Raw genomic sequence first — 57,671 nt, forward strand, 5'->3', positions numbered from 1 at the left:
GCCCAATCGGCGCTGCCCGCGTGGGTTACGCCAACGGCCAGTACATCCTGAACCCAACCGTCGAACAACTGAAAACCTCGCAGATGGATCTGGTGGTTGCCGGTACCGAAACCGCCGTGCTGATGGTGGAATCCGAAGCGCAGCAGCTGTCGGAAGAAATCATGCTGGGCGCCGTGGTCTTCGGCCACACCGAAATGAAGGCCGTGATCGACGCGATCCACGACCTGGTACGCGACGGCGGCAAGCCGGAGCAAGTCTGGACCGCCCCGGCCAAAAACGAAGCGCTGATCGGCCGCGTGGCCCATTTCGCCGAGTCGAAAATCCGCGAAGCCTACCAGACCCGCGACAAGCAAGCCCGTACCGACAAGCTGCGCGCGATGTCGTCGCAAGTGGTGGCGGACCTGGCGGCTGAAGCGGCCGCTGCCGGCGCTGCGGCTCCGGACAATGTCGAAGTTGGCAATATCCTGTTCGACATGGAATCGAAGATCGTGCGTTCGCAGATCCTCGAAGGCGAACCCCGCATCGACGGCCGCGACACCCGCACCGTGCGTCCAATCGCGATCCGCACCTCGGTGCTGCCGCGCACCCACGGCTCGGCCCTGTTCACCCGCGGCGAAACCCAGGCCCTGGTTGTAGCGACGCTAGGCACCGCCCGCGATTCGCAGAAGATCGACGCGCTGATGGGCGAGTACACCGATGACTTCATGCTGCACTACAACATGCCACCGTTCGCCACCGGCGAAACCGGCCGCGTCGGTACGCCGAAGCGCCGCGAGATCGGCCACGGCCGTCTGGCCAAGCGCGCGCTGATCGCCGCACTGCCGTCGGCTGACGAGTTCAGCTACTCGGTGCGTCTGGTGTCGGAAATTACCGAATCGAACGGTTCGTCGTCGATGGCGTCGGTCTGCGGCGGCTGCCTGGCGCTGATGGATGCCGGCGTGCCGATGAAAGAGCACGTGGCCGGTATCGCCATGGGCCTGATCAAGGAAGGCGGCCGTTTCGCCGTGCTGTCCGACATTCTGGGTGACGAAGATCACCTGGGCGACATGGACTTCAAGGTCGCTGGTACCCGCAACGGTATCACCGCGCTGCAGATGGACATCAAGATCCAGGGCATCACCAAGGAAATCATGCAAGTGGCACTGGCGCAGGCCAAAGAAGGCCGCGAGCACATCCTGGGCGAAATGCAAAAGGCCGTGCCGAGCGTGAAGACCGAGCTGTCGGACTTCGCACCGCGCCTGATCACCATCAAGATCAACCCGGAGAAGATCCGTGACGTGATCGGCAAGGGCGGCGCCGTGATTCGCGCGCTGACCGAAGAAACCGGCACCCAGATCGACATCAGCGACGAAGGCGTGGTCACCATCGCTTCCGTCGACGCTGCAGCCGGCCAGGAAGCCAAGCGCCGCATCGAAGAACTGACCGCCTCGGTCGAAGTGGGCAAAACCTACGACGGCGTGGTCCTGAAACTGCTGGACTTCGGCGCGATCGTGCAAGTGATGCCAGGTAAAGATGGTCTGCTGCACATCTCGCAGATCGCCAACGAGCGTGTGAACGCCGTGGCCGACTACCTGAAAGAAGGCCAGGCAGTGCGCGTCAAGGTTCTGGAAACCGACGACCGCGGCCGCCTGAAACTGTCGATGAAAGCTGCCGCTGAAGAAGCTGCCGCTGCTGCGCAGTAATCTGAGCTAAGCTCAGCCAAGACCGCCGGGTGCGCAAGCCCCGGCGGTTTTTTTATGGCGTTTAGTACTAGGGGTATGCTAAATTGACATGCTTTATTAATAATATCGCTTTTCTGAGAAGATACGCTGATCGCTATATTGAGTCTTTCAATTGCACTTCCCAAGGGCTGTGATGTCAGAGCAGTACTTCGAAAATTTTCACCTGGTGCTACCGTTACTCAAGAAGCAGCGTTCCAAGGTGCTGGGGACGAGTGTGGTGTGATAATGTCGACGTCCAATCTTTTCACCTACGGATGGTTCAGTTCCTCTTGCCCCGATATTTTGAATGTTAGGCATCAAGTGCACAAATTCTTCATCGCCATTCTTATCGCTATCGTCGTGAGCGCATCGGCCGCCACCGCTGCCCCGTGCCAGGAGCCAAAACTAGAGTCGGTGCCAAGCACCCATACCGAATGCTACTTCTACAAAGGAACCAGGCATTTCCGTGCGGAGGAGTATTCCGCTGCGCTCAAGGAATGGCTCATTATCGTGGACAAAACCGAAGTGCCGTTAGAGCTCGAACATTTCCGGGCAAGCGCTCAAAATAACATCGGTTTTCTCTACTATATGGGCTGGGGTGTGGGGCAGAGCTCGAAGACTGCTATTGAGTATTGGCTGCCCGCCGCGAAGGCTGGCCATGACGAAGCGGCCTATCATCTCTGCCATGCTTATGCTGACGAGGGGAATCAGCTTGCTCTGGGCTACTGTCGCGAGGCTCTCCGCCGCTATAACAAAGCCGGGAGCACCGACAGCGAGGACAGTGAAGTCGTCGCTCAAATTCGTGAATATATATCGCGTCTGGAGGCACAGTGATGCCGGACCAGTCGCTGGGGCTACTACTCTCAGAATTACAGGCGCTTGAAGTCGAGCTTCATCATCCCGGTGTTCGCTGCGATAGCGACCGACTGGGGCAGCTGCTGCACGCGGAGTTTCACGAAGTCGGCCGCTCGGGCAGGACCTACGATCGCGCCATCATTTTGAGGTACCTATCCGAGCAGGAAAATTCGCCATCGGTTGTCTTGGACGATTTTGCAGTTAGCCAGCTGGCGCCGTATATTGCGCTGCTGACTTACCGCTCAGCCCATCGAAAAGAGGATGGCAGCTTGGTAGACCACACGTTACGTTCTTCCGTATGGCTTCGGGTTGAAAACCGATGGCAGTTGCGCTACCACCAAGGCACGCCGGCGCATGAGCTTTGGCATGCGCCGTGTATTGGCAGCTGAAGCACAGCGCGTTGTCGGCCTCGGCGTCATTGCCGAGTTATTTTTTCAGGCTGTTCAACGCATTCAAGGCATCGAATCTGGTGCTGTTTGGTGGCGTGGCGCTTGGCTTCGTTGTCCAGATACTGGATGTGGGGTGGAGCGCACAATTGGCATGGCCGCTCGGGATTTTCCTGTTCGCCGTGCTGGAGCACATTAACTATTACCATTACCAGCTTATGTATGACACCTCGGCGTCGGTACGGTATGTGCTACGCAATCGGCGTCTGCGCAAGGGTGCACTCGGCGTCGATTTGAATCGTCGTGCTGGCCGGGCCGCTGTGTGTTAAGTTCGACGTATGGAACTTCACATCATTTACACTGAGGCTGAAATGCTTCTATCGAAGGAATGCCTTGATAAGCATGCCGGCTTCAAAACTTCGCTTGGCCCTTGGGAGCAAGATGCTGTGATCGAATACCTTACAGACGAGTACGACCTGAAGCCCTCTGCCGCGATTCAGGTCAACGCCTTTGTTGCCTCCGAGGCGCCAACCTGCTTGCTGACTTTCTCATGACCCCTGTACAAGCCTCCTGTAAATGCCAGCATCCGCCATTCTATTTTGGCGACTATGACACCGTTGAGTGTGGCGACGACCCGCGTGGCGCAGAAGTCTCCTTGTCCACCTGCCGGCGCTGCGGCGTTGTATGGCTGACGTATCTTATTGAGGAACCACACCAAAGCCGTTCCGGACGCTGGTGGCGCGTCGAGGTTCCTTCCGAGAGCAGAACCCAGGTTTCTGCCGCCAGCGCCAGGGAATTCATTGAACGCCAGCCCAGCGGATACGCGGGCGGCAGCTTCTTCAATTCACCTGGACATGCAATCATCGCTCCCATCCACATCGCCTAGACCTCACCGTCGCGCAAGCATGGCGGCGATTTATGTCGTACTCAGCTATACTGCGATCCATTGTTAATTCCTTAACTTGGTCGCGTCGATGCCACCTTTCAATGTGTTCCAGCGCGTCTCCAAGGCGCCCACCAATCCCAATGCGCCGGCCAAGCCGCGCCAGTTCGACGTTGCCGACTTGTACCAGGGACCATTGAACGTCGCGCAAGGCGAGGGCGCAACAGCGCAGCCGCTGGATGAAAAGCTGCGGCAGGCGTACTTCTGGATCGTCAACAACGCCATCATCAGCCCCCATTACGATATCGAATACAACCGTGGACCGGCGCAATCGTATGCGGTGGGCGACAGCAAGCGCACCTTGAACCTGCCGTCGGCGCAAAGCTATTCCAGCTTTGTGCTGCTGCCGCTGCTGACGTTTGCCACCCGCCGCAAATGCCTGTTCGTCGGCGGTCCGGGACGCGGCAAGACCGCCAGCGCGATCTTGATGGGGGTGCTGTCCGGCGCCAGCGTCAAGCAGGTCAAGCGCGCCATGCAGCACGGCCATCCGCAGATGACGATCGCCGACCTGCTGGGCAATCCGCTGCCGGCGGACCTGGTCAATGCGCAGAACATGGACGATATCCGCATTGCCTGGCGTGCGTGGCTGGGCATGCGGGTCAAGATTATCGACGAATATAATCGTATCCCGCCGCGCACGCAGAGCGCGCTGCTGACGCTCATGGGCGATAACTACGCCGAAGTGCTGAACCACATTTACGAATGCCCGGATTCGGCCTGGTACCTGACTGCCAACGACGATCAGGGCGGCGGCACGTATGAAGTGATCGAAGCGCTGCGCGACCGTATCGACGTGATCGTGCAGGCGCTGGCGTTCAACCCGCGCTTCCTTGGCGAGCTGTTGGTGCGCATCGAGGAAAACCTCAAGCCGGAGGAATTGGTGCCGGCGGAGATCATCTTCACGCCGGAAGAAGTGGACCGCATGGTGGAGGAAATCCGCGCCGTGGTGGTGCCGCCGCCGCTGCGTCGCCGGCTGGAATTCTTCACCAGCCAGTTCGAGCTGCTGGAAACCGCCGGCGGCCAGTTTGAATACATGACCAAGGACACCGCGCGCCTGTCCGGCTTCGATTGGGATCAGGTGATCGCCGCCGACAGCGGGCGTGACCGCCTGAAGGATCTGGGCTGCCAGACCCGCAACGGCATCTCGGTGCGCAACCTGATGACTTTATTGATCTATGCGAAGGCGCTGGCTTACTTCCGCGGTAACGGCGAAATCGAACTGGATGACGTGCGCCAGGTGCTGCCGTTCGTCCTGCACGACAAGCTGCAGCCGGACCTCGACGCGCCGTTTTTCGGCCTGCCGGAAAATGCCGCTTATCGCACCGACCGTATCAGCTGGTTGCGTCGTCTGTTCGATCTGTCCAACGCCGATTACGACCGCCTCGATCTCGATCAGCATGATCCGGTGGGCGAGCTGGCGGCGCAATTCGAAGCAGGCCTCGATGGCCTGAACGAACGCGATGTGCTGGCGCGCCTCAACAAGATCGAGCGCCATGTCAGTGAGCAGATCAAGGGCCGCAAGCTGTATGGGCATCTGTACGACGACCTGCTCAAGATGAAATATCTGCACCAGCGCTACACCAACTACCTGGTGTGGGTGCGCTCGCAATCATGATCTCCGCGCCATTCGCCAGCCTGCTGGCCGCCGGCCGCCCGGGATTCAACCGGCGCGTGGCCGAGGCGCGGCGCCGCTATCCCGGCTTTGATGCCGAGGCTTTTGGCAGCTTTCTGGCGACAGCGGCGGACGCGGTGGTCGGCGCGGTTGCGGCGTCCGCCCCGGCCCGCGCCGGCCCGGTAGCGCTGGCGGCCTTCGACCTGGCCCTGGAACTGACGGCGCACAATCACGGTGGTGCGCTGGCGCGTCAGGTATGGGTTGAGGTGGCGCCGCAATACGCCGCGCTGCTGGCGCAGCAGCCCGCCGCCACACTGGGCATGCTGACCAACGCCGCACTGCACATGCAAAAGGTGCGTGGCGCGCGGGTGGCGGAATGGCTGGCCTGGATGGCGCAACTGGCGCTGCAGGTCGATACACTGCCGCAGTTGGGCGTGGTCGGCCAGATCTGCGCGTGGCGCGCCGGCCTGGCGCATTTCCGCCAGGGCGCTATCGCTGCGGCGGAGCAGTTGCCGGCGGCGCTGGCGCTGGCCGCCTTTGGCGCCACGGAAGGCGAGTGGCCGGCCGTGCGTGACGCCTTGTTGCGTGATCCATGGTGGACACCGGAGGCGGCGGTGCGACAGCGCGCTGCGGCCGGCATCGAGATCGGCAGCTTCACCGGCTTTGGCGGCGAATTCGGTGAGCCGCCGGAAGTACGGCCGGCGCAGCAGGGCTTCTGGGTGCGCAGCGGTGAACGTCACGCCTTGCTGATGGCTGACGCTTGCGGCGCCGTGCTGCATCCGGCGACGGCTGAGGAATATGCCCAGCCGCAAGCCGCCACCAGTGCCAGCATCAGCATCGCCGGCCAGCAGGTCATCCTGAACGGCCGCAGCACAGTGCTCGACTTGCCGGGCGAGGGGCTCAAGGTGGTGTGCAATGCCTATGCCGCCGCGATCACGTCACCTTATAGTCACGCCATTCGCGTGCTGCCGCTGCGATGAATACGCCGCTGCTGGAACAATGGCGCGCTGCGTGGGAGCCGGCGCTCGCTGCGTGGAGCCGCTTCACGCGCCTGCGTGATGCGCGCCTGTGTCACACCACGATGGAGGCGGCCAAGCAAGGCTTGCAAGGCAGTTTCGCCATGATTCGCCTGCTTGATCAGAGCGTGGTGGTCGACCTGCAATCGGTACAGGAGCTGGGATTGCAGGACTATGCGGTGGAAATCCTCGCGCACGAAATTGGGCATCACATTCTGGCGCCGGCCACCGCTGCCGACCAGTTCCGGCTGGTGGCGCGACTTCGCCGCGCCTTGCCGACGCTGGAAGCGTATGCTCCCATGGTGGGCAATCTGTACACGGACTTGTACATCAATGACCGTTTGCAGCGACAGGCCGGCCTGCGCATGGCCGATATCTACCGGCGGCTGGAAGCGCATCACCAGCAGGCCAATCACAGCAAGGTCTGGCTGCTCTATATGCGCATCTACGAGGAGCTGTGGAAGCTGCCCAAGGGGGACCTGGGCGGCGGCGCTGCCGATGATGCGATCGACACCGATGCCTGGCTCGGTGCGCGCCTGATCCGCGTCTATGCCAGGGACTGGATGGACGGCGCCGGCCGTTTCGCCACGCTGCTGCTGCCGTATCTGGTGGAAGGGCAGGACCAGGCGCAGGAATTCAGCCGCATGTTCGACACCCGCGATGCGGCGGAAGGTTGCGAGCCGGCCGGCGGCCAGCAGATCGAGCCGGGAGAACTGGAACCGGCCATCCATCCGGTGCACGACCCGCGCATCTCCGGGCTGGAAAATGGGACGCCGCCGGAAGCCGGCGCCGACCAGCAGGGCGGCCAGACCCGCGAGCCATTCGAGTACGGTGAAATCCTCAAGGCCAGCGGCGTCAAACTGAACGAAGAGCAAATCGCCATCCGCTATTATCGCGAGCGCGCCTTGCCGCACCTGATCTCCTTTCCCAAGATGCCGGCGCCTTCAACCGACCTGCTGCAACTGGAAGGCGTGGAAGCGTGGCAGATCGGCGACCCGCTGGAGCAGATCGACTGGCTGCAAAGCGTGATCCAGAGTCCGCGCCCGATCCCCGGCGTCACCACCGTGCAGCGCCGCTATGGCCCGGATGGCGTGCGGCCGCCCAAGCCGACGCCGGTGGACCTGGACATGTACGTCGACAGCTCCGGCTCGATGCCCGATCCGCGCCGGCGCACGTCCTACCTGGCGCTGGCTGGCGCCATCATTGCCCTGTCCGCGCTGCGCGCCGGCTCCCGCGTGCAGGTCACGCTGTGGAGCGGCAAAAACCAGTTCATGTCGACCGAGGGCTTTACCCGCAACGAGGACGAGGTGCTGGGCATCCTGACCGGCTTTTACGGCGGCGCCACCTGCTTCCCAATCCATAAATTACGCGACACCTTCAGTAGCAAGCGCGCATGCCGCACGCACATCCTGATGATTTCGGACGATGGCATCACCACCATGTTCGACCGCGATGAACGCGGTAACGACGGCTGGAGCATCGCCGCCACCGCGCTGAAGAACGGCGACGCCGGCGGCACGATGGCGCTCAACATCCCTACCAATTGGGAGCAAGACGAACCATCGTGGTATCAGCGTGCCTACAAGGATCTGAAGCGCGCGCGTAGCGAACAGGATTGGCAGATCCATGCGATTGCGCAGTTTGAAGACTTGGTAGAATTCGCGCGCGCCTTCAGCCGGCGCCACTACGCGCCAACCAGCGCGCCGCAGAAAGAGCACCCATGATGGAAAAATCCGGCCCCGCCCTCGAAATCCTGCTGCACCGGCTGGCCGAGACGCCGGCCGAATTCCTGGCCGAGCCGCGCATCGGCAAGACTGGCGCGGTGCATGTCGCAGCACTGGTCAATGACGTACTCGCGCTGTACGGACAGCGCGCCTCGCTGGCGGCGCTGGAGCATTTCAGCGCCGCGGGTGCAGACGTCCGCCGTGACCGCAATCGCCTGGCGCTGGCAATGATCACCCTGTGGCTACTGGCCGATGACTGGTTTGTCGCGGCCGCGCCGCCACAAAGCCAGGTGCTGCATTTGCTGGGAAGCGTGGTGACCGAGCTGGCGCTGGCTGGCGCCGCCCATCAATTCGTTGAAGACCCGGACCGCCGCGAGGAACTGGCGCGGGTGACGCTGGCGCGGCTGGATTACCGGCCAGATGGCGAGAGCGTGACGCAGGCTGCCGACCGCCTGTCCCGCATCAGCGGCGTCGAGCGCAAGCGGCTGCTGGAGGCCAGCCGCGCGGCCGAGCAGCGCGCCGCCGATATTCGTGCCGCGCTGGCGCGCAAGGCGGCAGAGGAATCCGCCGACAAGTGGTCGCGCGAATGAGTGTGGCGCAGACAGACGCAGAGCGCGAGCGCTTTCCGACGCTGAGCGCCGCCGGCAGCGCGATGCTGGCTTTCCTGCGCGAGCATCCAGCGGCGCCGGCCTACCGCAATGAAAGCGGCAACAAGCTGCTGGCGCATGAGGTGGAGGAAGTGCGCCGCTTCGAGCGCGGGGTGGCCGCCGCCCGTGTCGGCTGGCCGGCAGGCGGCAAGCCCGCCTGGCTGACGGACTTCGTGCGCGACACCTTCGCCAGCGTGCCGCATTACCGCCAACTGGGCTCTGTCCCGCGCGATTTCGAGACGCTGCCCACCATCAGCCGCGCCGACCTTGCGCACGACATCGCGGCCTTTGTGCCGGACAGCGCGGACCTGGCGCGCATGATCAACTTCCGCACCACCGGCACCACCGGCCATCCGCTGGTGATCGCGTCCCATCCGGTGGTGGCGGCGCGCTATCTGGCGTTCCACAAGCGCGCCATGCGCCGCTTTGGCGTGGAGCTGACGCATGGCGCAGGGCAGGTGGGCGTGGTGCTGCTGGGTTACCAGAAGCGCTGCTTCACCTACGTGTCGGTCACGCCGACCATGGGCGAATCCGGGCTGGCCAAGATCAACCTGTATCCCGACGAGTGGCGCAGCCCGGACGATCGCGCCACCTACCTGGATGCGCTGGCGCCGGAAGTGGTGGCGGGCGATCCGATCTCGTTTGCCGAGTTGCTCAAGCTGCCGCTGACCAAGCGGCCACGCGCCCTGCTATCGGTGTCGATGCTGTTGCTGCCGGCCTTGCGCGCGCAGCTGGAGCAGCGCTTTGGCTGCCCGGTGCTGGATATTTATTCGCTCAACGAAGTCGGTCCCGTTGCCGTGTTTGACGCTGCCGCCGGTGGCCATGTGCTGCTGCAACCGCAGCTCTACGTCGAGCTGCTCGACCCTGCGGGCCGCCCCGTCGCGCCGGGCGGGCGCGGCGAAATCACAGTCACCGGCGGCTTCAATTTCTGCCTGCCGCTGCTGCGCTACCGGACCGGCGACCATGCCTCGCTGGCGTTCGGCGCCGGCGACGACGCGCCGGTGCTGCTTGGCTTGTCCGGACGTTCGCCGGTGCGCTACCGCGCGCGTAGCGGCTGGATCAACAACATCGATGTCACGCACGCTTTGCAGCATCTGCCGATTCCGCACTTCGGCGTACACCAGTGCGCGGACGGTCGCGTGGTACTGCGGCTTGTCCAGGCCCGCACGCAGTTGGGCGATGATGCGCGCCGGGCGTTGGAGACGCTGTTCGGTGCGGGTACAGTATCGCTGGAGGTACTGACGGCGCAGGACAAGACGGTGCAATACAGCTCAGACCTTGACGGAGCACACGCATGAAGCAATTTGGAACGGGACTGGTGGTCGGCAAATTCAGCCCACTCCATCTCGGGCATGAGTTATTGATCCGGCGCGCCATGGCGGCGTGTGAGGAAACGCTGGTCATCAGCTACTCCGAGCCGGAGTTGCCGGGCTGTGAATCGCGCCTGCGCGAGCAGTGGCTACGCGCGCGTTTCCCGCAGGCGGTGGTGCTGGTGCTGCACAACGATCAACACGCGCTGCCGCACAACGATGCCGACGCGCTGGTCCACCGCCAGTTGATGGGATGGGCGTGCGCACACTTGCTGAAGCGCGAGATCGATGCGGTGTTCACCAGCGAGGACTATGGCGACGGTTTTGCCGCAGAACTCAGCCGCTACTTCGGCGGCCGGCCGGTAGAGCATGTGATGGTGGATCAGGCGCGCGCACTGGTGCCGGTGTCGGGCACCAGGATTCGCAGCGACCCGCATGCCCATCGCGCCTTCCTGTCGCCCGAGGTGTACGCCAGCTTTGTGCAGACCGTGTGCTTTCTCGGTGGAGAGTCCAGCGGCAAGAGCACCATGGCGGAGGCCATGGCTGGGCAGCTGGAGACCGTACGGGCCGCGGAATATGGCCGCGAGCTGTGGGTGGCGAAGGACGGCCAGCTGGCCTACGAAGACATGCGCCACATCGGCGAGGTGCAGCAACAACGTGAACGCCAGCTGCGCGGGCAGGCCAACCGCTTCCTGATCTGCGACACGTCAGCCCTGACCACCTTGTTCTACTCGCGCGAGATGTTTGACCGCGCCGACCCGGCGCTGGAAGACATGGCTCAGCAACGCTACGACCATGTCTTCCTGTGCGCGCCGGATTTCGACTTCGTGCAGGACGGCACCCGGCGCGAAGCCGGCTTCCGCCAACGCCAGCACGACTGGTACGTCGCCGAGCTGGCGCGCCGGCACATTCCCTACATCCTGCTGACCGGCGCGCTACCGCAACGCATCGCCACCGTGCTGAAGCATCTGGACGGTTATTTCACGCCGTCGTACACCAGCTTGGTGAAGAACTCGCCGTTGATGACATAGGCGCCATACTTGGCGTCGTACGCTGCGGTCGGCTTGGCGGCGACTACCTGTTCCAGCGTCTTGCCTTGTTTTTTCAGCGCGCTCACCTGGTCGCGCACGCTGACCAGCATGTCGCGCCAGGCGATCAGGTCGGCGCGGGTGCCGGTGTTGCCGTGGCCTGGAACGATCTGGGTATGGTCGGTGGTGGCGTCGATCGCCTTGTTGGCCCAGGCGATGGTGTTGCCGACGCTGCCGCCATGTTCGTTGTCGATGAACGGGTAGTAGCTGTTCCAGAAGGTATCGCCCAGTGCCAGCACATCGGCTTTTTTCAGGTAGACCCACAGGTCGCCGTCCGTGTGGCCGTTGCCGTAGTTGCGGATCACCACTTGCTCGCCGCCGAATTCCATAGTTTTGCTGTCCTTGACCAGGATGGTGGGACGCGCCTCTTTTGGCCAGACGTCGAAGGTATAGCTCCAGTCATCCACGCGGGTCGCTTCCGACAAGTGCTTGACGGTCTGCGGCGCGCCGATGATGGTGGCGCCGGCGGCGTGCATCCAGGCGTTACCATCACTGTGGTCCCAGTGATAGTGGGTGTTGACCAGGTACTTCAGCGGCGTAGGGCCGAGCTTGTTCAAGGCGGCGGTCAGCTTGTCTTTCGAAACGGCGATGCCGGAGTCGATGACGAATTTGCCTTGCGGGCTGTTGTACACGATGATGTTGCCGCCCGAGCCGTACAGCACGCTGACATTGCCGCGCAGCGTCTCGATCGTGATGTCGGCCTTGGCAGTGGCTTCATTGATCTTGACGACCGGGCTGTTCGGATCGGCGGCATGGGCCAGCGGCAGTCCGGCAGCGAAGACCAGCGCGACAGCGGCGATAGGGTTTTTCATTTTTAATCTCCTGAAGAAGTGTGTGAAAGGAGTTTAGGAGATCGAAATGATTTACAGAATGCCTAGAAAAGGTGAAAATTTGCTTTATCGTCTCATGCTTAAGAGGGGGCACTGTGGCCAAATATCTGATTTCTTTCCCGAGCGCGGCAATGTTGGTGCCGGCTGACGAACTGGAAGCGGTGGGGCATGCGGCGCGTGCCGTGATTGAAGAGAGCAAGGCGGCCGGCGTCTACGTCTTCGCCGGCGGCATCAACGAAAGCGTCCCGCCGGTGCTGGTGTCGGCGGACGGCACGACGCAAGAGAGCGGCTATCCGTGGGCGCCGCCGCTGAATGGCGGCTTCACCGTGCTCGAACTGCCTTCGAGGGATGAGGCCATTGCCTGGGCGGCGCGCATCGCCAAAGCCTGCCGCTGCAGCCAGGAGCTGCGCGTGTTTCAGTTTGATCCGCAATCCTGAACGCGCCGTGTTTAAAGCACCGACTGAACTTATTTAACACGCTCTAGTCTAACTCACTGAGGAGGACGCCATGAGCAATCTCTACGACGAAGACGTTATTGCCTGGGCTGAACAGCAGTCCCGGTTGTTGCGCTCCCGCCAGTGGTCACAGCTCGACATCGACAACATCGCCGAGGAGATCGAGGATGTGGGCAAAAGCGAAAAGCGTGAGCTGCAAAGCCGCATGTGCGTGCTGATGGCCCATTTGTTGAAATGGGCTTACCAACCGGGCCGGCGAGGGCATAGCTGGGACAGTACGATAAGAGAGCAGCGCGCAGCGATCAGCCGCGATATCGCCAAACACCCCAGTCATACGGCGTTGCTGAGCGATGCCGAGTGGCTTGCTACCGCATTCTTCCGGGCCAGAATGATCACTTTTACCGAAACAGGTCACCCCGCTCTGCCTGACCAACTCCCTTGGACGCTGGCGCAACTGCTGTCCCCAGACTTCTGGCCGGACGCACCATGAGTGCACTGTTTTATGATCCGCTGCCATGGCGGAAGGACCTGGATTTCTGGCCGCCCGAAGTGGCGATGGTAGGTCATCATCCCCGGCTGCTGCTGACGCAGCGTTGCGCCGAGTTACTGGCGCATCTGGCCCGGTGGCAGCGGCAGCAAGGCAATCAATGTCCTTTGTGGCGCCGGCTGATTGTTCTGCAGCGCCGCCGCATCGCGCGGATGCTGGCCGCCACGCCGGAGTTGCGGGCATTGCTGGCGGATCCCGATTGTCTGCAGGACGCATGGCTGGATGCCCTGCTGAAGAGCATAGGCGAGGCCAATTGCTTTGACCTGCCGGATATCTGCCCGTGGACGCTGGAGCAGGCTGTGAGCGATGATTTCTTTCCAGAGGCGAAGTGATGAATACGACCTACGAAGATGACGTGGCGGCTTGTATCAGCCCGACCGCCGTGGCGACAGCTGGAAGCGCACCATACGGGATCAGCGTCAACGGATCGCCACAATGCCGAAGAAGATGCCCAGTCTGCGCCATTTGCTGGATGACCCTGAATGGAATGAAGAGGTGTGGACAGATGCTCTCGACATGGCCGTGCTGCAAACAGAGCTGACCTACCGGCCCAAGGTCCGCGAATGGAGCCTTGAGCAGGTGTTGGCTGAGGATTATTTGCCGTCGTAAGTCACGCGGAAGATACGGCCGCCGTAATCGTCGGACACCAGCAACGAACCATCTGCCTGTGTCACCACATCGACCGGCCGGCCAACCACCTCATCGCCGCGCAGGAAGCCGTCAATAAAAGCGGTATCGCTGACCAGCTTGTTGCCGTACAGCGTAATCAGATGCACCGTGTAGCCGCTCTTGGTGCTGCGGTTCCACGAACCGTGTTCCGCCACGAAGATGTTGTTGCGATAGATCTCCGGGAACTGCTTGCCGGTATAGAAGCTCATGCCCAGCGGCGCCACGTGCGGCCCCAGCTTGGCGACCGGCGGCTCGAACTCGTCGCAGGTGCGGTTCTTGCCAAACTCCGGGTCCGGCACCACGCCGCCGTGGCAGTAGGGGAAGCCGAAATGCTGGTTCGGCTTGGTCACCACATTCAGCTCGCAGGATGGCGTATTGTCGCCCAGCTCATCGCGGCCATTGTCGGTGAACCACAACTGCCTGGTCGACGGATGGAAATCGAAACCAACGGTGTTGCGCACGCCGCGCGCCACTTCTTCCAACTGGCTGCCATCCGGATTCATGCGGTAGATCTTGGCGCTCTTGGTCTCATCGGTATCGCAGATATTGCACGGCGCGCCGACTGGAATGTACAGCTTGCCATCCGGCCCGGCCCGCATCACTTTCTCGCCATGCCACTTGTCGCTCGGCAGGCTGGTTTTGACTACCGCATACGACGGCTTCTGCGCATAGCGCTTGTCGATGTTGTCGAAGCGGATCACGCGGCTGATTTCGCCCACGTACAGCGCGCCGTTCAGCAACGTTACGCCGATCGGATTCTCCAGTCCGTCAGCCACAGTGACCACCTCGGCCGACTGCTTGTCGGCGCGCGGCACCAGCGCGTAGACCTTGCCCGCCTTGCGCGAGCCGACGTAGACGATGCCGCTGTCCGACACCACCATGCTGCGCGCCGTCGCCGCGCCATCCGCATACAGGCTGATATGGAAGCCCTTCGGCAGCTTGAAGCCGCTCAGCAGGTCGGTGGCGGCCGGCTTGGCCGCTGCGGCGGCAGGGACCACCGCAGGCGCAGCCAGCTTCTTGTTGGCGCTGGCGGCGATGTAATCGGCCAGCGACGCAATCTGCGCCGCGCTCAGCGTTGGCGACCAGGCCGGCATATTTTTCTCCGGCACACCCTTGCTGATGATCTTGATGAGATTGGCCTTGGTCGGCGCGCCGTGGATCCAGGCGTGCTCGCCCAGTGTCGGGCCGATGGCGCCTTCCATTTTGGCGCCGTGGCAGACGGCGCAGTTGGCCTGGTAGAGTTTGTCGGCGGTTTGCGCCGACGCGGCGAAGGCAGTGAACGCCATGCCGATGGCGGCGGCTTGCAGAGCGAACGTGTGCATTGTTATTTTCCCCTGTTGGTTGACGGCGTATTGTACAGCCGTCAACCCGGGGTCAGTTCTGCCAAATGCACACGAGCGCAGCCTTAGCGTGCGGCGGCGGTACGCAGCGGCAATGCCGGCACCCGGCGTGGCGCCGGCTGGGAGCGTGCGGCGGTCATCAGCGATACACTGGCCGCGCGCGGGCCGCCATCAACCTGAAACACGCTGACCAGCTCCGCCAGATGAGCCGACTGGCCTTGCAGCGCCTCGGCAGCCGCAGCGGCTTCCTCGACCAGCGCGGCGTTCTGTTGCGTCACGCCGTCCATCTCCATGATGGCCTGGTTGATCTGCTCGATGCCGGCTTCCTGCTCGCTGCTAGCGGCGGTGATCTGTTCCATGATCTCGCTGACGTTGCGGATGCTGCCGACGATCTCCGCCATGGTCTTGCCGGCCTCGTCCACCAGCATGCCGCCGTTGGCGATCTTCTCGACCGACTCGTTGATCAGCAGCTTGATGTCCTTGGCGGCGCTGGCCGAACGCTGCGCCAGCGTGCGCACTTCCTGCGCCACCACGGCGAAGCCGCGGCCCTGTTCGCCGGCGCGGGCGGCTTCCACCGCTGCGTTCAACGCCAGGATATTGGTCTGGAAGGCGATGCCGTCAATGACGCCGATGATGTCGACGATCTGGCGCGACGAGGCGCTGATTTCTTCCATCGTGGTCACCACGCCGCCTACTACTTCGCCGCCGCGCACGGCCACGCCGGACGCACTGGCCGCCAGCTGGTTGGCCTGGCGCGCAAACTCGGTGTTCTGCTTGACGGTGGCGGTCAGTTCTTCCATCGAGGATGCTGTCTCTTCCAGCGAACCGGCCTGCTGCTCCGTGCGCGACGACAGATCCTGGTTGCCGCTGGCGATTTCATCGGCGGCGGTGGCGACCGAATCGGTGCTGCCGCGCACTTCGCTGACGATGGCGGCCAGCCGCTCGCGCATGACGGCGATGCTGTACAGCAGGCTGCTGCTGTCGCCGTCAGCCAGTTGCACGCGCACCGTCAGGTCGCCGCCGGCGATGCGGTCGGTGATGCCGGCTGCGTAGCCCGGTTCGCCGCCCAGTTGTTTCAGCAACGAGCGGCTGATCAGCCAGCCCAGCAGCAGAGCCACACCGATCGAGATCGTGCTCAGTACGACGATCATCCACGCCGAGCCGGCACTGCGGTCGTGGATGGTCTTGCCGATTTCGTCGATCACCGCTTTCTGGCGGTCTACCAGCGCACCCATGTTGGCGACGTAGGCGTCGCCGATCGGAATGAACTGCTGCTCGACGATCTGGTTGGCCTGCTCGATATTGCCGGCGGCTTTTTCGGCGAACGCTTGCTTGCGGATCGCCTGATACTGCGTGCGTTTCTCCTGCGCGGCGGCGAACAATGCCTTGGCCTGCGGATCGCTCAGCAGTTCGATGATCTGGCGTTGCTTCTCCTCTGCCACCTTGGAGGTACTGGCGATGCCCGCCTCAAACATCTTCTGCGTTGCCGCGTCGGTGGTCTTGGACGCTGCCAGCGCGCGCTGGACATTGGCGGTGACGATCGACTTCCAGTCACTGACCAGTCGTTCGGTCTTCAGGTGTTGATCCAGCAGCGCATCGGTATCGCGCGCCGTTTGGTGGATACTCATCCAGCTGGCGATGGCGACCGCCAGTAACAGAATCAGCGTGGCGCCGAAGCCAATGGCCAAGCGGTTGCTGACTTTCATTTCAGATAATTTCATAGGGCCTCCGAATGGTGGTGAAGTGGTGTATGTCTTGGAGGAGTTATTATTATTTAATTGGAAACCAATATTTCTCTGTGGTATTGTATCAGTGATTCAAAAATGCCGTACGGCAACGAATCGTTTCTTACTTTTATTTACAAAGTTGAAGAGCTTGGGTACGCTGCGGCCATGACCACCATCCTCGATTTCGACGTGCCGTTCAACGGTCACGTGCTGAAGGCGGACCACTACCTTGGCCGCGACAGCAACCGTATCCTCTACCTGCACGGCGCCGGCAACAGCCAGCGCCACAGCCACCGCTTGCTGCGCGGCGCCTTGCAGCAGCGCGGCCTGGGCAGCGTGTGTTTCGACGCCATCGGCCATGGCGAGACGGGCGGGGCGCTGGCGCAGTCGTCGGTAGCCAGCCGTACGCGGCAGGCGCAGGCGGTGCTGGCCGCGCAGGCCATGCCGGAGCCGCTGGTGGTGTTTGGCAGCAGCATGGGCGCCTACAACGCGATCCGGCTGACCGAGCAGCACAAGATCGATGCGCTGGTGCTGATTGTGCCGGGCGTCTACACGCCGGCGGCGTATGAAGTGCCGTTTGGTCCGGAATTCTCGGCCGTTATCCGGCGTGAACGCAGCTGGGCCGACAGCGATGCGTGGGAGATCCTGTCGCGCTTCGAGGGCCGGCTGCTGGTCATCCACGCCGAGCACGACGCCACCATCCCGCTGGAAATTTCCGAACGCCTGGTGGCCGCCGCCACCCGCGCGCAATCGCGCCAACTGTTCATCGTTCCCGGCGCCGAACACAACCGCCTATGGGCGCTGCTGGCTGAAACGCCGGCCGACTTCAATGCGGCACTGGAGATGGTGCTGGAGGCGGTAGATGGCGGAAGGCAGTAGGAGTCGAACTTACGAGGGAGCGTCTGACGCCCCCCACCGGGTTTGAAGCCCGGCCCCATCACCGGATGAGTGTGCCTTCCGTATTGACTTGATTGCTGTAACTCAGCTGCTGTACGACCACACGGCGTTCGGTCGGACCAGATGGACATTGCCAATCCGGCGAGTATAGCCGACGCGGTCGAAGAACTCCAAGATCTGAATCGCCCGCTTGCGGCCAATGCCGGTCGCATCGCGGAACGATGACGCCTGCACGTCGGGCAGCGTGGCCACCATCCGCGCCAGCTCGTCCAGCCGCTGCGGATGGTAGAACAAATCCGGCACCACCTGACTCAACTCACCCGTTTTGGATAGCTTGAGCAGCAGGCGCCGCACCTCGGCCTCAGGCATCTGGTGCTCGCGCATCAGCTCGCGTACCCACGGCGGATCGAAGCCGCCTGCCAGCAGCGACGCCATCAGCGGCGCTACCAGAACCTGTTCCTCCGCACTCAGCTCGACGCTATGGGCCGGCAAGTGCAGGCTGCGGCCGCGCTGCTTAATCGCGCCGCTGGCCAGCAGCGTGTCGACCAGGCGGCTCCACAAACGGTCTTCCATCTCCGGCGAGACGATGCGTTTCAGGCGCCATAGCTCCGGCCCCGCGTCATCCGGCGCGCGCGCGTGGAATTCGCTCAGCGCCGCCAGGATACGCGCTTGCAGCGCCTGCACCTCGGCCGCCGCAATCAGTAGCTGGTCGCCGCCTTGCAGGCTGACGGTTTCGGTGCCCGGCGGCGCGCTGATTTCGTCGGCCGGCAGTTGCGACAGCCGCACCAGCGTCGACATGCGCAGTCCCAGCGGCCCGCGCGCCAGCAGCGCGGCGATGTCGCCGGTGGCGATGTAATCGGCCAGCGCATCCAGCCACGCCAGCCGCGTCGGACTGCGCCGCTTGCGCGCCGGTCCGAACGGATCGAGCACCACGCCGCCGCCGATGGTGGTGGTGGCTTGCGCGTTGCGGATCACAAAACGGTCGCCCGGCACTGCGTGCACCGGCGCGTCCAGCACCAGCTGCACGCGACCGGTATGGCCAGGCGCCAGCACCTCGTCGTCCAGCAGCACCACGTTGGCGGTGTGATGTGCCGCGCCCAGATGCACGTGCACCGGCGACCATGGCTTGAGCGTCTGGCCGCAGTCGGCCGTCAGCGTCAGCTGCACGTCCACCCGCTCGGAGCAGGCGGCCAGCGCCGGCGCCACTACCCAGGTGCCGCGCGCGATCTCGTCCTTGCCGACGCCGCCAAGGTTCAGCGCCAGGCGCTGTCCGGCGCGGCCGATATCGGACGAGCGGTTCTGCGCATGGATGCTGCGCACGCGGGCTTCCTGGCCGCCGGGCGCCAGTTGCAGCGTGTCGCCCACGCGCACGCTGCCTGCCAGCGCGGTGCCGGTAACAATGGTGCCCTGGCCCGCCAGTGTAAACACCCGGTCGACGCCCAGGCGGAACAAGCGCCGCTCGTCATTGGCTGGCAGCGTCGCCGCCATCTGCGCCAGATGGCGCAGCAGCGCCTTGACGCCGATATCGCCTTCCAGCGTGGCGTTGGTGCGGAAGATCTGCGCGCCGGCAAAATCGGTCGGCGCCAGCAGCGCATGGATTTCTGCTTCCAGCTGCTCCAGGCGCTGGCGGTCGGCGCGGTCGATCTTGGTCAGCGCCACCGCGCCGCGCTTCACGCCCAGAAGCCGCAGGATGGCCAGGTGCTCCAGCGTCTGCGGCATGATGCCGTCGTCGGCAGCAATCACCAGCAGCGCGGCGTCGATGCCGGTCACGCCGGCCGCCATGGTGCGGATGAATTTCTCGTGGCCCGGCACGTCGATCACGCCGAGGATGTCGCCGCCTTCCAATGGCGCGTAGGCGTAGCCGAGTTCAATCGAAATGCCGCGCGCCTTCTCTTCCTTCAGGCGATCGGTATCGACGCCGGTGAGGGCGCGCGTCAGCGTGGTCTTGCCGTGGTCGATGTGTCCTGCAGTGCCGACGATCATGTTGCGAGCAGCGCCAGTTGTTCGATGAAGCGCTGCTGCTGATAGTCCTGCAGACAGCGCAGGTCGAGCCACAGCGCGTCTTGCGCCACGCGGCCGATGACTGGCAGTGGCAAGGCGCGCAGGCGCTGTTCCAGCACGCCCAGCGCGTTGCTGACGCGGCCCGCAGCGGCAGGCCGCACTACCAGGCCGTGACTCGGCAACTGGTCGACCGGCAGCGCGCCGCTGCCGATCTGGCTCTGCATCGCTGCGTCGGTCACTTCATAGCCGGCGCCCAGCGCGGCCTGCAACTGCGGCAGGATCGCTTGCGCCTGCGCGCGCATGTCGGCGGCGGGGCGGGTCAGCAGCTTGAGGGTGGTCAGGCGCTCCGGCAGCAGGTCCGGCGCGCGGTACAAGGCCAGCACCGGTTCCAGCGCGGCCAGCGTCAGTTTGCCGACGCGCAGCGCGCGCTTCAGCGGATTCTTTTTGATCTGCGCGATCAGGTCCTTGCGGCCGACGATGATGCCGCACTGCGGGCCGCCCAGCAGCTTGTCGCCGCTGAAGGTGACCAAATCGGCGCCGCCTTCGATGGTCTCGCGCACCGTGGTTTCGTGCGGCAGGCCATACTGCTCGAGGTCGACCAGCGTGCCGCTGCCCAGGTCCACCGCCAGCGGAATATTGTGCTTCTTCGACAGCGGCGCCAGTTCGTCCAGCTCAATGCTCTTGGTGAAGCCGGTGATGGCGTAATTGCTGGTGTGGACCTTCATCATCAGCGCGGTCTGCGGACCGGCTGCTTCGTCGTAGTCCTTCAGGTGCGTGCGGTTGGTGGCGCCGACTTCGCGCAGCACCGCGCCGGCGCGCGTCATCACGTCCGGAATGCGGAAGGCGCCGCCGATTTCCACCAGCTCGCCGCGCGAGACGATCACCTCTTTGCCGAGCGCCACGGTGTTCAACATCAGCAGCACGGCGGCGGCGTTGTTGTTGACGATGGTGGCCGCTGCGGCGCCGGTCAGTTCCAGCAGCAGTTCTTCGATCAGGTTATCGCGGTCGCCGCGCTTGCCGGTGTCGAGGTCCCATTCCAGGTTCATTGGCCAGCGCATCGAATCGACCACCGCCTGAACGGCGGCGTCGGGCAGCAGCGCGCGGCCCAGATTGGTGTGCAGCACGGTGCCGGTCAGGTTGAACACGGGCCGCAGCGGCGAAGCGTTTTGTTCTTGCAGCCGCGCCGCCAGCATCGCCAGCAGCGACGGGATGCTGGTGTCTGGCGCGCCGGCCACCGCCACCGCCGTGTCACCGCCTTCACGTGCGGCCAGCAGCATGGCGCGCAACTCGGCCAGCAGGGCGCGCGCCGCGTCCAGCGTCTGCACGCGGCCATAGGCGGCCAGCAGCGGTTCGCAGCCGGCGTCCGACAGGATCAGGTGCACCGCCGGCAGGCGGATGGCGGCTGCCGGCACGCCGGCGGCCGACGCGGCGCCGTGCAGCGTGTGGTCTGAGCGGGCGGACTGCTCGCTCATTCGGCGTTAAACCACAGCAGGGGATTGCCGCTGGAACGCGAGTAGCCCGCTTCGCCCACCAGCACGTCCAGCGCCAGGCTGGCCAGATCGTCGGCCAGCGGCTCGACGTTGTAGTCGTGCTCCTGGTTGAAGATCTTGCGGTAGGTGTGGCAGGCGTCGCAGATCTCCGCGCGCGCGACCCGGCTTGGATCGTTGGCCTTGTTGACCGGCTCATTCGGGTCCACCGCCGGCATGCCGCCTTCCGGCTCTATGCTCTGGTAGGCCACGCCGGCCGTGCTTTCGCAGGTGGTGCACTTGACGCGCACCATGTGCCATTCGCTGGCGCAGCAGCTGCATTGCAGGTAGCGGTAGCCTTGCGACTGGCCGCCGATGCGGATCACGCTGGCCACCGGATGGGCGCCGCACACCGGGCACAGGGTGTTGGTCACCAGCGGCTGCACGCGTTTGGCGTCCAGCTGGCTGGCGCGCATGGTCCACATCACTTGCAAGGCCGCAGCCACGAACGGCGCGTGCAGCGGATGCACGCCTTCGGTCAATTCGGCCAGCACGGCGTCGGCGCAGCCTTCCAGCTGGGCGCTGTCGAGCGCGCGCAACTCGGTCAGCACGGCGGCGAGCTGCGGCTGGCTGGCTGCCAGCGGGTCCAGCTGGTCGAGAATGGCGTCGAACACGCGGCGCCAGGTGGCGGGACGCTGGCCGCTGACCGGCAGCGGCGGCATGTGGTGGTCGATGGCCAGCTCGATGCCGGCGGCGTCTGGCAAGGCGAAAGTCTCCGCCGGCAGCACGCGGATCACGGCGGCCTGGGCGTCCACCAGCGCCGCCATCATCAGCAGATACCCTTTCATGGTATCGCCGACCGGGATACCCTTGATTTGATTATCTGCCAACTGGCGCAGGCGCGTGGCGCGCCCGGTGAACAGGCTGCGTGCTTCAGGAAGCAGCAGGCGCGGAATGGACGTGTGATCGAGCGACTCGATCTCGCCAGGTTCTAACAAACGTTGTACCAAAATATCTCCTTTGCCGGTGGCGGAGAGCTGCCGGCTCAGGCGATATTTTAATCCCAAATCGGCAGCACCGTAGCTTCGTGGCGGGTTTTGTGCCCTACAGGGCTACCGAATGAATATCCGGTAATCAGTGAAAAACGGCGCGCCATTGCGGCGCGCCGTGAGACTAGTTTCAGTCGCGTGATTTTTTGATCACTGCTTCAAACCAGCGCGGATGGTGCTTGCGCGCCCAGCCGTAGGTGACGGTGCCGCGCACCATGGCGCCGATCGACCCCTTGACCCACAACGCTGCGTAGATGTGGACGATGATCGAGCAGATGATGCCGAACGCGCACACCGCATGCAGCAGCGCCGCCGCCCGGATCAGCGGGATCGGGAAGTAGAACGCGAAGTACGCGCGCCAGATCACGATACCCGACAACAGCAGCCCGCACATGCACGCGATCAGCACGAAGAACAGAATCTTCTGGCCGGCGTTGTACATGCCGATTTTCGGCAGCTTGTCTTCGCGGTTGTTCAGCACATCGCCGATTTGCCGCATCCACTGCTTGTCGGCGGCGTCAATGTGGTTATGGTGCCAGAAGCGCAGCACCAGGATGGCGAAGGAGACAAACATCACCAGCCCGATGAAGGGATGGAGGATGCGGGTCCACTGGCCGCCACCGAGGAACATATACATCCACGACATCGCCGGATGGAACATGGCGAGGCCGGACACCGCCAGCAAAATGAAGCAGATGGCCGTGATCCAGTGGTTGCTACGCTCGTTAGGCGTGTAACGCTCGATCAGCGGATTGCCGTCTTTATCGCGGTTGGCGTGGCTCATGGTGCTTCCTCCCTGATGCGTTGGGCCTCGGCCAGCGCTTCGGCCTCTTCATCCTTCGACACTTCGTTCGGACCGACGCGCGAGTAGTGGAACCAGCCGGCCAGCGCCGTCATGGCGATACCCGCCAGTGCCAGCGGCTTGGTCAGACCCTTCCACAAGCCGACCGTGACGCCGATGCTCGGATCCTTTTTCAGGCCGTGATACAGCGTCGGCTGGTCCGCGTGGTGCAGCACGTACATGACGTGCGTGCCGCCCACACCGGCCGGGTCATACAGGCCGGCGTGCTCGAAGCCGCGCGATTTCAGATCCTCGATGCGCTCGGCGGCGTGCTCCTTCATGTCCTCCTTGGTGCCAAAGGTAATGGCGCCGGTAGGGCAGGTCTTGACGCACGCCGGTTCCTGGCCGACGGCCACGCGGTCCGAACACAGCGTGCACTTGTAGGCGCGGCTGTCTTCCTTGGAAATGCGTGGCACGTCGAACGGGCAGCCGGCGACACAGTAGCCGCAGCCAATGCAGTTCTCCTGATGGAAATCCACAATGCCGTTGGTGTACTGGACGATGGCGCCCGGCGCAGGACAGGCCTTCAGGCAGCCCGGATCTTCGCAGTGCATGCAGCCGTCCTTGCGGATCAGCCATTCGAGGTCGCCCTTCGGGTTCTCGTATTCCGAGAAGCGCATGACGGTCCAGGATTGCGCCGTCATGTCCGTCGGGTTGTCGTACACGCCGGTGGTTTCACCCACCTCGTCGCGCAGATCGTTCCACTCCATGCAGGCCGTTTGGCAAGCCTTGCAGCCGATGCATTTGGAAACGTCGATCAGCTTGGCGACCGTACCCGTGACCGGGGTACGCGCCTGGGGCGGCGTCACCGTGGTCGCGGACATGCGCAGGATATCAAGTGATTGTAATGACATAGTGTGCTCTCCTTCGGCTTAAGCTTTTTCCACTTTCACCAGGAACGATTTCGATTCCGGTGTCTGTGAATTGCCGTCGCCCACGGTAGGCGTCAGCGTGTTGACAAGGTAGCCCGGTTTGGTCAGGCCCTTGAAGCCGAAGTTGATCGGCAGGCCGACGTGGTGCATCGGTTTGCCGTCAATCGTCAGTTGCTTGATACGCTTGGTCACCACCGCTTTGGCAATGATGTAGCCGCGCTTGGACGACACCTTGACCCGGTCGCCATGCACCACGCCGACTTCCTTGGCCAGCGCTTCGCCGATTTCGACGAACTGCTCCGGCTGCACGATGGCGTTGAGGCGCGCGTGCTTGGTCCAGAAGTGGAAGTGCTCGGTCAAGCGGTAGCTGGTGGCCGCATGCGGGTACTCGTCCTTCTTGCCCAGTTTCTTGCGGTCGTTCGGGAACATCCGGCCGGCCGGGTTGTTGAAGGCCTTGGGATTGTTCGGGTGCATCGGGTTGTGCCCGATCGGCGATTCAAACGGCTCGTAGTGTTCCGGGAACGGCCCTTCGGCCATCGCGTCACGCGAGAAGAAGCGCGCCACGCCTTCGGCCAGCATGATGAACGGACCCATGCCGTTTTCCGGCGGCTCGTCGGCCTTGTAGTCGGGCACGTCGGCGCCGGACCACGAGGTGCCATTCCAGGCGATCAGCTTGCGGGTTGGATCCCACGGCTTGCCCTTCATGTCGGTCGAGGCGCGGTTGTACAGCACGCGGCGGTTGGCCGGCCAGGCCCAGGCCCAGTTCAGCGTATTGCCGATACCGGTCGGGTCGCTGTTGTCGCGGCGGCCCATCTGGTTGCCGGCGGCGGTCCACGAACCGGCAAAGATCCAGCAACCGCAGGCGGTGCTGCCATCGTCCTTGAGTTGGGCGAAGCCTGCCAGCTGCTCGTTCTTTTTCAGGATGACTTTGGTCGGATCTTTCGGATCGGTGATTTCCTTCAGCGCTTTGCCGTTGAATTCCATCGCGATCTCTTCCGGCGTCGGCGAGTTCGGGTTGCTGTAGTTCCAGGTCAGGTTCAGGATCGGGTCCGGGAACTTGCCGCCTTCGGTCTGGTACGCCTTTTTCAGACGCAAGAACAGCGCCGACATGATGTCGAGGTCGGACTTGGCCTGGCCTGGCGGCTCGGCGCCTTGCCAGTGCCATTGCAGCACGCGCGACGACGACACCAGCGAACCGCGTTCTTCCGCGAAGCAGGAGGTCGGCAGGCTGAACACCTCGGTCTGGATCTGCGTCGGATCGACCTTGTGGAAGTCGCCGTGCGGTTTCCAGAACTCGGCGGTTTCGGTCTGCAGCGGGTCCATGATGGCCAGCCACTTCAGCTTGGACAGCGAGTCGGTGATCTTCTGCTTGTCCGGGCCGGACGCCAGGATGTTGAAGCCCTGGCAGATGTAGCCGGTCATCTTACCCTGATTCATCAGCTCGAAAGCCTGCATCATGTCGTAAGGTTTATCCAGCTTCGGCAGGTAGTCGAAGGCGTAGTTATTTTCTTCCGTCGCCGCGTCGCCCCACCAGGCCTTCATGAAGGAGACCAGGAATTTCTTGGAGTTGCTGTAGTAGCTCAGCTGGTTCGGACGCAGCGGTTTCAGCGCGCGCTTGGCAACATAGGCGTCCCAATCCTGCTCGGCCTCGCCTGGCAGGGTCAGGTAACCCGGCAGCATATTGGTCAGCAGGCCCAGGTCGGTCAGACCCTGGATATTGGAGTGGCCGCGCAGTGCGTTCATGCCGCCGCCGGCGATACCCATATTCCCCAGCAGCAGCTGGACCATGGCGCCGGTGCGCAGGGTTTCCGCGCCGGTCGAGTGCTGGGTCCAGCCCAGTGCGTACAGGATGGTCGCGGCACGGCCCGGCACAGCGGTCGAGGCCAGCGCTTCGGCCACCAGATGGAATTTCTCCGGCGGCACGCCGCAGGCCCGCTCCACCATTTCCGGCGTGTAGCGCGCGTAGTGCTTCTTCATCAACTGGTACACGCAGCGCGGATGCTCCAGCGTCGGGTCGACCTTGGCATAGCCGTCGTCGCCCATCTCGTAGTTCCAGCTGCTCTTGTCCGTGTACTTGTTGGCCGCGTCGTCCCAGCCCGAATACAGGCCGTCGTTGAAGGCGAAATCTTCGCGGACGATAAACGGCATGTCCGTGTAGTTACGAACGTACTCGTGTTGAATCTTGTCGTTGGTGAGCAGGTAATTGATGATCCCGCCCAGGAACACGATATCCGCGCCGGTACGCGTAGCGACGTAATGGTCCGCTACCGAAGCCGTTCGGGTAAAGCGTGGATCGACCACGATCAGCTTGGCGCCGCGATGCGCCTTGGCTTCCGTGACCCATTTAAACCCGCAAGGGTGTGCTTCTGCTGCGTTGCCGCCCATGACCAGGATGACATCAGCATTCTTGATGTCAACCCAGTGATTCGTCATCGCACCACGTCCAAATGTCGAGGCAAGACCTGCCACCGTTGGACCGTGTCAAACACGTGCTTGGTTGTCGAATGGGAGCATGCCGGTGGCACGCATCGTTTTATGGGTTAAATAGCCGACTTCGTTGCTGGCCGCCGAAGCGCACAGCATGCCGGTAGTGGTCCAGCGGTTGACGGTTTTGCCGTCTTCGGTTTTTTCGATGAAGTTGGCGTCACGGTCAGCCTTCATCAGTTTGGCGATGCGGTTCAGCGCGTCATCCCACGACATCGGGCTCCATTCGCTGGCGCCAGGCGCGCGGTATTGCGGCGCGAGCAGGCGGTTCGGCGAGTGGATGAAGTCGATCAGCGAAGCGCCTTTCGGGCACAGCGTGCCGCGGTTGACCGGGTGGTCGGCGTCGCCTTCAATGTGGATGATGCTGGCGGTGGCGTTTTTGGCGCCGTCGCCCAGGCCGTACATCAAAATGCCGCAACCGACGGAGCAGTAGGGGCAAGTGTTGCGGGTTTCGGTACTGCGCGCCAGCTTGTACTGCCGGACTTCGGCCAAGGCCGTTGCCGGCGCAAAGCCGAGGAGCGCAATGCTCGAACCCGCGATGGTCGCGCCGGTTACCCGAAGGAACTGGCGTCTCGACATCTGGTTCATGGGAATACCTCTCTTGTTTGTCTGATGACCTTCCCAGTTTACCATTTTGACTCAGCCGCCCGCGAGTGCAGAATTGTATTAATTGTTGCTTTCTAGCCAGAATCGCCTTTTGGTATGGGCGAATTGATAATTTTTATGCTACTTGTAACAACGTTTTAGGCGCTGGTAGTCGTAAAAGTGGCTGGCCGGCGCAATGCGGGCCGCGTCGCAGGCCGGCTTGAAGTCGGTTTCGCGCTCGTTGTACAGCATGCGGACGAGGGTGCGGCCCGCTGCATTTTTGTGCAGATCCCACTGAATATTGGCCGCCATCGGCGCGACTTGCGCGCCGCGCCATGGGCTATTGTCGTAACTATAAGTTTCTGCGCGAGGCAATTGTTCGGACATGCTTTTGAGTCCCAGCGCGCTGGCGAACGGAATGACGATTTCGGCATGGGCGAAGCGCAGCTTGGCTGCGTTGACGCGTTTGCCGGCGGCGATGGCGTCGGCCTCGCGGAAGAAATCAGCGACCAGCGCGCCGGCCATGTGCCAGGTGACGTCGCCGTTCTCCTTGATGCCCGGGCCTTTTTCGTAGAAGGCGACGGCGTCTTCCGCTTCGGCATACACGCGGGCTTGCTGCGGCTGGACGTATTTGGTGAAGTCGGCTTTGAGCTCGGCTTCCATATCGGCTGCGGCGGCGTACAGCTCATACAGCGCCAGCGCGGCGTCGGTGACGGTAGCGATTTTGGTATCACCATCGCCGGTGAGATTGGTGGTGAACTTGCCATCGGCGCTGGTGTAGCTGCGCGTGCCGGCATTGGCGGCGCTGACATGGCCTTGTTCCAGCGCCGCGATAAACGCCGGCGAGAACAAGGCGCCCAGCGTCGACAGCGCGGCCGCCTTCAGACGCGGATCGGCGTGAATGGCGGCCTTGCGGGCTTGCAGTTCATCGCTCTGGTCCCAGCGCTGGTAAGCCAGCGTGGCTTCCGGCGTTACGCCATCCTGCCTGGCGTTCAGTTTGTGGAAGTAGAGGGTAGTGCGGTCGGTGCCGGCGTCGATCAGCGGCGCCAGGCCAGGCTGCTGCGCGGTCATCGCGCGGCTGAAGAAGGCGGCGCTGTCCACCGCCCGGTCCTTGCCGGAACTGAGCACCACGATGCGGCGCTGGTCCTTCTCCGCATCGCGAAACAGCGCCGGCAAGCGCGCATGCAGGCGTTGAGCGAGACCGGTGTGTTCGTCCACGCCCTGCATGGTCTCGTTGCCGTAGCCTGGCTTACTGATGCCATCCACCCCATAGCCCAGCAGCGCGTTGGCCTTGATCATCGCTTCAATATCGGGCCCCAGCTGGCGGCCCAGCGGCGACAGCGCATCCTGCCGCGCTGCCAGTTGCCACAGGTTGTACAGCGCCAGATCCGTCTTGAAGCTGCTCAGGCCACGCGAGCCGTGGCGGGCCAGCAGCTGCGTGTAGACCGCCGTGTAGCCGGCGGGCGCCTTCTCGTAGCTGGCGCTGGCTTGTTGCGGTGCGTACGGCGTTTTGGTTTGATAAAACTGCTCGCCATACGCGTGCGACAACAGCAGGGACAACGCGGCGCCGGCCGCAAGACGGAGTGGTTTCATGGTTTAGAAGTCTACGCGAACATTGACGCTGGCAGTGCGCGGCGCACCGATGTTCAGGTAGTTCTCCTGGTAGTAGGTCCAGTATTTGCGGTTGGCGATGTTGGAGATATTCATGCGCACGCTAACCATCTTGCCGAAATAGCGGTGACGATAGTTAAAGCCCGCATCGAACAGCGTGTAGGCCGGCAGCGTGTTGACGTTGGCCGCATCCATCGGCAGTTCGCCCAGATACTGCGAACCGACGTGCAGCGCCAGGCCTGGCAGCACATCGCGCAAGGTGGCCTGAATCGATGCCTGACGGCGTGGCGCACCAACGGCGCGCTTGCCGCTGTAGCCCGGCGCCGCATCTTCCAGCGACGCGTCCAGCAGCATGATGCCGCCTTCGACGGACAGGTTCTTCGCCGCCTGCACCACGCTGTTTACTTCCAGGCCATTGTATTTGGACTGGCCATCCGACACATAGACGTTGCTGGCGTTGGTGTACTGCGCGCCGCGCTCGATGTGGAACAGCGAAGCGGTGGCGTTCCACCAGCTGCGCTCCATCTTGACGCCGGCTTCCGATTGCTTGCTCTTGATCGGCGCGAAGGTCTGGTTGGCGTTGACGGTGGTGGTCGGCGCGGAGGCGGCCTGCTCCAGCGCTTCCACGTAGCTGGCGTACAGCGTGGTGTCGGCGGCTGGCTTGAACATCAGCGCGACGGTTGGCGTGGTTTTGTTTGCCGGATAGCTGGCGGTCAGCACGCCCTTGGTCGAGTAGGCGTTGTCGGTGAAGCGCGTGTAGCGCGCGCCGGCTACCAGCGACCAGGCGTCGCTGAACTTCAGCGTGTCGCTGGCGAACAGCGCTTCCTGGCGGGTGGTCTCGTCGCGGTAGGTGCCGCCGCTGTAATTGACGGTGGCGGCGCTGTAGATGGTCGGTGCAAACAGCTTGCCAGTGCCGATCTTGACCTTTGGCGTGACCACCGAGGACGTCGAAACCAAGTTCTGCGACATCAGGCCCAGCACCAGGTCATTGCCCATGCCGGCGATATTGAACTTGCCGTTGATGGTGGCCTGCACCTGGTCGAAATGGTAGCCGTGCAGCTCCGAGGTAATACGGTCGTAGTAGTCCCCCACGTTGCTGGTGAGGTAGTACTGGTCCTTCTTGTACACGCGGGTGGAGTCCGAGGTGCGGTACGAGGCGTTGGCAGTCCAGTCCGGCGCAAGGCGGTATTCGATGCCGGTGGTGGCCAGCGTGTATTCCACATCGCTGCCTGCGCCGATGCTATTGAGTTTGGTGTCGCCGTCCAGCGGGGCAGGGATCTTGAATGGGGTGGTGGCGGTGAGGATGATGTCGGTGCCGCCCACGCTGCGGCGGCGCTGATAGATCGCGTCGTAGGTCAGCGCCAGGTCCCTGGTCACGCGCCATTCCAGATTGAGGCCCGCAGCGTTGCGCTTGATCGAGCCGCTTTCCTGTTTGACGTCGCCGTCTTCGTGCACCAGATTCAGACGGTAGCCGAAGTCGCCGTCTTCGCCGAGACGGCCGCCGGTATCGATATGCTCCTTGATTGCGCCGCCTTCCTGGTAGCCCATCGCCGCGCTGAAGGTCTTCTCGGTGGTTGGACGCTTGGTCACATAGTTAATGATACCGCCCGGCGAACCGAAGCCGTACATATAGCCGGTCAGGCCTTTCAGGGCTTCCACGCTCTCAAACATCTCCAGCGGCATTTCGGTGCCGCGGTTGATGTTGGCCAGGCCGTTAACCTTGTAGCCGTTCAGGTCATCCAGGCGCAAGCCGCGCATCTGGATGGTGGCCGGGTGGGTGGAGATTGGCGGCGAGATGGCGGTGACCGATGCATCGTACTTCAGCACTTCAGAAATGCTGGTGGCCAGGCGGTCTTCGATTTCGTCGCTGGAGACGGACTTGGTGGAGAAGGGCGTATCCAGTTCCGACTTGCGTCCCAGTGCGCCGCTGCTGACGCTGTCGCCGAGCTTTTTCTTTTCGACGGTGGCTTTGACTTCCACCGTGGACAGCGCGCCGCCGACATCCTCCGCAGCGATGGCCGAGAAGTGGAGGGCGCACAGGCCGGCGGTAGCCAGGGCGAGTTGCAGACGGGATGGAGCGAAAGGATTTTTCGAGGACATGAAGGACCTGAGGAAGTTGGACAGATAAAGCCCAACATCGTATCGGCGGCATATGACGCCAGTATGACGAGCTGCCGATTCTTCCTCAGGTAATAACGATTTACACCGATTTACAACAACGCCTCAATGGCGGCCAGCGACGGCGGCGACGCGCCTTGCGCCAGACAGGCAGCCGCGCCGGCCGCAACGCAGAAGCGCAGGTGCTGTAAGGGTTCCTCGTATTCGCGGTGCATCATGCTCCACGCCAGCGCGGCGATGCTGGCGTCGCCGGCGCCGACCGTGTCGACCACTTCGATCCGCGGCGCCGGCAGCGACCAGGCGGCGTCGCCGATGTGCAGCGAGGCGCCGGCGCCACCCTTGGTATATAAATAGGTGGCGGCGGGGTTCCAGCTGCGCAGCGTATCGAAGGCGGTGGCGATGTCCCTGGTGCGGAACAGCCCTTCAAGGTCTTCTTCCGACACCTTGACCACATCGGCCAGTTCCGTCATGCGACGCAGTGTGGCGTCGTACCGTTCGTCCATCAGCACGCGGTAGTTAGGGTCGTAGCTGATGCGCACGCCGTCCTGCTTGAGCTGCTCGGCCAGCGCCACCAGTTTGTCCGCCAGCGGTTGACGCGCCAGGCTGATGCCGCCGAAGTGCACCCACTTGCACTGCGCGCGCCAGCCTTGCGGCAGTTGCGTGGCATCGAAATGCAAATCGGCGCTGTCGTCACCGACGAAGAAGTAGGCCGGCGGATCGGTGCGATGCACGATGGCCAGCAGCGGTGAACGCGCATGGCGTTGCAGGAAGCGCAGATCCAGGCGCGCCGCTTCGCTGGCCTGCCATAGCGCATCGCCGAACACGTCCTGGCTGATGGCGCCGGCGAACGCCGTCGGTACCTCCAGCTTGGCCATCGCCCGCGCCACATTCCAGGTCGAGCCGCCAACCTGGCCAAGCCAGTGCTGCTGCGCCGCATCCTGCACGATCATATCGGTCAGCGCCTCGCCCGCCGCCACAAATAAAGGGAAGCCCATCTCAGTCCTTCTTCAACACGTTCAACACCTCATAGCACGCGCCCATGGTGTGGTAATCCACCTTGCCGGCCGGGCTTTTCTCGTCCGTCAGCTTGCTGTTGTCGGCGCCGAGGATGCGATACCACGCACCGTATTGATGGTCGACGAAATGCTCCCAGCTGTAGGTCCAGATCTTGTCGTACCAGGTCCAGTAACGCGCCTCGCCGGTGCGGTCCGCCAGCAGGGCGGCGGTAGCCAGGCTCTCGGCCTGCACCCAGAAGTATTTGAGATCGTCGCAGATGCTGCCGTCCGGCGCGAAGCCGTAGTAGATGCCACCATGCTCATGGTCCCAGGCTTTGGCCAGCGCCGCGTCGAACAACTCCACCGCGCGCGGCAGCAGCCAGCGCGGATTGAGCGACAGCTGTGCGCCATGGCGCTCCAGCAGCAGCAACAGCTTGGCCCATTCGGTCAGGTGGCCGGGTTGATAGCCCCAAGGGCGGAAGATATTGGTCTTGTCGTTGCGGTTGTACTCCGCATCCACCGACCAGTCGTCGTGATAATGTTCCCACACCATGTTGTCGGCCAGCGCGGCCTGGCGGATGGTGATGTTGTGCGCCAGCGTTTCGGCGCGCAGCAGGTAGTCGCGGTTGCCGGTGGCTTCAAAGGCGGCGATCAGCGCTTCGCAGGCGTGCATATTGGCGTTCTGGCCGCGATAGCTGTCCACGCGCGACCAGTCGGCGCTGGCTTCGTCCGCATACAGGCCGTGCTCCGGTTCCCAGAAGCGGCGCTCCATCAGCGCGAAGGTTTCACCGATCCATTCAGCCGCCTGCGTTTCGCCGGCCATCAGCGCATGGCTGTAGGCCAGCAGCACGAAGGCCAGGCCGTAGCAATGGTTGGTGCCGTCGATGACGGTGAGGACGTTGTCCTTCCACTTCAGTTCCCATGCGTAGCCGCCTGTGTGCGGATCGCGGTGGACTTCGCGCAGGAAGTCCAGCGCATGGCGCAGGCGCTGCCGGTCCGCCTCGTCCCCAAACTGCCGCCACGCCATCGCATAGTTAAAGACGAAGCGCGTACTGCTGACCAGGTGGCGCGTGTGCGCATCGTAGACCGTGCCATCGTCTTTATAGAAGTGATACAGACCGCCGCTCGGGTCGACACAGCGGCTGTCGTAGAAATTCTTGGTGTGGCGGATGTGGTTGAGCAGGGTGGTGCGGGATCGGAAATCTGGGGCCATTATCAGGTCCGTTTGAAGTTGAGGAGGTTCTTGGGGCGCCAGCCTTCCGTGACGGTGCTGGCGCGGATGATCAATTCCACCGGCGAGATTTTCTCCACCGGCTCGTCGTGCGGGCCGTTGAGCAGCATTTCCACGCCCAGCGCGCCCAGCGCTTTTTTATCGATGCGCAGCGTGGTCAGGGGGCGATGTCCCAGCACGGCGGTCGAGATGTCGTCGAAGCCGACGATCGCGATGTCGTGCGGGACTTTCAATCCCCTGGCGATGCAGCAGCGCATGGCCACCAGCGCAGCGCTGTCGTTGTAGCAGAACACCGCGTCCGGCGGATGCGGCAGGTCGAGCAGCTGCTCCATCGCTTCCCATGCACCGGTTTCCAGGTCCACGCCATCCGGCAGGCCGGCGTCCAGCCGGGGATCGGCCAGGATGCCTTCTTCAAACAGCGCCTGGCGGTAGCCGCGCGCTCGTTCGCGGATGGAGTAATGCGCCAGCGGACCGGAGATGAAGCCGATGCGCGTGCGGCCGGTGTCGATCAGATGCTTGGTGGCCAGGTAGCCGCCCATCATGTTGTCTGGATTGACGGAGCTGTAACCGCGCAGCTTCATATCGATCAGCACCAGCTGCTTGCCGGTCGAGCGCAGGGCGCTCAGCGTCTCCGGTTCAAAGAAGCCGGCGCAGACGATACCGTCCGGCGCATGCATGCGTATCTGGTCGATCAGGCCATCGGCCGGCCCCACCGCCATGAACGACAGCACGATGCCCTGCTTGCGACAGGCTTCCTCCGCGCCGTGCAGCACCGGCGAGTAGAACGGGCTGCTGGACGCCGTGTTGTGCTGGCGGTGCAGCAGAAAGGTGAGGCGGCGCAGGCGCTTGGGACGCAGCTTGCAAAAGTCGTAGCCCAGATCGCGCGCTGTTTCCAGCACCATCTGGCGGGTTGCTTCGGTCAGGCCGGGCTCATTTTTCAGTGCGCGTGAAATCGTCCCCGCCGATACGCCAGCGACCCGGGCGATATCCCTGATCGTGATGTTCGTGCCCATTGTTATATGTCTCCTCCGGTGTGGATGCAGTCTTGCATAAGCGTCTATTGACGGTCAAACGACACATCGAGTTCACCTTTGAGTTTAGCGCAATTTACTAAACAAGCAGGCTTTAGCCGCCCAGACTCCCGCCAGGCCCGCGTCTCTCCGGGTTAGGCGTGTTTAGTGAAGGTGACTAAACTGCGGCCAAAATACGCATGGCGTTTGACCGTGGGCCGGCCGGCATGCAGAATCTTTTCAATAATATAAAAACCTGGAGACATTGATGGAACACGTTGCATCCGCAGCTGTGCGCCCGCACGGCCATACGGAAGGCGGGAACACCGTCCCGCTGATCATCATCACGCTGTTGTTCTTCATGTGGGGGCTGCTGACCTCACTCAACGACGTGCTGATTCCCCACCTTAAATCGATCTACACGCTCAATTATGTGCAGGCCATGCTGGTGCAGTTCTGCTTCTTCGGCGCCTACTTCATTGTGTCGCTGCCAGCCGGGATGCTGATCAAAAAGATCGGCTACCAGCGCGGCGCGGTAACTGGACTGGTGATCGCAGCCGCCGGCTGCGCGCTGTTCTTCCCGGCCTCGATGAACGGCTACGCCCTGTTCCTGCTGGCGTTCTTCGTGCTCGCCAGTGGCATTACCATTCTGCAGGTAGCGGCCAATCCGTATGTGACGGTGCTGGGCGAACCAGCCACCGCGTCCAGCCGCCTGACGCTGACGCAGGCCTTCAACTCTCTGGGTACGACGATCGCACCGGCGCTGGGTGGCTTCCTGATCCTGTCGGAAGGCGCGCCAGCCATCCCGGGCCTGGTCCGCTCCAAGGCGGAGGAAGCGGCTGCCGTGCAAGGCCCGTATCTGGTGCTGGCCGCAGCGCTGCTGGCGCTGGCCGTCTTGTTTGCGCTGGTGCGGCTGCCGAAGATCAGCCACGCCGGCGACGGCGGCGCAGTATCGTCGGTGCAGACCGGCGTGCTGGCGCATCGCCATCTGCTGCTGGGCGCCATCGGCATCTTCCTGTACGTGGGCGGGGAAGTCAGCATCGGCAGCTTCCTGATTAACTTCCTGGGCGAGGCCAATATCGCCGGCCTGTCCAACGGCGCCGCCGCGCACTACGTCAGCTACTACTGGGGCGGCGCCATGGTCGGCCGCTTCATCGGCTTTGCCGTCATGCGCTACATCAGCCCGGGCAAGGCGCTGGCCTTCAACTCGGCCGCTTCCATCGCCCTGATCCTGCTGGCGATCTTCGGACATGGTCAGGTGGCCATGTGGTCCATCATCGCCGTCGGCCTGTTCAACTCCATCATGTTCCCGACCATCTTCAGCATGGCGCTGCACAAGCTGGGAAAGCAGACCGGTCAGGGCTCGGGCATCCTGTGCATGGCGATCGTAGGCGGCGCGCTGGTGCCGTTCGCGCAAGGACTGCTGGCGGACACCATCGGCCTGCAACAGTCGTTCTTCGTGCCGGCGGCCTGCTATGTGTTCATCCTGTATTTTGGCCTGAAGTACGCGGGCATGTATAACAAGGAGACCGTATGAAGCTGAAACTGGCGATTGCACTGGCGCTGGCGGCGATGTCGGCGCAGGCGGCCGAACCATGGATGGACAAGTCACTGAACGCCGACAAGCGCGCCGAACTCGCGCTGCAGGCAATGACGCAGCAGGAAAAACTGAAGTGGGTGCTGGGCCACTTTGGCTCCGACTTCGGCAACAAGACCAAGAAACATCCGGCCGCGCTGCCTTCATCGGCCGGCTATATTGAAGGCGTGCCGCGTCTTGGCCTGCCGGCGCTGTTTGAGACTGACGCCGGCCTTGGCGTTGCCACGCAGGCGTCTAAGACGCCGCGCGAACGCACTTCGCTGCCATCCGGCCTGGCCACCGCCGCCACGTGGGACCGCGACCTGGCCTACAAGGGCGGCGCGATGATCGGCGCCGAAGCGCGCGCTTCCGGCTTCAACGTCATGCTGGCCGGCGGCGTCAATCTGCTGCGCGAACCGCGCAATGGCCGCAACTTTGAATATGCCGGTGAAGATCCTCTGCTGGCCGGCACCATGGTGGCGCAACAGGTGCGCGGCATCCAGTCCAACAACATCATCGCCACCATGAAGCATTACGCCGTCAACGACCAGGAGACGGGACGCTTCATTCTCGATGCGCGTATCGATGACGCCAGCAACCGCATGTCCGACCTGCTGGCCTTCCAGCTGCTGATGGAGCAGGCCGACCCCGGTTCGGTGATGTGTTCCTACAATCGCCTGAACGGCGTGTACGCCTGCGAAAACGACTACCTGCTCAACCAGGTGCTGAAGAAGGACTGGGGCTACAAAGGCTATGTGATGACCGACTGGGGCGCGACCCACAGCACGGTGGAATCGGCCAACGCCGGGCTGGATCAGCAATCCGGCTGGGAGTTCGACAAGTCGCAATACTTCGGCGGCGCGCTGGAAGAGGCGGTGGTCAACGGCCATGTGCCGCAAGCACGTCTCGACAACATGGTGTTCCGCATCCTGAGCGCCATGTTCGACAAGGGTGTAGTGGATAATCCGGTGGCTGAAGGCGGCAATATCGATTTCGACGCCCACGCCCTGGTAAGCCGCGCCGACGCGGAAGATAGCTTGGTGCTGCTGAAGAACGCGGGCGACGTGCTGCCGCTGAAGGCCGGCGCGAAAAAGATCGTCATCATCGGCGCGCATGCGGACGTGGGCGTGCTGGCCGGCGGCGGTTCGTCGCTGGTGTATCCGATCGGCGGCAATGCGGTGCCTGGCATCGCGCCGACTTCGTGGCCGGGGCCTGTGGTGTATCACCCATCGTCGCCGCTGAAGGCGATTCAGGCGCGGGCGCCGGGCGCGCAGGTCATCTACAACGATGGCAGCGATCCGGCCGCCGCCGCGCAAGCCGCTGCAGGCGCCGACGTGGTGCTGGTATTCGCGCAGCAGTGGATCGGCGAGGCGCTGGACGCCGTGTCGCTGGCGCTACCGGACAATCAGGATGCGCTGATCGGCGCGGTGGCCAAGGCCAATCCGAAAACCGTGGTGGTGCTGGAGACTTCCGGCCCGGTGCTGATGCCGTGGGTCGACCAGGCTGCCGGGATTGTGCAGGCGTGGTATCCGGGAACGCGCGGCGGCGAGGCGATTGCGCGCGTGTTGTTCGGCGAGGTCAATCCGTCCGGCCACTTGCCGGCCACTTTCCCTGCATCGGAAAGCCAGCTGCCGCGTCCCAAGCTGGATGGTGATCCGAAGAACGAGACCGTGCGCTTCACAGTCAATTATCATGAAGGCGCAGCGGTTGGTTACAAGTGGTTTGACCTCAAGGGCCTGAAGCCACTTTTCCCGTTCGGTCACGGCCTGTCGTACACGCAGTTCGCCTACACGGGCCTGGCCGCCAGCCAGAAGGAAGGCAAGTTGCAACTGAAGTTCAAGATCACCAATACCGGTGCGGTGAAGGGCAAGGATGTGCCGCAGTTGTACGTGGCGCCTGTGAGCGCCAAGTGGGAAGCGCCGAAACGTCTGGTCGGCTGGGACAAGGTTGAATTGGCGCCTGGCGAAAGCAAGGAAGTCAGCGTCACCGTCGATCCGCGCCTGCTCGGCGTCTTCGATAGCAAGAGCAAGACCTGGCGTATCGCCAAGGGTGGTTACAAGGTGCTGCTGGCGCATGATGCGGCAGATAGCAAGGCCGCCAGTATTACTGTCCAACTGCCGCAGCGCACGCTGAACGTGGCAGGAAAATAAAACCAAGGAGCGAGACTTGAAACAACTGTACAAATTCTGCGCAGCGGCATTGATGATCGGCGCCTGCGGCATCGTGGAAGCGGCGCCTGCCGCCAAGGGCGACTTCGTCACCGTCAACAAGACCCACTTCGCCCGCAATGGGCAGGCGTATTACATCGTTGGCGCCAACTTCTGGTACGGCGGCTATCTGGGTGCGGCCGGCGGCGTGGGCGAACGCGCGCGCTTGCTCAAAGAGCTGGATAACATGAAGGCCATCGGCATCAACAACCTGCGCGTGCTGGCGGTGTCCGAAAAGACCGACATGAAGAGCGCTGTGCGTCCCGCCACCACCAATGCGCCGGGCCAGTATGACGAAGAGCTGCTGACAGGCCTGGACTTTCTGATGGCGGAAGTGGCCAAGCGCGATATGACGGTGGTGCTTTACCTGAACAACTTCTGGCAGTGGTCGGGCGGCATGACGCAGTACCTGAACTGGTTTGAAGGCACGCCGGCGCTGGACCCGAACGTGACCAAGGACTACGACACCTATATGCAGAAGACGGCGGGCTTCTACCGCAACGCCGCTGCGCAGGCCGAGTACCGCAATGTGATCGCGAAAATCGTCAAGCGCGTCAACACCATCACCGGCAAGCCGTACGCCGAAGATACGCACATCATGTCGTGGCAGCTGGCGAATGAGCCTCGTCCCGGCAATGGCAACGCGACGCCGGAAGAGAAGGCGGTGTACGTCAAGTGGATCGACGACGTGGCCGGCTACATCCATAGCCTGGACCGCAATCACCTGGTCAGCAGCGGCAGCGAAGGGCTGGCTGGGTCGGCGCAGGATGCGCAGCTCTACCTCGACGCCCACCGCAGCAGGAATATCGACTACCTGACCTATCACCTGTGGCCGAAAAACTGGAGCTGGTTCGATTCCAACAACCCGACCGGTAGCTGGGACAACGCCATTACCAAGAGCCGCGACTATCTGAACTCGCATATCGAGCTGGCCAAGAAACTGGGCAAACCAATCGTGCTGGAAGAGTTTGGCCTGGACCGCGATGGTCCATCGTTCAGCATCAAGTCCACCACGCATATCCGCGACCGCTTCTACCGCGAAGTATTCGAGATTGTCGCCACGCGCGCGCAGAAGGGCGATCCGATTGCCGGTTTCAATTTCTGGGCATGGGGTGGCGCCGGCCGCGCAGCCAATGCGGATTACTGGTGGAAGCCGGGTAACGACTTTGTCGGCGATCCGCCGCAGGAAGAGCAGGGCTTGTATTCGGTCTTTGATTCGGACGTGACCTCGCTGGTGCTGATCAAGGAATACGCCGACAAACTGCACGCGATCAAGCGATGAAACGCCTGCTGATATTATTGGCGCTGCTGGTCGGTGCCAACGTCCACGCCCAGAAATTCGATGGGCTGGCCAACACGCCGCAAATGGGCTGGAACAGCTGGAACTCGTTCGCCTGCGACATCAACGAACAGTTGATCCGCGATACGGCGGACGCCATGGTCAAGCTGGGCCTCAAGGATGCCGGCTACCAGTACGTCAACATCGACGATTGCTGGCACGGGCAGCGCGACAAGGATGGCTTCATTCATCCCGACCCGCAGCGCTTCCCGTCCGGGATGCAGGCGCTGGCCGACTATGTGCACAGCAAGGGCCTCAAGCTGGGCATCTATTCGGACGCCGGCGCCACTACCTGCGGCGGCAAGCCTGGCAGCCGTGGCCACGAGTACCAGGACGCCAAGACCTATGCCGACTGGGGCATCGATTACGTCAAGTATGACTGGTGCGACACCAAGGGCCTGAGCGCCCCCGGCGCCTACACCACCATGCGCGACGCCATCCGCGCCGCCGGCCGGCCGATGTTGCTCAGCATGTGCGAATGGGGCGACAACAAGGCCTGGGAGTGGGGCAAGGACATCGGCCATTCCTGGCGCACCACCGCCGACATCTACCCGTGCTGGAACTGCGAACTGAATCATGATGCGTTCTCGCGCCTCGGCGTGCTGCGCATCCTCGACCGCCAGGCCGGCCTGCGCAAATATGCCGGTCCGGGGCACTGGAACGATATGGACATGCTGGAGGTGGGCATGGGCATGACCGGCGATGAAGACCGCGCGCATTTCTCGATCTGGGCCATGATGGCGTCCCCGCTCATCCTCGGCAATGATCTGCGCAAGATGCCGGAATCCACCCGCAGCATCCTGGCCAATAGGGACGTCATCGCCATCAGCCAGGACCAGGCGGGCATCCAGGCGTGGAAGTTCTTTGACGACGGACGCCTGGAGTACTGGGCCAGGCCATTGGCCAACAACGAGTGGGCGCTGATGGTGCTCAATCGCGGCGAGCAGGCGGTGAACCTCAGTTACGACTGGAAGGCAAACTTCGTCAGCGATGAGCTGAGCAAGCGCGAAGTGGACTTCAAGAAGGCGGTCTACGGCTGGCGCGATATCTGGGGCGGAAAATACGGCGACACCAGCAAAAAGCTGGAAGCCAGCGTGGCGCCGCATAGCGTCCTGCTGCTGCGGCTGAAAACAAAATGACGGGAAAGACGATGCGCAAGTTTTTGACTTCGCTATTGCTGGCGGCAGCTTGTATTCCTGCGCTGGCGGCCGATGCGCCGGCAGTAGTCAAGCCTGATGGCGGCGCCTGCGGTCTGACGCCGGCGCCGCGCCAGAAAGACTATCCGTGGATGTCGGTCGCCGGCTGGCGGCAGTTCTTCGACGACGACGTGGCGGTGGCTGACAAGGGTGGCGTCGATCTGCTGTTCGTCGGCGATTCGATTACCGCGATGTGGAACCAGGCGGTCTTCGAGCGCGCTTTCGGCGCCTGGCGCACGGCCAACTTTGGCGTCGGCGGCGACCACACCGGCAACCTGTTGTGGCGCCTGCAAAATGGCCATGCCGAAAAGCTGCATCCCAAGGCCGTGGTGCTGACCATCGGCGTCAACAACTTCGGTTTTTGTGACGCCACGCCGGAGCAGGTCTACCAGGGCGTGAAGGCAGTGGTCGAGCTGCTGCGCAAGATCTATCCCGATGCGCGCATCCTGCTGAACGCCGTACTGCCATACGGCCAGTACACGCATAGCCCGCAGCGCATCAAGGTGGTGGAGCTGAACCGCATGGTGGCGGGCCTGAACGACGGCCAGCATGTGTTCTACCAGGACTATGGCCTGTTCTTCCTGCAGCCCAGTGGCGACATAGCGGCCGAGGTGATGGGGGACTTCCTGCATCCCACTCCCAAGGGCTATCAGATCTGGGCCGACGCCATGCTGCCCGCCGTCCGCAAGCTGATGGAGTAAGCCATGCGACTGCGTGCAATGGCTTTGCTGCTGGCCGCAGTAGCGGCTGGCGTCTCCGCTGACCCCATCGCCGCCAGCGATGCGCATGTCGCCCGTATGGGCCGCGCGCAGGTGGCGGGCGATGGCGGCGTGCGGTTCAGTTATCCGGGCGTGAGTTTCTACCTGAATTTTGACGGCACGCGCCTGAGCGCAGTCACGCAGGCCAGCGGCACGGACAGCTATGTGGATGTGCTGATTGACGGCGTGCCGCGCAAGCTGCGGCTGGAAGCCGGTCGCCAGACCACCGTGCTGGCCGACGGATTGAAACCCGGCGCGCACGCGGCGGAAATCGTCAACCGCTCGGAAACCTGGCAAGGCACGGCTGCGCTGCTGTCCTTCGATACGGATGGCGGCTGGCGCGCCGCGCCGGCGCTGCCCGGCCGCAAGCTGATGGTGCTGGGCGATTCGGTCACGTGTGGCGCATCGATGGACCGTGTGGCCGGCGAAAAGGCGGATGCTTCCTGGGCCAATCCCCGCGCGTCCTACGGCATGCTGCTGGCGCGGCGTCTTGATGCGCAGGTGCAGCTGGTGTGCTACGGCGGCCGTGGGCTGATCCGCACGTGGGAGGGCAAAACCAATGAGCTGAATCTGGCCGACTACTACGGCATGGCGCTGCCCACGCAACCGGACAGTGTGCCGTGGGATCAGCGCGACTACCGGCCGGACGCGATTATTGTGGCCATCGGCACGAATGACATGACCACCGGCATACCGGACCGTGACGAGTATGTCGGTGCCTACCTGTCGCTGGTGCGCCGCCTGCTGCGAGACCATCCGCAGGCGCAGATCATGCTTACCGAGGGGGCTATCCTGCACAGTGAAAAGCAGGCGGCGCTACATAGCTACATCGCCGACACGGTCCGTATCGTGGCGGACCCGCGGGTGCGCGCCATCGCCTCCACCCACTATCCGGGCGATGCCATCGACGCGCACCCCACCCGCGAGCAGCACGCCAGCATGGCCGACGACCTGCTGCCGCAGGTGCGCGCGGTTATGCGCTGGTGAGGATGTGACCCAACAAGGGCGCCAGCAAGACCATCAGCACGCCGCTGAAGATCATGGTCAAGCTGGCGACCGCGCCTTCCTGCGGGCCGATGGCGCGTGCCTTGCTCAAGCCGAAGCCGTGGGCCGCCGCGCCATACGGCGCACCGCGCGCGATGCGCATCCGCAGCGGCAGGCGCGCCAGCAGCACTTGTCCCAGCAGGATGCCGAACAAGCCGGTGATGATGACAAACACGCCGGTCAGCTGCGCCGAGCCGCCCAGGTGACGCGTGGCCTCCAGCGCAAAAGGCGTCGACACCGAACGCGCCAGCAGGCTTTGCGCCATGCTGCCGTGCAGGCCAAGCAAGCGGTCAAGCAGCAGTGTGCTACCCAGCGAGGCGGCGATGCCGGCCAAGCTGCCCAGCGACAGCGCCAGCCAGTGTTCCTTGACCAGTTCGCGATACTGATAAATCGGCAGCGCAAACGCCACGGTCGCCGGGCCGAGTAGCCACGACAGCCAGTGCGTGTCGCCAAAATATACCGGGAAGGGCGTGGACGACAGCTGCACCACCGCGATCAGCACCGCCGAGGTGGCGATGGCGGGCGTCAGCCAGATGCGCGGATAGCGTTTGTGCAGCGCCTGATTCGCGTAGAACAGGCCTAGCGTCAGCAGCAGGAAGAAGAGGGGTTTCATGCCGCCGCCGTTTTGCCACGATCGGCGCGCAAGCGGCGCAGCTTGCGGCCGCGCTCAAAGCGGCACACCCATTCCACGGTAAAGGCGGTGGCCAGCATCACGCAGGTGAAGCCGATGCCGATGGCGGCGAACAGCCGCAGGCCGTCTTCCTTCAGCAGGCCGGTGAACTGCACCACCGATACCACCAGCGGAATAAAGAACAACAGCATATTCGACAGCAGCCAGTCGGCACCATGCTCGATGGCGGCCGGACGCAGCACGCCGCTTTGCAGCAGGATGACCATGATGATCAGGCCGACCACGCCGCCGGAGAAGGGCAATCCGACCCAGGCCGAGAGGCGGTCGGCGGCATACCATGCCGCGATCAGCCCCAGAACCTGCGCCAGTGTGTAGATAATACGTTTCATGCTGCCATTCTAGGCTGCGGCAGTTAAAAGATAAAATGAATTAAAATTATCAAAATCATTCTCATTTGGAATAGATCATGGATATCCGCGCGCTACGCTATTTTGTCGCCGTCGTCGATCAGCAGGGCTTCAGCCGTGCCGCCGAAGCGCTGCACGTCACCCAGCCCACCGTCAGCAAGATGATCCAGCAGCTGGAGCAGTCGCTCGACCTCACACTGCTGGAACGGGTCGGCAAGCGCTTCACGCTGACGGACGCCGGCAACGTGGTGCTGCAACGCGGCCGCGCGCTGCTGGCCATGCACGAAGAGATGGGCGTCGAGCTGCAAGACCTGCAGCAGCTGCGGCGCGGCGACCTCCGGCTCGGCGTCACCCAGCAATCACACGCGCCACTGGCGCCGCTGCTGGCCGCGTATCACAAGCGTCATCCGCAGATAGAACTGAAGCTGTTCGAGGGCGGCTCGCAAGGCATCGAAGCGGACCTGCGCAGCGGCGTGCTGGAAATGGGCACCATGCTGGATCACCCGTCCAATCAGGCCGCGTGGCAGGAGTTCGACTCCTTCCCGCTATTGACGTCGCCAATGTGCCTTCTGGCGCCGAAGGATTCCGCCTGGCGCGGCCAGCGCGGCGTGCGGCTGCGCGAGCTGGCCGATTGCGCATTTATCTTCTACGGCGAGGGCTTCGCGCTGAACGACATCATTGCCGACGCCTGCCTGCGCGCCGGCTTCACGCCGCGCATCAGCGGGCGCAGTGGTCAATGGGATTTTGTCGCCTCGCTGGTGCGGCTGGGCGTGGGCATCACGCTTCTGCCCAAGGTGTTTTGCGACACGCTGGAAAAGGGCCAGTTCACCGTGGTCAAACTGGAGGAACCAGCCCTGGACTGGAAGCTGATGCTGGCCTGGCGGCGCGGCGGCCACTTGTCGTTCGCCGCGCGCGCCTGGCTCGATCTGGTGCGCAGTAAAGTTTAGAAGTTGGCTCCCACGCGGAAGCCGAACATGCGCGGCTCGATGTAGTTGGCCTTCATGAAGCCGCCGAATGCCGAATCGGTGCTGGTCTTGGCATGCTTGTCGGTGAAGTTGCGGACATACAGCTCCGCGTGCCATGTGTCTTCCGGCGTTTCAAACCGCACCGACGCATCGCCCGTCGCATAAGCATCCTGGAAGCGGCCGATGTGGGCGAAGCCGGAATTAAGCAGATCGAAGTACGCCTTGTCGCGCCAGTTCAGCTTCACGTACGGGATCACCCTGTAGCCGTTATCCAGCCCGAACTCCTGCGAGAAGTTCAGGTTGAGCTGATACTTGGGCGTATTCGGCAAGTGGTTGCCCTCGATGTTGGCCAGGCGGCGGCCCAGCAGCGTCTTGTCGCTGCCGCTGTACACCGCAGGGCATGCCGGCAGGCCAAGCTCGGTGCGTACATCGCACTGGTAATCGTCGCTGTACGAATTGAAGTCGTGGATGCTGGTGTTGATGTAGGCGAAGCCGCCGCCGAAACGGCCGCCACGCCATGGGCGGTAATCCCACTCCAGTTCCAGGCCGGGAATATTGACCTTGCCGACGTTGATGGTGCGCCAGGTTTCGTACACATCGCACTTAGGCTGGTCCGCCGGGCAGGGCAGGCCGTTGTCCGGGATGATCTGGTTGACGAAGTAGGTGCCGGTCAGCTGCATGCCCTTGTACTTCATGAAGAAGGCCGTGGCGGACAGGCTCAGTTTATTGTCCAGGAACTTGCCTTTGAAGCCCAGCTCATAGTTGGTGACCGTCTCCGGATCGTAAGGCAGGAAGGTGACCACGCCCGGTTTGCCGTCGGCGCACAGGTGGCTGTTGCAGCTGTCCGTCTTGTCGGCAAAGCCGCCGGCCTTGTAGCCGGTGGAGATGGAGCCGTACACCATCTTGTTGTTGTCGATCTGCTTTTGCAGGCCGAGGCGCCAGGTGACCTTGTTCCACGTCTGTTTGTGATCGTTCGAGGTCGGCGCGCCATACAGGCTGTAAGCCGCCACGCTGCCGCCCATGCCCGGCGCCAGGTCGGTGCCGTCGTGGACGTGGAAGCCCGGCGTGCCAGGCGTGCCTTGCGAATACCAGCCGTTGTAGTAGGCCGCATTGCCGATCCAGTTGGCGCCGTAGACCTGGCCGCCTTTATCTTCCTTGCTGTCGATGCTGTAGCGCGCGCCGGCGGTGGCGGTCCATGTCGGCACAAACTGCCAGTCGGCCTGCGCGAAGGCGGCCTTGGCGTCCACCTGGCGGTTGGGCTGGTGATACAGCACGCTGCCGACATCGCCGTACGGTTTCTGGATGGTGTTGGTCTGCTCGTAGTCGATGGCGTTCCGCTCGTGCATCCAGAACAGGCCCGCCACGTATTTCAGGCTGCCCAGCTGCTGCTTGAGCTGCGCTTCGTGCACGGTGGACAGGTAGCGCGAGTCCAGCGTGCGGTGGAAGGAATCGGTCAGCGGCCAGGTGCCCCAGTTGCCGTCGACCGAATTCGGATAGGCGCCGTTGATCTGGAACGGCGCGGCGTTCTGCAAGCCCTTGTCGTCGTCGGTGATTTCCGAGCGGCGCTGGTCAGCCACCTGGAAAGTGTAGTCCAGGCTGGTGTGATCGTTGAGGTTCCAGTTGACGCCCGTGCGCAGCGTGCGGATCTTCATGTCGGTGTGGCCCGGCACGTTGACGTTGATGTCCCACTCGCCCTGGCCGGGCGTGCAGGCGTAGCGCGTGCCGGCGCCGGCGTCGCAGTCGCGGAAGTTGGAACCGCCGGCGCTGGAGTCCTGGAACTCTTCATACGCCGCCTTGGCGGTGATGTCGCGGTTCACCTTCAACAGCGCGGTCAGGCGGCCGGCCCATTCGTTTTGATTGGTATAGAACTCGCTCGGGCCGATCACGCGGTTGAAGCGCTGGTCGACGTCCGGCTTGCCGTTGGGGATCCAGCCCAGCGCCGGCGCGTTGGCTTCGCTCAGGTCGCGGGTCTGGTTGGCGTAGCCGTCGCGCTTCACCTTCATGAAGGTGGCGCGCAGTGCCAGCGCGTCGTTGACCACCACGTTCTGAATCAGGTTGATCTGCTTCTTGTTGTAGTTGCCGAGGTCCAGATCGGCCTTGCCGTAGTTGCCGGTCCAATCGGGTTTGGCGGGAATCACGTTGATGCTGCCGCCCGTGGAGTTACGGCCGAACAGCGTGCCTTGCGGGCCGCGCAGCACTTCCACCTGTTCCAGGTCGAACATCAGCGCCTGCGCGCCTTGTGGACGCGGCGAGTACATGCCGTCCACGTGGAAGCCGACCGCCGGGTCGCCGGTCTCGGTGAAGTTGGTCGAGGTGATGCCGCGGATGGTGATCTGCACCGCTGAATCGAGGCCGGTGTTTTCGATCACCACGTTGGGGATTTCGCCGCTCAGGTCACTCAGGCTGGTGACGCCTTTGCGCGTCAGCTGTTCCTGCGTGACGGCGGTGACGGCCAGCGGGGTTTTCAGCAGAGAGGTGGAATAGCGGGTGGCGGTGACTTTGACTTCCGGAATCTGATCCGCGCTGATGCTGGTGGATGGGGCAGATGTGTCGCCGCTTGCGCTGTCGCCTGTTTGCGCGTGAGTTGCCACGCTGGTCAAACCGCAGGCGCTGGCAACGGCCAGACTCATGAGAGTCTTACTCGTGGGATGCAGCATGTTGTCTCCTTGTTTTGGAATTATGGTCAGATGTAGCAATCTGACAACCCAGTATTTGCCGCAAAAGAACAAGGGTCAAACGAAAGCCTGAAATCCCAGGGAGTTTCTTTGTTTTTACTAAACTCACTAGGCGTAGCGTATTAACGGGCAAGTGCAGCTGTGCAGGTGGCGTGCCCCAACAACACCGGGCGAAGATTTTTGTTAAGTTTTGTAAGCTTTTATTGAGTAGCGTTGCGGCCGGCGCGCATGCTTGCGGCGGCTTTCCCGCAGCAGGGTAAGGAATTGTAATGCGCCGTGCCGTTGGGCTATATAAATCAAGCACTTGGCGCATCCGTGGGCGGCCGGACGCCGGTGCTAGAATCGCTCGCAGGATCACATTTCTCTCCCTGTGATGATGTGCTTCCTTTCCGAGCCGGAGCCCCGCCGGGCCCCGGCTTTTTCTTTCTGCCATCTTGTGGTTATACTAAAGCTCGATCATCCCTGACCTAGTCGAACAGGAAGCCGCATGCGCAAGATTTTGATAGCGGAGGACGACCAGAAAGCCGGCGCCCTGCTGAAGACCTACCTGGAAAAGCACCAATACGAAGTAACGCTGGCGCAGGACGGCCTGAGCTTCCAGTCCGAATTCTCGCGCCACGCCGAGCAACTGTCGCTGGTGATCCTCGACGTGATGCTGCCCGATACCGACGGCTTTGCGTTGTGTAAGGTGGTGCGACGCCGCTCCAACGTGCCGGTGATCATGCTGACCGCCAGTTCCGACGAGGCCGACCGCATCGTCGGCCTGGAGCTGGGCGCCGACGACTACATCGCCAAGCCGTACAGCCCGCGCGAACTGCTGGCGCGCATCAAGGCGATCCACCGCCGCGCCGGCATCGATGTGCAGGCCACGCCGCGCTACTACCGTTTCGTCGGCTTCACGCTGGACCTGCTGGAACGCACGGTGACCGATGCCGCCGGCGCGCTGGTGCCGCTGACCGGCCTCGATTACCAGCTGCTGAAATATTTTGTCGAACATCCGGGCGATATCCTCGACCGCAGCATGCTGTGCGAGCAGACGCGCGGCCGCGACGCCGGCCCGCTCGACCGTTCGCTGGACGTGCAGATCAGCAAACTGCGGCTGCGGCTGCACGATGACGGCAAGCAGCCGGCGCTGATCAAGACCGTGCGCGGCGCCGGCTATGTGTTTTCTGCGGACGTCAGTGCCGTCCCGGCCTGAGTCCTGACATGGCGCGCCGCGCCTTGTTGTGCGTGCTGTGGCTGCTGCACCTGGCGGTGGCGGCGGCGCCGCCGCCTTCGCTCAATTTCGAACAGCTCAGCGTCAAGGATGGCCTGGCGCAGGAAACCGTCACCGCCATCGTGCAGGACCAGCTGGGTTACATGTGGTTCGGCAGCCAGCATGGCCTGAGCCGCTACGACGGCTACCGCGTCACGGTGTACCGCACCATTCCCAACGATCCGCGCAGCCTGGCCGACAACTGGGTGCAGGTGCTGCACGTCGATAAGAAAAACCGCTTGTGGGTCGGCACGCGCGGCGGCCTGCAGCGCTTCGACCCCGCCAGCGGCGGTTTCACCCGCTTCCCGCTGGCGCCGCCCGGTCCCGGCAGCGCCGGCAAGCAGCAGGTGCAGGCCATCATCAGCGACGGTTACGGCCAGCTGTGGCTGGGCACCGATGACGGCATTCACCATTTCGATCCCGAGTCCGGCCGCGACACCGTGCTGCGCCACGATCCGGCCGATGCCGCCAGCCTGGCGGGCAACCAGGTCAATGCGCTGGCGCTGGACGCGGCCGGTGGCCTGTGGGCCGGCCTGAAGCGCGGACTGGACCGGCTGCCGGCCGGCGCCAGCCGCTTCCAGCACTTCCGCGTCGATACGCCGGACACGCCCAATGCGCCGCTGAATGAAGTGCAGCAGCTGCGCATCGACCAGCAGCAAATGCTGTGGTTGGTGACGATGGATGGCCTGGTCAGCTGGCAGCTCAGCCAAGCCGGCCAGCCCGTGGCGCCGCGCCATGTGTTCGGTCCCGCCGACGGCCTGGCGCCGGGGCTGGTGACGGCGCTGGTGCAGGACCGCGACAATACGCTGTGGCTGGGCACCAATACCAATGGCCTGCATCGCTGGGACGCCGGCCTGCGGCGCTTTGTCGCCATGCCGGCCGACCCGCACCAGGCGGCCGGCGCGGAAGTGTCCAGCCTGTTCCAGGATCACAGCGGCACGCTGTGGGTCGGCACCTGGACCGCCGGCCTGCGCCGTGCCGACCTCGCCAGCGGCGGCTTCAGCCGCTACTTTCACATCCCCGGCGATCCGTCCACGCTGCACGACAACCGTATCTACGGCATCTGCAGCGACGGCAGGGGCGGGCTGCTGCTGGCCGGCATCGGCGGCATCGACCGGCTCGACCCGGCCACCGGCAAGGTCACGCGGCTGCGCGGCGACGCCCGCCTGGAGCGCCATATGCACAACAAGGAGATCGTGCTGGCGCTGTACCGCGACGCGCGCGGCGTCACCTGGCTCGGCAGCAGCGCCGAACTGGGGCGCTTCGATCCGGCCACCGGCGCGTATGCCGCACATGACTTCGACAGTCCCGATCCGAACAGCGGCTCGATCACCCACATTACCGGCGACCGCGCCGGCAACCTGTGGGTCGGCAGCCGGGGCGGGCTGCACCGGATCGACGCCGCCGGCGGTCCCGACCAGAGTTTCCGCCACGACGCGCACGATGACACCAGCCTCAGCGACGACTGGGTGCGCATGACGGCGGCCGATGCCGATGGCGCCATCTGGGTCGCCACCGACAACGGCCTGAATCTGCTGGCGGCGGACGGCCGCAGCTTCCGCCATTTCCACCACGACCCGGCCGACCTCAGCAGCCTGAGCAGCGACCGCGTGCAGTCGCTGTTCCTCGACCGCGACGGCACGCTGTGGGTCGGCACCAACGGCGGCCTGAACCGCGTGGTACGCGGTGCCGACGGCCGCGTGCAGTTCCGCCGCTACACCACACGCGAGGGCCTGGCCGACGACTCGATCGGCGCTATCCTCCAGGACGGCGACGGCGCACTGTGGCTCAGCACCGCCAACGGCATCGCGCGCATGGATACCGGCAAGGGCACTTTCCGCAACTACTCGGCGCGCGACGGCATGATCGAGGGCTATTACTTCTCCGGCTCGGCCTACCGGGCCGACGACGGCGCCATGTACTTTGGCGGCGTCAACGGCCTGACCGCCTTCCAGCCGGCGGCGATCCGCGACAACCCGTATCCGCCGCCGGCGGTGGTGACGTCGATGACGGCCGGCGGCAAGCCGCTGCGACCCGACAGCCATCGCCTGACGCTGGACCACGACGCCGCCGCGCTGAGTTTCGAGTTCGCCGCGCTGCACTACAGCGATCCGGCGCGCAACCGCTTCCGCTACCGCCTGCGCGGCTACGACAGCGACTGGACCACCACCGACGCCAGCCTGCGCGTGGCCACCTACACCAACCTGGATCCCGGCCACTACGAATTCCAGGTGCAGGCGGCCAACAAGGACGAGGTCTGGGGCCAGCCGTCGCCGCCGCTGGAATTCGACATCGCCCCGCCGTTCTGGCGGCGCTGGTGGTTCCAGCTGGCCTGCGTGCTGATGCTGGCGCTGCTGGTGTGGGGGGGCGACCGCACCCGCGCGCGCATGCACGCGCGGCGCCGGCGCGCGCTGGAGGTCGAGGTGCGCGCCCGCACCGCCGAAGTCCAGCAGCAGAAGGAGGCGCTGGAGCAGGCCCAGGGCCAGCTGCAACGCTACGTGGCGGACCGCGAGCGCCTGTTCATCTCGATCTCGCACGACCTGCGCACGCCGATCACGCGCCTCAAGCTGCGCTCGGAACTGCTCGACGACGACGCCGTGCGCGAGGAGTTTCACGACGATCTGGACGACCTCGACATGATGGTCAAGGGCGCGCTGCAAACCGTCAAGGACAGCGACATCCACGAAAACACCACCGCCGTGCGGCTTGACGCGCTGATCGGCCGCATGCTGCGCAGCGCCCAGCTGGCGGGGCATGAGATCGGCTACACGCCGGCCGGGCTGGCGGTGCACGCCAAGCCGCTGGCCCTCAAGCGCGCCATCGGCAATTTGCTGGACAACGCGCTGTTCTATGGCGGCGGCGCCGACATCGCCACCGTGGCGCGCGACGGCATGGTGGCGATCAGCATCCGCGACCACGGTCCCGGCGTGCCGCCCGACAAGCTGGCGCAGCTGTTCGATCCGCACGTCCGGCTCGATCACGGCCGTAGCCAGAACGCCGGCGGCCTCGGGCTGGGGCTGGGCATCGCGCGCGGCATCATCGAGGCGCATGGCGGCACGCTGGCGCTGGAAAACCACGCCGAAGGTGGCCTGGTGGCCACGATTACGCTGCCGGGCCACGCTGCTTCGTAATGATTTGTGAGGGCGGCGCCGCGCCGCACCACGGCTGTGCGCGGGGCGCCGCCCGCCTGTGTAAAGAAGCGTAAGTGGCGGCCGGCTTAAAAAGTCGCTTTGTTCAACGTAATCAAGCACTTGAGGCGTGATGGGACGAACGTTGCGGCGGCGCCTTGGGGCGTGATAGTGTCTGTCTCATTCTGATCATAAAGCGACTGTCCATGCCTGTTGCCCTGCCTGTGCTGCCCCGCCAACGCATCGTGGCCATCGATGCGCTGCGCGGCCTGACTTTCCTCGTGATGTTGTTCGTCAACTGCCTGTCCGGTGCGCGCGGCGTGCCGTATGGCCTGCAGCACTTCGCCGCCGACGTCGACGGCATGAGCCTGGCGGACATCGTGTTCCCGGCCTTCCTGTTCGTGGTCGGCACGTCCATCCCGTTCAGCCTGAACCACCGGCTGGCGGTGCAGGGCGGCATGCCGCAGACGCTGTGGCAGGTGGTGTCGCGCGCCTTCGGCCTGATCGTCATCGGCCTGTTCATGGTCAACGCGGAGGAGGGCTACAACCAGGCGGCGATGGGCATCTCCATCGAGCTGTGGTCACTGTGTTTCTTCGCCGCCGTGCTGCTGGTATGGGGACCGTGGCCGAACAAGCTGCTGCGCGGCGCCGGCGCGCTGGTGCTCGTCGCGCTGGCGCTGGTCTACCGCAGCGGCCCGGATGGACAGGGCTGGATGGCGACGTCGTGGTGGGGCATCTTGGGCTGCATCGGCTGGGCCTACCTGGTCGGCAGCCTGGTGTACCTGGCGGGACGCGGCCGGATGGTGGTGCTGGCCCTGGCCGTGGCCGGCTGCGTGCTGTGGTTTGTCCTCAGTCACGCCTACGGCGGCAACGAGATTCTGGCGATGCACGCCACCCACAGTTCCATCGTGCTGTGCGGCGCCTTGTGCGTGCTGCTGTTCTTCGATGGCAAGCGCGGCGCCGGCAGCCGGCGCCGTCTGTGGGATGGTCTCGGCCTGGCGCTGCTGCTGGCGCTGGCCGCCTGGCTGCTGCACCATGTGTATCCGATCTCGAAAATCGGCGCCACGCCGCCATGGGCGCTGTACTGCGCGGCGATTTGCAGCGGCCTGTTCGCGCTGCTGTACTGGCTGATCGAGCTGCGCCACGTGCAGCGCTGGACCGCGCTGGTGCAGCCGGCCGCCGCCAATCCGCTGGTCACTTATCTGCTGCCGGTGGTGCTGGCCGCACTGATGCGCTACCTGCACCTGCACTGGTGGCCGGCGCTGATGCACGGCGCCGCCGCGATCGCGTTTTCGATGCTGTTCGCCGCCGTGGTGGTGGCGCTGGTGGCGGTCCTGAATACCTATCACATCAAACTGAAGCTCTGAGATGCACACTCCCGTTTCCCCACGCTACCTGGCGCTGGACGTCTTTCGCGGCCTGACGCTGGCGCTGATGATTATCGTGAACACGCCCGGCGGCGAAGCCAGCTACGGCCCGCTGGAGCACGCCGCCTGGCACGGCTTCACGCTGACCGACCTGGTGTTCCCATCGTTCCTGTTCGTGGTCGGCGCCGCGATGAGCCTGAGCATGAAAAAGTTCAGCGGCCTCGGCGAAGCGGCGTTCCTGAAAAGCGTGGCCAGGCGCGGCGCGCTGATCTTCCTGTGCGGCTACCTGCTGTACTGGTTTCCCTTCTTCACGCCGGAGCGGACGCTGGCGCCGATCGCCAGCACCCGCATCATGGGCGTGTTGCAGCGCATCGGCCTGTGCTACTTCTTCGCCGCGCTGATCGTGCGTTACGGCGGCCTGCGCGGCGCCGCCGTGTTCAGCCTGCTGGCCTTGCCGGGCTACTGGTGGCTGCTGCACCAGTTCGGCGACTACACGATGGGCGGCAACGCCGCGCTGGCGGTCGACCTGGCCGTGCTGGGTGCGCCGCATATGTACCACGGCGAGGGCATCGCCTTCGATCCGGAGGGCATCCTCAGCACCCTGCCGGCCATCGTCAACGTGCTGGCCGGCTACGCGGCGGCGGTCTGGCTGCAGCACAAGGGACGCACGCGGCATACGGTGGCGACGCTGCTGGTGGCCGGCGCCGCCTGCCTGCTGCTGGCCTACGGCTGGCACGCCCTGCTGCCGGTGAATAAGAAAATCTGGACCAGCTCCTTCGTCGTGTGCACGGTCGGCTGGGACCTCGTCATTCTCGCGGTGCTGGTCGCCGCCATCGACATCGGCGGGCTGCGCTTCGGCACCTACTTCTTTGAAGTGTTCGGCAAGAACACGCTGTTCATCTACCTGCTGGCCGACGTCGCCGTCATCATCCTGGCGCGGTTGCAGGTCGATGGTGTGATGTTGTACCGCTGGCTGTATCAAACCCTGTTCCTGTCGTGGGCGTCGCCGCTGAATGCGTCGCTGCTGTTCGCGGTGGCCTACATGCTGGCATGCTGGCTGGTCGCTTATGTGATGGACCGCAGGAAAATCTACATCAAACTCTGAGGACATTATGCGTACACATTTATTGGGCCTGGCAGCCGCTGCAGCGCTGCTGGCAGGGAGCGCCGTTGCCGCCGAAGTCGGCTCCTACTACACCGCCTGGAGCGTCGAGAAGAATTTCCGCCTCAAGCAGTTCGACCAGTCGGGCGCGGCGGCCGGCTTTACCTATCTGGTGTATGCCTTTGAAAATGTCTACAAGATGCCGGACGGTGGCTATCGCTGCGACAGCGGCCGTGACGACGAGGACACCGGCAACGGCATGCGCGCCACGCTCGATTATGCGCATCGCTTCGGCGCCGGCGAGTCGGTCGACGGCAGCGCCGACAAACCAGGCCAGCCATTGGCCGGCAACTTCAACCAGCTGCGCCAGCTGAAGAAACGTCATCCGCAATTGAAGCTGCTGGTGGCGCTGGGCGGCGGTGAATGGTCGCACTGGTTCTCGGCCGGCGCGGCCACGCCGGAACTGCGGCGCGCGCTGGTGTCGTCCTGCATCGACCTCTACCTGCGCGGCAATCTGCCCAGGCTGGACGGGCACGGCGGCGCGGGCGCGGCGGCCGGCATTTTTGACGGCATCGATCTCGACTGGGAGCATCCGGGGCTGGACGACAAGGCCAGCTTCACCTTGCTGCTGGAAGAATTCCGCCGCCAGCTGGACGCGCTGGGCAAGCCGGCCGGCAAGCACTACCTGCTGACGGCCGCCGTCAACAGCACCGACGAGAAGATGCGCTACACCGATCCGGCCGCCTACAGCCGCTCGCTGGACTGGATCAACCTGATGACCTACGACTTCCACGGCGCCTGGAGCAAGCAGGGACCGACCGGCTTCCAGTCCAACCTGTACCCCGACCCGGCCAGCGGCGACGACAGCCCGCGCAGCGTCGACAGCGGCGTGCAGCGCTTCCTGAAAGCCGGCGTGCCGGCCGACAAAATCGTCGTCGGCGTGCCGTTTTACGCGCGCGGCTGGAGCGGCGTCGATGCCGCCAACAACGGCCTGTACCAGAAGGCCACCGGCCCGGCGCAGGGCTTCGAGGAGGGCGCGGAACAGTATTCAACCATCGCCGCCAGGCATCTGCCGAGCTTCTATCATCCGCTCACCAGGCAATTGTGGACCTACGACAAAGGCACGTTCTGGACCTACGATGATCCGCGCGTGATCCGCGAAAAAGCCGGCTACGTGCGCGAGCGCGGCCTGCGCGGCCTGATGTCGTGGTCGCTGGACCAGGATGACGCCGCCTTCTCGCTGTCGCGCGCCATGCAGGACGCGCGCCGGTGAAACGGCGTCATCTTGCCGCCGGCGCGCTGGCCAGCGCTTTGCTGCTGGGCGCGATGCTGGCGGCGGTCGGCGGTGTGCCCGGCATCGCCGGCATCGCCGGGATCGCGGCGCCGGCGCCTGCGGGACTGCCGGCGCGCATTCTGGCCGGCTACTACCCGGCCTGGTACGACGCGCCCGCACGGCTGCGCGACATCGATCCGCACTATGGCCTGATCTATCTGTTTTCCGCGCGCCCGGTCGGCGGCGCGCCCGGCACCACCGGCGCCGTCTACTGGAAGCCGCCGGGCGACGGCCGCGGCGCCGCCACCCACTTCAACGCCGACCTGCAATATGCGCGCAAGGTGCAGGGCCGCAAGGTGATCCTGTCGGTCGGCGGCGACGGCAACGGCATGAGTTTTCCCGACCGCGCCAAGTCGCGGGCGTTTATCGCCAGCATCGTCGCGCTGCACCGGCAGTTCGGCGGTTTCGACGGCCTCGACTGGAATACCTTTCAGGCCAACCAGCGCCCGGATACGCCGGAGATGATCTGGATCAGCCTGGAGCTGAAGCGCATCTTCCCCGGTTTTATCATCAGCGCGCCGCCGGCGCCGTGGAGCGCCATCGACCAGCGCTTTTGCCAGGACATGCTGCGCGCCGGCGCGCTCGACTACGCCGCGCCGCAATACTACGACGGCCCCAATCTGGCCGACCCGGCCTATGTGATCGCCAACGTCGACCAGTGGGTGGCGCTGCTGGGCGCGCCGCATGTGGTGATCGGCTTCGGCACCAACAGCGCGGCCAACTTCATGAGCGACGCGCAGGCGGCCTCCACCTGGCGCGCAGTGCAGCAGCGCCATCCGCAGCTGCGCGGCGCCTTCAACTGGGAGCTGGTCACCGACGAGCGCCAGGGCTGGGCGTTTGCGCGCAAGGTCGGGCCGATGGTATTGCAGGCCGCGCCCGCCAACTGATTGGCTGAGCGCCCCACCAGTATGCCGTCAGCGCGGCGCGGATGTTGCAACGGTGGTACGCGGCTCTGTAATGAATTGTAAGGATTTGCGGAATTTTTCCAACGCCGGCCGCGCTGACTGGGCCGACCGGCGGGCGTGCGTAAGGAAGTGTAAGCGCGCTCCAAGTGGTTGAGGAAAATAATCAATAAATTCAAAAGCTTATGTAATTTTTAGCCGAAGTGGTTCCATGGTGGTCTGGTTCTCTGCGCAATGTTAGTGTTGAAACACGGCAGCAGACAACCGCACATTCATGCCGTGCAAATGCAGTTGGGATTTCAATCGAGAGGGCGGCTTAGCCGTCCCGCCAACCAGAGGAAAGAGCATGTTTGATTCGAATCGCAGGAAGACCTTGATCAGCTCGGCAGTTGCGGGCGCGCTGGCGGTGCTGGCGGCGCCGGGCTTCGCGCAGGAAGCGGCGCCCGCCACCACGCCGGACGCCAAGGCCGACACCATCCAGGAAGTCATGGTCACCGCCACCCGCTACAGCACCTCGCTGCTGAAGACGCCAGTGGCGGTGACGGCCGTCACGCAGGAAGACCTGACCCGCCAGGGCGCGGTCAACATCAAGGCCCTGACCGGCGAAGTGCCGAATCTGCAGCTGGGCGGCGCGGTCGACGGCAGCTCCGGCGTGCAGATCGCCATTCGCGGCGTGTCCAACTCCGACTTCACCGAGATCGGCAACCCGGCGGTCGGCCTGCACGTGGCCGGCATTTACTCGCCGCGTCCGCAAGGCGCGCTGGCGCTGCTGTTCGACCTGGAACAGCTGGAAATCCTGCGCGGTCCGCAGGGCACGCTGTTCGGCCGCAACTCGACCGGCGGCAGCATCAACATCATTCCGAACAAGCCGGTGATCGGCAGCAAGGAAGGCAGCGCCGAGCTGGACCTGGGCAACTACAACCAGCGGCAGCTCAACGTGGTGCAGAACATTCCGGTGACCGAGAATTTCGCGCTGCGCTTCACCGCCATGGGCGTCAAGCGCGACGGCTGGATCAACCAGACCCAGGACAAGTACGACGTCAACATGCCGTCCAAGGGCTTCCCGGCCGACGGCATTCCGGACACCGACCAGCGCCACAACACCAAGGTCGACAAGAGCGACTACTACAGCAACCGCAACCAGTGGGCCGCGCGCCTGTCCGGCCTGTGGAAGATCAGCAATAACCTGCAATGGCTGGTCGCCTACGAGAACTTCCAGAACAACGACGCCGGCGATATCGCCATGAAGGATTGCGCGCAGGCGGCCGGCACGCCGTATGCCTGTACCGGCGGCAAATACGATGTGGCGATCAACGTGCCGGGCATTACCGACATGTCGATCCGCACGCTGCGCTCCAACCTGGTGTGGAACGTCGACAAGCAGACCGACATCGAATACAGCTACGCGCATGCGGTGCAGCGCCGCTTCCAGCAGCAGGACAGCGACTCCGGCTACCAGCCGATCGCCGCCGACGTCGACGCCACGGCGGCGGCGGGCGGCGACCACTGGCCGGTGGTTGACAACGCCACCTACACGCTGGGCTCGAAATTCGCATCCGACGTGCACGAGCTGCAACTGCGCCAGAACTTCGGTTCGCTGCGCTATGTGGCCGGCCTGTTCTACATGAAGGAAAAGAACAGCCTGGACTACGGCCAGGACTTTCTCAACCAGGGCCCGAACGGCTATCCGTACTCGAACTTCTATCACCAGCCGGATCGCCAGTCGGAATCGAAAGCCGTGTTCGCGCAGGCGGACTGGCAGTTCGTGCCGACCTGG

47 protein-coding genes and 1 tRNA gene (2 of these 48 cut by a window edge) are annotated in these 57,671 nt (G+C 63.7%); 30 read left to right on the forward strand and 18 right to left on the reverse strand.

The window, feature by feature from the left end:
- From pnp to GTP55_RS06960, 11 genes are all read left to right on the forward strand, one after another.
- Positions 1-1,682: the 3' portion of a polyribonucleotide nucleotidyltransferase gene (gene pnp, locus GTP55_RS06910; protein ID WP_161044183.1), read on the forward strand. The gene continues 439 nt to the left of window position 1, outside the view; only the last 1,682 of its 2,121 coding nucleotides appear in the window; its start codon lies off the left edge, out of view; its stop codon occupies positions 1,680-1,682.
- A gap of 264 nt (positions 1,683-1,946) precedes the next feature.
- Positions 1,947-2,534 carry an SEL1-like repeat protein gene (locus GTP55_RS06915; RefSeq protein WP_161044184.1) on the forward strand — a complete coding sequence of 196 codons (588 nt, stop codon included), beginning with the start codon at positions 1,947-1,949 and terminating at the stop codon, positions 2,532-2,534.
- Positions 2,534-2,944 (forward strand): nuclear transport factor 2 family protein, encoded by a 411-nt coding sequence (locus GTP55_RS06920; RefSeq protein WP_161044185.1) that lies wholly within the window; start codon positions 2,534-2,536, stop codon positions 2,942-2,944. Before GTP55_RS06915 ends, GTP55_RS06920 begins: the two co-directional genes overlap by 1 nt.
- Positions 2,929-3,270 carry a hypothetical protein gene (locus GTP55_RS06925; protein WP_161044186.1) on the forward strand — a complete coding sequence of 114 codons (342 nt, stop codon included), beginning with the start codon at positions 2,929-2,931 and terminating at the stop codon, positions 3,268-3,270. Before GTP55_RS06920 ends, GTP55_RS06925 begins: the two co-directional genes overlap by 16 nt.
- A 9-nt stretch (positions 3,271-3,279) precedes the next feature.
- Positions 3,280-3,495 carry a hypothetical protein gene (locus GTP55_RS06930; RefSeq protein WP_161044187.1) on the forward strand — a complete coding sequence of 72 codons (216 nt, stop codon included), beginning with the start codon at positions 3,280-3,282 and terminating at the stop codon, positions 3,493-3,495.
- A 420-nt stretch (positions 3,496-3,915) separates the two neighbouring features.
- The gene (locus tag GTP55_RS06935) at positions 3,916-5,499 is read left to right on the forward strand and encodes an AAA family ATPase (RefSeq protein ID WP_161044188.1); all 1,584 of its coding nucleotides are present in this window, start codon (positions 3,916-3,918) and stop codon (positions 5,497-5,499) included.
- Entirely contained in the window at positions 5,496-6,476 is a 981-nt protein-coding gene (locus GTP55_RS06940) for a hypothetical protein (RefSeq protein WP_161044189.1), read from the forward strand. The genes GTP55_RS06935 and GTP55_RS06940 overlap by 4 nt, the downstream gene beginning before the upstream one ends.
- Positions 6,473-8,236, forward strand: a complete 1,764-nt coding sequence (locus tag GTP55_RS06945; protein ID WP_161044190.1) for a vWA domain-containing protein — start codon at positions 6,473-6,475, stop codon at positions 8,234-8,236. The genes GTP55_RS06940 and GTP55_RS06945 overlap by 4 nt, the downstream gene beginning before the upstream one ends.
- The gene (locus tag GTP55_RS06950) at positions 8,233-8,826 is read left to right on the forward strand and encodes a hypothetical protein (RefSeq protein ID WP_161044191.1); all 594 of its coding nucleotides are present in this window, start codon (positions 8,233-8,235) and stop codon (positions 8,824-8,826) included. Before GTP55_RS06945 ends, GTP55_RS06950 begins: the two co-directional genes overlap by 4 nt.
- 2 nt (positions 8,827-8,828) lie before the next feature.
- Positions 8,829-10,181: an AMP-binding protein gene (locus GTP55_RS06955; protein ID WP_371868298.1), complete on the forward strand. Its 1,353-nt coding sequence runs from the start codon at positions 8,829-8,831 to the stop codon at positions 10,179-10,181.
- Complete coding sequence (locus GTP55_RS06960) at positions 10,178-11,224, forward strand: AAA family ATPase (RefSeq protein ID WP_161044192.1); 1,047 nt, start codon at positions 10,178-10,180, stop codon at positions 11,222-11,224. The genes GTP55_RS06955 and GTP55_RS06960 overlap by 4 nt, the downstream gene beginning before the upstream one ends.
- Here the strand turns inward: GTP55_RS06960 and GTP55_RS06965 are convergent.
- Positions 11,170-12,093, reverse strand: a complete 924-nt coding sequence (locus GTP55_RS06965) for an MBL fold metallo-hydrolase (RefSeq protein WP_161044193.1) — start codon at positions 12,091-12,093, stop codon at positions 11,170-11,172. The two genes, GTP55_RS06960 and GTP55_RS06965, sit on opposite strands and share 55 nt — an antisense overlap.
- Positions 12,094-12,206: 113 nt before the next feature.
- On the opposite strand from GTP55_RS06965, the gene GTP55_RS06970 reads away from it, so the two are divergent.
- The 4 genes from GTP55_RS06970 to GTP55_RS06985 all read left to right on the forward strand — a co-directional run bounded on the left by GTP55_RS06970 (position 12,207) and on the right by GTP55_RS06985 (position 13,722).
- The gene (locus tag GTP55_RS06970) at positions 12,207-12,548 is read left to right on the forward strand and encodes a YciI family protein (protein ID WP_161044194.1); all 342 of its coding nucleotides are present in this window, start codon (positions 12,207-12,209) and stop codon (positions 12,546-12,548) included.
- 70 nt (positions 12,549-12,618) lie between these two features.
- On the forward strand, positions 12,619-13,056 hold the full coding sequence (locus tag GTP55_RS06975) for a DUF29 domain-containing protein (protein WP_161044195.1): 438 nt from the start codon (positions 12,619-12,621) through the stop codon (positions 13,054-13,056).
- Positions 13,053-13,445 carry a DUF29 family protein gene (locus GTP55_RS06980; RefSeq protein ID WP_161044196.1) on the forward strand — a complete coding sequence of 131 codons (393 nt, stop codon included), beginning with the start codon at positions 13,053-13,055 and terminating at the stop codon, positions 13,443-13,445. Before GTP55_RS06975 ends, GTP55_RS06980 begins: the two co-directional genes overlap by 4 nt.
- A 31-nt stretch (positions 13,446-13,476) precedes the next feature.
- On the forward strand, positions 13,477-13,722 hold the full coding sequence (locus GTP55_RS06985; protein ID WP_161044197.1) for a DUF29 family protein: 246 nt from the start codon (positions 13,477-13,479) through the stop codon (positions 13,720-13,722).
- On the opposite strand, the gene GTP55_RS06990 is transcribed toward GTP55_RS06985, so the two are convergent.
- Positions 13,707-15,068, reverse strand: a complete 1,362-nt coding sequence (locus GTP55_RS06990; RefSeq protein ID WP_161044269.1) for a c-type cytochrome — start codon at positions 15,066-15,068, stop codon at positions 13,707-13,709. The genes GTP55_RS06985 and GTP55_RS06990 overlap by 16 nt on opposite strands.
- 119 nt (positions 15,069-15,187) lie before the next feature.
- Positions 15,188-16,843, reverse strand: coding sequence for a methyl-accepting chemotaxis protein (locus tag GTP55_RS30190; RefSeq protein ID WP_161044198.1), 1,656 nt, complete (start codon positions 16,841-16,843; stop codon positions 15,188-15,190).
- Between the two features lie 171 nt (positions 16,844-17,014).
- On the opposite strand from GTP55_RS30190, the gene GTP55_RS07000 reads away from it, so the two are divergent.
- Complete coding sequence (locus GTP55_RS07000; RefSeq protein ID WP_161044199.1) at positions 17,015-17,728, forward strand: alpha/beta hydrolase; 714 nt, start codon at positions 17,015-17,017, stop codon at positions 17,726-17,728.
- Here the strand turns inward: GTP55_RS07000 and GTP55_RS07005 are convergent.
- The 12 genes from GTP55_RS07005 to GTP55_RS07060 all read right to left on the reverse strand — a co-directional run bounded on the left by GTP55_RS07005 (position 17,713) and on the right by GTP55_RS07060 (position 34,012).
- A tRNA-Sec gene (locus tag GTP55_RS07005) sits at positions 17,713-17,808 on the reverse strand. The genes GTP55_RS07000 and GTP55_RS07005 overlap by 16 nt on opposite strands.
- 22 nt (positions 17,809-17,830) lie before the next feature.
- Complete coding sequence (gene selB / locus GTP55_RS07010) at positions 17,831-19,729, reverse strand: selenocysteine-specific translation elongation factor (protein ID WP_161044200.1); 1,899 nt, start codon at positions 19,727-19,729, stop codon at positions 17,831-17,833.
- Positions 19,726-21,219: an L-seryl-tRNA(Sec) selenium transferase gene (selA, locus tag GTP55_RS07015; RefSeq protein ID WP_161044201.1), complete on the reverse strand. Its 1,494-nt coding sequence runs from the start codon at positions 21,217-21,219 to the stop codon at positions 19,726-19,728. The genes selB and selA overlap by 4 nt, the downstream gene beginning before the upstream one ends.
- Positions 21,216-22,223: a formate dehydrogenase accessory protein FdhE gene (gene fdhE, locus GTP55_RS07020; RefSeq protein WP_161044202.1), complete on the reverse strand. Its 1,008-nt coding sequence runs from the start codon at positions 22,221-22,223 to the stop codon at positions 21,216-21,218. Before fdhE ends, selA begins: the two co-directional genes overlap by 4 nt.
- Positions 22,224-22,392: 169 nt before the next feature.
- The gene (locus GTP55_RS07025; RefSeq protein WP_161044203.1) at positions 22,393-23,046 is read right to left on the reverse strand and encodes a formate dehydrogenase subunit gamma; all 654 of its coding nucleotides are present in this window, start codon (positions 23,044-23,046) and stop codon (positions 22,393-22,395) included.
- Positions 23,043-23,957 (reverse strand): formate dehydrogenase subunit beta, encoded by a 915-nt coding sequence (gene fdxH / locus GTP55_RS07030; protein ID WP_161044204.1) that lies wholly within the window; start codon positions 23,955-23,957, stop codon positions 23,043-23,045. Before fdxH ends, GTP55_RS07025 begins: the two co-directional genes overlap by 4 nt.
- 18 nt (positions 23,958-23,975) lie before the next feature.
- On the reverse strand, positions 23,976-27,047 hold the full coding sequence (fdnG, locus tag GTP55_RS07035; RefSeq protein ID WP_161044205.1) for a formate dehydrogenase-N subunit alpha: 3,072 nt from the start codon (positions 27,045-27,047) through the stop codon (positions 23,976-23,978).
- Between the two features lie 138 nt (positions 27,048-27,185).
- Positions 27,186-28,637 (reverse strand): histidine-type phosphatase, encoded by a 1,452-nt coding sequence (locus GTP55_RS07040; protein WP_161044206.1) that lies wholly within the window; start codon positions 28,635-28,637, stop codon positions 27,186-27,188.
- A gap of 3 nt (positions 28,638-28,640) precedes the next feature.
- Positions 28,641-30,755 carry a TonB-dependent siderophore receptor gene (locus GTP55_RS07045; RefSeq protein ID WP_161044207.1) on the reverse strand — a complete coding sequence of 705 codons (2,115 nt, stop codon included), beginning with the start codon at positions 30,753-30,755 and terminating at the stop codon, positions 28,641-28,643.
- Between the two features lie 110 nt (positions 30,756-30,865).
- Positions 30,866-31,768 carry a carbohydrate kinase family protein gene (locus tag GTP55_RS07050; protein ID WP_161044208.1) on the reverse strand — a complete coding sequence of 301 codons (903 nt, stop codon included), beginning with the start codon at positions 31,766-31,768 and terminating at the stop codon, positions 30,866-30,868.
- Between the two features lies 1 nt (position 31,769).
- Positions 31,770-32,981, reverse strand: a complete 1,212-nt coding sequence (locus tag GTP55_RS07055; protein ID WP_161044209.1) for an AGE family epimerase/isomerase — start codon at positions 32,979-32,981, stop codon at positions 31,770-31,772.
- 2 nt (positions 32,982-32,983) lie between these two features.
- Complete coding sequence (locus GTP55_RS07060; RefSeq protein ID WP_161044210.1) at positions 32,984-34,012, reverse strand: LacI family DNA-binding transcriptional regulator; 1,029 nt, start codon at positions 34,010-34,012, stop codon at positions 32,984-32,986.
- A 265-nt stretch (positions 34,013-34,277) separates the two neighbouring features.
- Here GTP55_RS07060 and GTP55_RS07065 point away from each other — a divergent pair, with 265 nt between their 5' ends.
- Genes GTP55_RS07065 through axe2C form a run of 6 tightly spaced genes read left to right on the forward strand, consistent with a single transcriptional unit; the run spans position 34,278 to position 42,072 of the window.
- Positions 34,278-35,546 carry a sugar MFS transporter gene (locus GTP55_RS07065; RefSeq protein WP_161044211.1) on the forward strand — a complete coding sequence of 423 codons (1,269 nt, stop codon included), beginning with the start codon at positions 34,278-34,280 and terminating at the stop codon, positions 35,544-35,546.
- Positions 35,543-37,735 carry a beta-glucosidase family protein gene (locus GTP55_RS07070; protein ID WP_161044212.1) on the forward strand — a complete coding sequence of 731 codons (2,193 nt, stop codon included), beginning with the start codon at positions 35,543-35,545 and terminating at the stop codon, positions 37,733-37,735. Before GTP55_RS07065 ends, GTP55_RS07070 begins: the two co-directional genes overlap by 4 nt.
- Positions 37,736-37,751: 16 nt before the next feature.
- Complete coding sequence (locus GTP55_RS07075; RefSeq protein WP_229257775.1) at positions 37,752-39,074, forward strand: glycoside hydrolase 5 family protein; 1,323 nt, start codon at positions 37,752-37,754, stop codon at positions 39,072-39,074.
- Positions 39,071-40,270, forward strand: coding sequence for a glycoside hydrolase family 27 protein (locus GTP55_RS07080; protein ID WP_161044213.1), 1,200 nt, complete (start codon positions 39,071-39,073; stop codon positions 40,268-40,270). The genes GTP55_RS07075 and GTP55_RS07080 overlap by 4 nt, the downstream gene beginning before the upstream one ends.
- A gap of 11 nt (positions 40,271-40,281) precedes the next feature.
- Positions 40,282-41,028 (forward strand): GDSL-type esterase/lipase family protein, encoded by a 747-nt coding sequence (locus GTP55_RS07085; RefSeq protein WP_229257779.1) that lies wholly within the window; start codon positions 40,282-40,284, stop codon positions 41,026-41,028.
- 3 nt (positions 41,029-41,031) lie between these two features.
- The gene (gene axe2C, locus GTP55_RS07090) at positions 41,032-42,072 is read left to right on the forward strand and encodes a bifunctional acetylxylan esterase/glucomannan deacetylase AxeC2 (RefSeq protein ID WP_161044215.1); all 1,041 of its coding nucleotides are present in this window, start codon (positions 41,032-41,034) and stop codon (positions 42,070-42,072) included.
- Here the strand turns inward: axe2C and GTP55_RS07095 are convergent.
- On the reverse strand, positions 42,059-42,742 hold the full coding sequence (locus tag GTP55_RS07095) for an LrgB family protein (RefSeq protein WP_161044216.1): 684 nt from the start codon (positions 42,740-42,742) through the stop codon (positions 42,059-42,061). The genes axe2C and GTP55_RS07095 overlap by 14 nt on opposite strands.
- Positions 42,739-43,149, reverse strand: coding sequence for a CidA/LrgA family protein (locus GTP55_RS07100; protein ID WP_202423602.1), 411 nt, complete (start codon positions 43,147-43,149; stop codon positions 42,739-42,741). Before GTP55_RS07100 ends, GTP55_RS07095 begins: the two co-directional genes overlap by 4 nt.
- Positions 43,150-43,226: 77 nt before the next feature.
- Between GTP55_RS07100 and GTP55_RS07105 the strand changes: the two genes are divergently transcribed.
- Positions 43,227-44,114, forward strand: a complete 888-nt coding sequence (locus GTP55_RS07105) for a LysR substrate-binding domain-containing protein (protein ID WP_161044217.1) — start codon at positions 43,227-43,229, stop codon at positions 44,112-44,114.
- On the opposite strand, the gene GTP55_RS07110 is transcribed toward GTP55_RS07105, so the two are convergent.
- Positions 44,111-46,762 (reverse strand): TonB-dependent receptor, encoded by a 2,652-nt coding sequence (locus GTP55_RS07110; RefSeq protein ID WP_229257781.1) that lies wholly within the window; start codon positions 46,760-46,762, stop codon positions 44,111-44,113. The two genes, GTP55_RS07105 and GTP55_RS07110, sit on opposite strands and share 4 nt — an antisense overlap.
- 532 nt (positions 46,763-47,294) lie before the next feature.
- On the opposite strand from GTP55_RS07110, the gene GTP55_RS07115 reads away from it, so the two are divergent.
- The 7 genes from GTP55_RS07115 to GTP55_RS07145 all read left to right on the forward strand — a co-directional run.
- Positions 47,295-48,005, forward strand: a complete 711-nt coding sequence (locus GTP55_RS07115; RefSeq protein WP_161044219.1) for a response regulator — start codon at positions 47,295-47,297, stop codon at positions 48,003-48,005.
- Between the two features lie 8 nt (positions 48,006-48,013).
- Positions 48,014-51,193 (forward strand): ligand-binding sensor domain-containing protein, encoded by a 3,180-nt coding sequence (locus tag GTP55_RS07120; RefSeq protein ID WP_161044220.1) that lies wholly within the window; start codon positions 48,014-48,016, stop codon positions 51,191-51,193.
- Between the two features lie 203 nt (positions 51,194-51,396).
- Positions 51,397-52,557 carry a DUF5009 domain-containing protein gene (locus GTP55_RS07125; RefSeq protein ID WP_161044221.1) on the forward strand — a complete coding sequence of 387 codons (1,161 nt, stop codon included), beginning with the start codon at positions 51,397-51,399 and terminating at the stop codon, positions 52,555-52,557.
- 1 nt (position 52,558) lies between these two features.
- Positions 52,559-53,662 (forward strand): acyltransferase family protein, encoded by a 1,104-nt coding sequence (locus GTP55_RS07130; protein WP_161044222.1) that lies wholly within the window; start codon positions 52,559-52,561, stop codon positions 53,660-53,662.
- Between the two features lie 7 nt (positions 53,663-53,669).
- Positions 53,670-54,932, forward strand: coding sequence for a glycoside hydrolase family 18 protein (locus tag GTP55_RS07135; protein WP_161044223.1), 1,263 nt, complete (start codon positions 53,670-53,672; stop codon positions 54,930-54,932).
- Positions 54,929-55,879 (forward strand): hypothetical protein, encoded by a 951-nt coding sequence (locus GTP55_RS07140; RefSeq protein WP_371868299.1) that lies wholly within the window; start codon positions 54,929-54,931, stop codon positions 55,877-55,879. Before GTP55_RS07135 ends, GTP55_RS07140 begins: the two co-directional genes overlap by 4 nt.
- 361 nt (positions 55,880-56,240) lie before the next feature.
- A protein-coding gene (locus GTP55_RS07145; RefSeq protein ID WP_161044224.1) for a TonB-dependent receptor crosses the window boundary here: on the forward strand, positions 56,241-57,671 show its 5' portion. The gene runs 1,239 nt beyond the window's last position; 1,431 of the gene's 2,670 nt are visible here — the first part of the coding sequence; it begins with the start codon at positions 56,241-56,243; the stop codon falls past the right edge of the window.

This window comes from Duganella margarita (assembly GCF_009857535.1).
Lineage (GTDB): Bacteria > Pseudomonadota > Gammaproteobacteria > Burkholderiales > Burkholderiaceae_D > Rugamonas > Rugamonas margarita.

What these genes read in the sequence shown, in the direction of transcription:
- GTP55_RS07080 (WP_161044213.1), top strand. Translation starts at nt 39,071, where the DNA reads ATGAAACGCCTGCTGATATTATTGGCGCTGCTGGTCGGTGCCAACGTC.
- GTP55_RS07040 (WP_161044206.1), bottom strand. Translation starts at nt 28,637, where the DNA reads ATGAAACCACTCCGTCTTGCGGCCGGCGCCGCGTTGTCCCTGCTGTTG.
- GTP55_RS07105 (WP_161044217.1), top strand. Translation starts at nt 43,227, where the DNA reads ATGGATATCCGCGCGCTACGCTATTTTGTCGCCGTCGTCGATCAGCAG.
- GTP55_RS06940 (WP_161044189.1), top strand. Translation starts at nt 5,496, where the DNA reads ATGATCTCCGCGCCATTCGCCAGCCTGCTGGCCGCCGGCCGCCCGGGA.
- GTP55_RS07125 (WP_161044221.1), top strand. Translation starts at nt 51,397, where the DNA reads ATGCCTGTTGCCCTGCCTGTGCTGCCCCGCCAACGCATCGTGGCCATC.
- GTP55_RS06980 (WP_161044196.1), top strand. Translation starts at nt 13,053, where the DNA reads ATGAGTGCACTGTTTTATGATCCGCTGCCATGGCGGAAGGACCTGGAT.
- GTP55_RS07135 (WP_161044223.1), top strand. Translation starts at nt 53,670, where the DNA reads ATGCGTACACATTTATTGGGCCTGGCAGCCGCTGCAGCGCTGCTGGCA.
- GTP55_RS07095 (WP_161044216.1), bottom strand. Translation starts at nt 42,742, where the DNA reads ATGAAACCCCTCTTCTTCCTGCTGCTGACGCTAGGCCTGTTCTACGCG.
- GTP55_RS07045 (WP_161044207.1), bottom strand. Translation starts at nt 30,755, where the DNA reads ATGTCCTCGAAAAATCCTTTCGCTCCATCCCGTCTGCAACTCGCCCTG.
- GTP55_RS07055 (WP_161044209.1), bottom strand. Translation starts at nt 32,981, where the DNA reads ATGGCCCCAGATTTCCGATCCCGCACCACCCTGCTCAACCACATCCGC.
- GTP55_RS07025 (WP_161044203.1), bottom strand. Translation starts at nt 23,046, where the DNA reads ATGAGCCACGCCAACCGCGATAAAGACGGCAATCCGCTGATCGAGCGT.
- GTP55_RS07065 (WP_161044211.1), top strand. Translation starts at nt 34,278, where the DNA reads ATGGAACACGTTGCATCCGCAGCTGTGCGCCCGCACGGCCATACGGAA.
- selA (WP_161044201.1), bottom strand. Translation starts at nt 21,219, where the DNA reads ATGAGCGAGCAGTCCGCCCGCTCAGACCACACGCTGCACGGCGCCGCG.
- GTP55_RS06975 (WP_161044195.1), top strand. Translation starts at nt 12,619, where the DNA reads ATGAGCAATCTCTACGACGAAGACGTTATTGCCTGGGCTGAACAGCAG.
- GTP55_RS07050 (WP_161044208.1), bottom strand. Translation starts at nt 31,768, where the DNA reads ATGGGCTTCCCTTTATTTGTGGCGGCGGGCGAGGCGCTGACCGATATG.
- GTP55_RS07100 (WP_202423602.1), bottom strand. Translation starts at nt 43,149, where the DNA reads ATGAAACGTATTATCTACACACTGGCGCAGGTTCTGGGGCTGATCGCG.
- GTP55_RS07060 (WP_161044210.1), bottom strand. Translation starts at nt 34,012, where the DNA reads ATGGGCACGAACATCACGATCAGGGATATCGCCCGGGTCGCTGGCGTA.
- GTP55_RS06930 (WP_161044187.1), top strand. Translation starts at nt 3,280, where the DNA reads ATGGAACTTCACATCATTTACACTGAGGCTGAAATGCTTCTATCGAAG.
- fdxH (WP_161044204.1), bottom strand. Translation starts at nt 23,957, where the DNA reads ATGTCATTACAATCACTTGATATCCTGCGCATGTCCGCGACCACGGTG.
- GTP55_RS07070 (WP_161044212.1), top strand. Translation starts at nt 35,543, where the DNA reads ATGAAGCTGAAACTGGCGATTGCACTGGCGCTGGCGGCGATGTCGGCG.
- GTP55_RS07110 (WP_229257781.1), bottom strand. Translation starts at nt 46,762, where the DNA reads ATGAGTCTGGCCGTTGCCAGCGCCTGCGGTTTGACCAGCGTGGCAACT.
- axe2C (WP_161044215.1), top strand. Translation starts at nt 41,032, where the DNA reads ATGCGACTGCGTGCAATGGCTTTGCTGCTGGCCGCAGTAGCGGCTGGC.
- GTP55_RS06960 (WP_161044192.1), top strand. Translation starts at nt 10,178, where the DNA reads ATGAAGCAATTTGGAACGGGACTGGTGGTCGGCAAATTCAGCCCACTC.
- GTP55_RS07085 (WP_229257779.1), top strand. Translation starts at nt 40,282, where the DNA reads ATGCGCAAGTTTTTGACTTCGCTATTGCTGGCGGCAGCTTGTATTCCT.
- GTP55_RS06950 (WP_161044191.1), top strand. Translation starts at nt 8,233, where the DNA reads ATGATGGAAAAATCCGGCCCCGCCCTCGAAATCCTGCTGCACCGGCTG.
- GTP55_RS06990 (WP_161044269.1), bottom strand. Translation starts at nt 15,068, where the DNA reads ATGGCGTTCACTGCCTTCGCCGCGTCGGCGCAAACCGCCGACAAACTC.
- GTP55_RS30190 (WP_161044198.1), bottom strand. Translation starts at nt 16,843, where the DNA reads ATGAAATTATCTGAAATGAAAGTCAGCAACCGCTTGGCCATTGGCTTC.
- selB (WP_161044200.1), bottom strand. Translation starts at nt 19,729, where the DNA reads ATGATCGTCGGCACTGCAGGACACATCGACCACGGCAAGACCACGCTG.
- GTP55_RS07000 (WP_161044199.1), top strand. Translation starts at nt 17,015, where the DNA reads ATGACCACCATCCTCGATTTCGACGTGCCGTTCAACGGTCACGTGCTG.
- GTP55_RS06935 (WP_161044188.1), top strand. Translation starts at nt 3,916, where the DNA reads ATGCCACCTTTCAATGTGTTCCAGCGCGTCTCCAAGGCGCCCACCAAT.
- GTP55_RS07120 (WP_161044220.1), top strand. Translation starts at nt 48,014, where the DNA reads ATGGCGCGCCGCGCCTTGTTGTGCGTGCTGTGGCTGCTGCACCTGGCG.
- GTP55_RS07115 (WP_161044219.1), top strand. Translation starts at nt 47,295, where the DNA reads ATGCGCAAGATTTTGATAGCGGAGGACGACCAGAAAGCCGGCGCCCTG.
- GTP55_RS06920 (WP_161044185.1), top strand. Translation starts at nt 2,534, where the DNA reads ATGCCGGACCAGTCGCTGGGGCTACTACTCTCAGAATTACAGGCGCTT.
- GTP55_RS06945 (WP_161044190.1), top strand. Translation starts at nt 6,473, where the DNA reads ATGAATACGCCGCTGCTGGAACAATGGCGCGCTGCGTGGGAGCCGGCG.
- GTP55_RS06915 (WP_161044184.1), top strand. Translation starts at nt 1,947, where the DNA reads ATGTCGACGTCCAATCTTTTCACCTACGGATGGTTCAGTTCCTCTTGC.
- GTP55_RS07130 (WP_161044222.1), top strand. Translation starts at nt 52,559, where the DNA reads ATGCACACTCCCGTTTCCCCACGCTACCTGGCGCTGGACGTCTTTCGC.
- GTP55_RS06965 (WP_161044193.1), bottom strand. Translation starts at nt 12,093, where the DNA reads ATGAAAAACCCTATCGCCGCTGTCGCGCTGGTCTTCGCTGCCGGACTG.